The following is a 57671-nucleotide window of genomic DNA, read 5'->3' as shown; positions in this document are numbered from 1 at the left end:
AGCGCCCCCTACTTCAGCGGATCGGCCCCAGGTCCCGAAGCGGTGTCCGCCTCAGGTTGTACGAGTGGTGCCTGCCCCACCTCCTACAGGTGGAGGAGGCGGAGCACACCCCTGAGGGTTCATCCCTGAGAGCCGCCCCGGCGCGCGGGCGCCGGGGCGGTCGCGGCCACCTACCGGAAACGCGCCACCGGGGCGTGCATCAGATTGCGGTCGATCACCAGCGTGCGCCCGCCGTGCCGCTCCTTGACGTTCCCCGCGTACTGGTGGATGCGGCGGGCGGGCCGCCACGCGTTCTCGCCGAGCGCCGGCTCCCCGTACAGGCGCGGCGGGATGCGCCAGCGCGCGAACCACATCACCGACGGCAGGTCCTTCTCGCCCGCGCGCCGGGCCATGTCCATGTGCCGCACGCCGGAGTCGGCGCTGCTGTAGAAGCCGGGCAGGTAGCCACTGGCGCGCACCGCGCGGTTCCAGGCCTGGACGAAGGAGAGCGTGGTGCGGGCGCACGCCGCCTTCTTGTACGAGTACGCCTCCATGTCCAGGTAGAGCGCGCTGCCCGCCTGGATGCCGTAGGCCTTGGCCCTCGTGACCGCGTCGCGGCCCTCGTTCTTCCCCTGGGTCCTCGGGTACCGGCCGATGGGTACCCCCTTCTTGTTCTTGGCGCCGACGCAGGGCGACTGCGAGCCCACGTACACCGGCAGGACCCGCCACCCGTTGGCGTGCACCGCGCGCATCCAGCTCCGGCTCAGGTTCGGCTGGTTCTTGCAGGCCCGTCCGCGGCCCGCGTAGTAGACCCCGATGGCACGGTATTTGGAGCTCTTCCAGCGCCGCATGGTGTCGGCGCTCGGGGCGACGCAGGTGTCGAACGCGTAGCCGCGGAAGACGGACGTCCCGGCGGGCGCGGCGGCACCGGGCTCCGGTGCCGGCGCGTCGCCACGGGTGGGGGCGGCGGAGGCGTCCGGCGCGTCGGCCCCGGGGGTGGGGGCGGCGGAGGTGCCCTGCGCGTCGCCCCCGGTGGGAGCGGCCGTGGTGCCCTGCGCGTCGCCCCCGGGCGTGGGGGCGGCCAAGCTGCCTGACGCGTCGCCCCCGGGCGTGGGGGCAGCCGAGGTGTCTGACGCGTCGCCCCCGGGGGTGGGGGCGGTCGAGGCGTCCGGCGCGTCGCCCCCGGCGGGGGCGGCCGAGGCGCCCGGCGGGACCGCGGTCATGTCGAGGGACAGTGCGGCCAGGGCCAGGGCAAGTCCAATGATCATTTTTCGGAGACGCATACGCCGAGTGAACGGCGCGGGTCCCGCCGCGGCCCGAGGACACGCGCGCGTTCAGCCGTCCGACCCCAATATCAGCCCCGATGTGGGGACGCCCGTGCCTGCCGTGACCAGCGTGCGCGCGGCACCTTGAATCTGGTTCACCGATGTGCCGCGCACCTGCCGCACGGCCTCGGCCACGCCGTTCATCCCGTGCAGGTACGCCTCGCCGAGCTGCCCGCCGTGGGTGTTGAGCGGCAGCCGCTCCTCGGCGACGAACCCCGCCGCCTCGCCGGGACCGCAGAACCCGAACTCCTCCAGCTGCATCAGGACGAACGGCGTGAAGTGGTCGTAGAGGATGCCGACGTCGATGTCGGCCGGGCCGAGCCCCGACGTGCGCCAGAGCTGGGCCGCCACGACGCCGGTCTCCGGCAGCCCGGTGAGGTCGGCACGGTGGAAGCCGGTCATCTGCTCCTGCCCCCGGCCCGCGCCCTGCGCCGCCGCCGTGATCACGGCAGGGGGGTGCGGCAGGTCGCGGGCGCGCTCGACGCTGGTCACGACGACCGCCTGGCCGCCGTCCGTCTCCTGGCAGCAGTCGAGGAGCCGCAGTGGTTCGACGATCCAGCGGGAGGCGGCGTGGTCGGCGAGGGTGATCGGCTTGCCGTGGAAGTACGCCGCCGGGTTGGTCGCCGCGTACTTCCGGTCCATCACCGCGACGGGGCCGAAGGCGTCCGGCGTGAGCCCGTACGCGTGGAGGTAGCGCTGGGCGGCCATCGCCACCCAGGAGGCCGGGGTCAGCAGGCCGAACGGCAGCACCCAGCCGAGTGCGGCGCCCTCCGCGGACGGCTCGCGCCGCTGCACCCCGGAGCCGAACCGCCGCCCCGAGCGCTCGTTGAACGCCCGGTAGCAGACCACGACTTCGGCCACGCCCGTCGCCACCGCGAGCGCCGCCTGCTGCACGGTGGCGCAGGCCGCGCCGCCGCCGTAGTGGACGCGGGAGAAGAAGGACAGCTCGCCGATGCCCGCCGCCCGGGCCACCGTGATCTCCGGGCTGGTGTCCATGGTGAAGGTGACCATGCCGTCGACGTCGGCGGGGGTGAGCCCCGCGTCGTCGAGCGCCGCCCGCACGGCCTCCACGGCGAGCTTCAGCTCGCTGCGCCCGGAGTCCTTGGAGAACTCCGTCGCCCCGATGCCGACGATCGCCGCCCGGCCGCCGAGGCTGTCGCGCGTACGGACACTCATACGGTGCCTCCCGCCGGGACGGTCACGGGTCCGCTCGCCGGGACGGTCACGGTCACGGTGCCGGTGACGTGTCTGCCGATGCCGTTGGCCCCGACGACCCCGACCGTGGCGGTCTCCCCCTCGGGCGAGGCGTCGACCCGCTCGACGGTGCCGGTCAGGACCATGGTGTCGCCGGGATGGTTGGGCGCGCCGAGCCGTATCGCCACCTTGCGGAGGATGGCCGTGGGGCCGAAGTGGTCGGTGATGTAGCGGCCGACGAGGCCGTTGGTCGTCAGGATGTTCATGAAGATGTCGGGCGAGCCCTTCGCCCGCGCCAGCTCCGCGTCGTGGTGCACGTCCTGGTAGTCACGGGAGGCGATGGCCCCGGCCACGATCAGGGTGCGGGTGATCGGCACCTCAAGCGGAGGCAGCACCTCACCTGGCCTCATGCGGTTCTCCCTCGCCACGCGGTCCTCCCTGGACACGGGGTCCTGCCCGGTCACGGGGTCCTGCCTCGGCACGCGGCTCTTCCTCGGCCGAGGCGCGGAACACCGGCAGTTCGAGTTCCTCGTCCACCCGCTGGAACTCCAGCCGCACCGGCATGCCGATGCGCACCTCGTCGTACGGCACCCCGACGACGTTGCTGACGATCCGCACGCCCTCCGCCAGCTCGACAAGTCCCACCGCGTAGGGGGGATCGAAGGCCGGGAAGGGCGGATGGTGCATCACGACGTACGAGTGGACCGTGCCCTCGCCGCTCGCCTCGACGGTGTCCCACTCGGCGGAGCCGCACGTGTTGCACCCCGGCAGCCAGGGGAAACGTGGCGTGCCACAGCCACCGCAGCGCTGGATCAGCAGCCGGTGGGCGGCGACGCCCTCCCAGAACCCCGCGTTGTCGCGGTTGATCACCGGCCGGGGGCGTCTGGCCGCCGGCTCACGGCGCCCGGCGGGGGCGTACTTGAGGATGCGGAAGCGGTGCGTTCCCGCGAGTGCGCCGTCCGCCCTGACATCCATCCGCGTGGTGACGAAGTGGCCCGTGCCGAGCCTGGTCGTCTTGCGCTCGGACACCGACTCGATCACCGCGTCGAAGGTGATCAGGTCACCGGGGCGCAGCGCCCGTACGTACTCCTGCTCGCAGTCCGTGGCGACGACCGAGGTGCAGCCCGCCCCGTCGAGCAGGGCCAGCAGCGCGTCGTACGCGTCCGAGCGCCCCCCGTGCCCGGAGAGCCCGCCCATCGTCCACGCCTGCAGCATCGTCGGCGGCGCCACCTGGTCCGGGCCCGCGTACGCCGGGTTGGCGTCGCCCATGGCCTCGCACCAGTGCCTGATCATCGGCCCGTTGACCGGGTCCTTGCCACGCCCCGCCACGGCGGCGGGCCGCCCCTCGAACGCCTTCAGCTCCGCGTACGGAATCCCCTCGTCCACCGCGCTCCGAGCCACCGTGCCCCGAGCCACCGTGCCCGAGACGCCCGTGCCGGAGGCGCCCGTGCCGGAGGCGCCCGTGCCGGAGACACCCGTGCCGGAGGCGCCTGTGCCCGCGGCGCCCGTGCCGGAGACACCCGCGCCCGAGGCGCCCGTACCCGAGGCTGCCGTACCCGAGGCTGCCGTGCCCCGCGCACCCTCCGCCGCCCCCTCTCCGCCGCTCACGCAACCCCCTCCGCGTCCCGCCGCTCACCCACCACCGCGCCCACGGCTCCCGGTTTCTGACTGTCCGTCAGGTGGCGTACCGGTGTCAAGACGTAGCGCGCGCCCCGGCGCCCGCGCCCCGGCCTCCCTCCTCGAACCCTCTCCTCGAACCCCCTCCTCGCCCCCCACACGCGACTGTGCGGCGGCGCCGAAGCGCCGCCGCACAGAACCCCTTGCCCCACACCCCTGGAGGTGCTGGCCTCACCGACCCCGCGGAGCCGTCCCGAGCGGCTCCGCGGGGTGCCGGGTCACCAGAGCTCGGCGAAGTTGACGGTGACGTTGTCGTTGGTCTGGTAGATCGGGGTCCATGCCGAGCCGTTCACCTGGGCGTTGTTGTTCTGGTTCGAGGCACCGTTGCCGACGGCCTGCTGCTGCGTGGTGGCCGAGTTGCCGTGGTTGTCGTCCCCGACGCCGCTGCCGACGACGGTCGCCACACCGGCGTTCGACCCGTTGCCCGCGATGGCGCCGTTGTCGGCCGCCGCGACGCCCGTGAAGAGGGCGGCGGCCAGGGGCAGGGCCGCGGCGGCGGCGATGACGCGGGCGGTACGGATGCTTGCCATGTCTCAATCCTCCGGAACAGGCGGTACGCACCGGCGAAGAGCCGGGGGCACCGAGAAGTACGGCTGGGCCGAGGCGGGCCGGCCGCCCCGCCTCAAGGTGCCGGGCGGTCGGCCGACCGCCCTGAGGTGCTGCGCGGCGGCCGGCCGGCCGCCTTGCGGTACTGCACGACGTCGCGGCATCAGAGTTGCCCACCGCCTCGCGGTGAACCACCCCGGAACCATGGAATCCCCCTCAAGCGTGAGGGGCCGCCGATAAACACCCGAGGCGCACGTCGGGGCGCGAACCTGGCCCAAAACCCCCGCTCGCGCGCGGGCGCCATTCGCCCTGGCCCGGGCGTCCCAAGAGGCGAAGCGTTACCGCGGCCATGCGCGGGAGGGGCTCGATCTGGCGCGTGGGGCGCACTCGCCCGGCCCTCCGGCCAGCGCCCCTCTTCCCTTCTTCGAACGTACGTACGAAACTCGACGCATGGCCATCAGCGACCGCCATGCCGCCGCCCTCGCGCTCGCGCACGCCCTGTCCGCCGCCGAGCGCGGGCTCGCGGTGATCCCGCTCTCCCGCACGAAACTGCCGGCGGTGCGCTCACCGCACGCCCCACCACCGGCGCCGCCAATGCCTCCGCCCCCGTCCCCGTCCCCGTCCGAGCGTGCATCCGCGTCCGCCTCCGCGCCCGAGCCCGCGTCCGAGCCCGCGCGTGCGTTCTCGCCGGCGCCTGCGCCCGGGGCCGTGCCCGGTTCCCGCCGCTGTCACGGGGAATGCGGCCGTCCGGGACACGGGGTGTACGACGCGACGACCGACCCGCGGCGCATCCGCGAGCTGTTCGCCGCCGCCCCCAGGGCCACCGGGTACGGCATCGCCTGCGGGCTGCCCCCGCACCATCTGATCGGCATCGACCTGGACACCAAGTCGGGCACCGACTCCTCCGCCGCCCTGCGGGAACTCGCGCTGCGGCACCTCTTCACGATCCCGGAGACCGTGGTCGTCACCACCCCGAGCGGCGGCCGCCACATCTGGCTGGCCGGGCCGCCGGGCACCGTGGTGCCCAACTCCGCGGGGCGGCTGGCTCCCGGCATCGACATCCGGGGCGCCAGCGGCTACCTCGTGGGCCCCGGCTCCCACACCGAACACGGCGTCTACGGCACCGTCCCCGGCACCGCCCACCTGGCTCCCGCGCCCTGCCCGCCGGCCCTGCTGCGTCTGCTCACCCCGCCCCCGCGACCGCCGCACCCCGCGAAGCCCCGCGCGCACGGGACCGGCGAGGCGCAACAAGGCCAAGGGCTCGTCCAGTTCGTCCTCGCGGCGCACGAGGGCCAGCGCAACACCCGCCTCTTCTGGGCCGCGTGCCGTGCCTACGAGAACGGCATCGGCGGGGCCCTGGCGCCTCAACTGGTGGCCGCGGCCCTCCGCGTCGGCCTCACGGAACGCGAGGCCCGCTCGACGATCGCGTCGGCGGCGCGGCTGACGGAGCGACCGACCGGGCAGCCGCCAGGACAACCAACAGGAGAACCAACAGGAGAACCGACAGGGCAACCCGACGAGTAAAGGGAGCATAAGGTTCCAGTTACCTTTCTCTCCCCTTCTCCCCCCTTTGTGCGGCCGGGACGGCCCCGGCCCGATGTCATGATCTTTCCGATCACGTCATCAGCGGCCCTGACCAGGCCACGCGGTGATGAACGCTTCACGAGGAGGGGAACTTCGTGACCACCTGCACCCTGACCAAGGCATCGTCCGCCCGTATCGCGGGCCTGACCGCCGCCGCGCTCCTGGCCTGCACCGTCCCGGCCGTCGCGGCCACCGACGCCACCGCCGCGGGCACACTCGCCGTGGAAGCGGACGCACTCGCCGTAGAAAAGGCCACCGATACCGACAGCCTCTCCATCCCGCGCACCCGCGCCGATGGCACGCTGATCGCCGAAGCGGGGGGATCGCGGGTGGAACTCCCCGCGATGGGCTCCGGCACGTTCACGGTGACCGACGCGACCGGCAAGCAGCTCCGTGTGGGCCTGCCAGGCTCCTCGGCGGCGACCGCGCGGGTCACGCCGAATGGCACCGTCGTCTACTCCCGGCCCGCCGACTCCGTGGACGTCGCCGCCCAGGTCGGCAAGGACGGCAGCGCGAGCGCCCTGATCACCATGAAGGACGCGGCGGCGCCCAAGGAGTACCGCTTCGCCCTCGATCTGCCCGGCGGCGCGCGGGCCGTCCCGGACGAGGACGGCGGCGTCCTGGTCCTCGACGGCTCCGACGAACTGGTCGGCACCTTCCAGGCACCGTGGGCCAAGGACGCCACCGGCAAGCCGGTCCCCACGTCGTACCGGATCGAGGGCGGCGAACTCGTCCAGGGCGTCCACACCGACGCGTCGACCGCCTACCCCGTCGTCGCCGACCCCAAGTGGTGGGACAAGACCAAGGAGATCGCGGGCGGCATGGTCAGCGACACCTGGAACTCCATGAAGTGCGGAGGCGCCCTGGCCGCCGCCTTCCACCCGGGCACCGCGAGCTACAAGGCGATCAAGGCCGCGGGCGGCGTCAAGAAGCTCCTCGCCGTCCTCTCGGGCGTCAACTCCAAGCGGGGCGCGGCCTCGGCCCTCGGCAGCGGCTTCACCACGCTGTTCGGCGTGAAGAGCATCAAGAAGGCGTGCTTCGACGACCTGAAGTAACCGGCCGGTCACCGCGCCCGCACGGGTGAAAAACGATCCCATTCCTTCGCCGTTCACCCGTTTGCCCTAATGACCCCGATGGCCCGGCAGCCCCGGTACAGCGCCCCGACCGCGCTTCGGACGGGCCTCTCGCACCTCCCGGAGTTGCGCGGCCATCGGGCATCACGCGCCATGGGGTGCAGGACCCCGTCCGTGGGTCATGCAAGGAGGAACCATGCAGCGCACGACTATCGGTGCTCTCCTGACCGCCGTTCTCCTCGCGGGGCCCGCCGCGGCCACCGCGGAAGCGCAGACACCGGTCGCGCCCGGGACGGCCACCGTGCAGGCCGCCGCCCTGCCGCAGGCGCAGGACGACGACAACAAGGACGATGACGACGGCGGCGGCTGGGGCCTCTGGGGTCTCGCCGGCCTCCTGGGTCTGCTCGGCCTCATCCCGCGCCGCAACAAGACGCACGACACGGGCCACCGCGGCACGGGCGGCGCACACACCACCGACCGCCTGTGAGCCGGACGTCCGCCGGCACCGCTCGACAGGCCCCCGACCGAAGCACCTGGCCGGGGGCCTCCCCCTGCCACGCCTCTCCCTGACACGGCTCCCCGTCAACTCCCGCAGGGGTACGGGGCGTCCGCGCAGGTACGTTGTCCGGCATGGCCACCCAGATCATCACCCTGGTCGGCGTCCTCATCGGCGCCCTGACGTCCTACTTCGCGACAGCCATGGCCGAGCGGACGAAGCTGCGGCACGTGATGGCCACCCGGTGGGACGAGCGGAAGCTCGACACCTACATCGAGTACGTGTCCTGCATCAAGGAGATCCAGCGCGCCGCCATGGACGCCGGGCGGGCCCGGGACCAGGGTGCCGATCCCGCTGACGCGCTGACCGAGATGGAGGGCAACGAGAAGAAGAGGTCGATCCTCTTCGAGACCCTCGTCCTGCTGAGCGACGACAAGGCCGCGACCGCCGCCCACACGGTGAACCAGCGGACCTGGGAACTCCTCCGGGCGGCCCGGCTCCCGTCGAGCGGCATCACCGAACTCCGCCCGATCCCCCTGGTACAGGCCCTGAACGACCTGCACGAAGCGGCCCGCTCGGACCTGACGATATCCGCCAACACCCCCGCACCCCGCTGACACCCGCCCCACGAAACCACTCCACCAACCGGAACAACTCTCCCGGCGGGTAGCGGACACGACGACGGCCCCCGACCGTCACACCTGGTCAGGGGCCGTCAATCACCGCGGTGGGTGTGGGATTTGAACCCACGGTGACTCGCGCCACGACGGTTTTCAAGACCGTTCCCTTAGGCCGCTCGGGCAACCCACCTCGGCCCCGTCCCACCTGGGGCGGAGCGGCTACAGCCTACCGGCCTTCGGCTTCGCTCGGGGGCCGTGGTCCGCACGGGGGCCACTGACCCCCTCGACTCCGCCCGTTCGCGGGCCATCGCGGGCCCGGATGGGGAAGGATGGGCGCAGAAGATCTCCGGTATGTCCGCGCCGGTGTCCGCGAGGGCGTACCGGCAGGCGGAGAGCCGGCCGGAAGGCGCCAGCCATGGAGCAAGACGTCAGGTCCCGCCTGCGGGTGATCCGCCATGCCCCGGCGGACCGTTCCGTGGTGCTGATATGCCTCTCCGGAGAGCTGGACGTGGACACCACACCCCTGCTGCGCGAGGCGGTCGTGAAGGTGGCCATGCGTCCGCGCGGGCAACGGCGGCTGGTCCTGGACCTGTCCGCCCTCACCCGCTGCGACAACGCCGGCCTGTTCACGCTGCTGGGGATCTGCCAGGCGCTGGACGCCGTCGGCATCAGGGTCGCCATCGCCTGGACCGGGTCCATCGCCGACGCGGCCATCGAGAGAGCGGGGCTGCGGGACCGGTTGCCGCTGCGCCTGGCCTGAGGCAGCGGCTCAGCTGTCGCCCTTGCGCTGGCCCAGGGTGACGTCGACCGTGTGCTCCTTGCCGCCGCGCTCGTACGTGATCTTGACGGTGTCGCCCGGCTTGTGGGTCCAGATCTGGCCGATCAGGGTCGGGCCGCTGTCGATGACCGTGTCGTCCAGCTTAGTGATGACGTCGCCGGGCTTCAGCCCCGCCTTGTCCGCCGGGCCGTTCGGGGTGACCGCCTCCGAACCGCTCGCGCCCTCCTGGGAGATGGTCGCGCCGTTCGCGCCCTCCTGCTGGAGCGAGACCGAGGCGCCGATCACCGGGTAGACGGGCCGGCCGGTCTTGATGAGCTGCTGGGCGACGTTCTTCGCCTGGTTGACCGGGATCGCGAAGCCGAGGCCGATGGAGCCGGACTGGCCGGTGCCGCCGAGGCCGCCGCCGCTGTCGGCGGGCTTGATCGCGGAGTTGATGCCGATGACCGCGCCGCGACCGTCCAGGAGCGGGCCGCCGGAGTTGCCGGGGTTGATCGACGCGTCGGTCTGCAGGGCGCTCATGTACGAGCTCTTGCCGCTCTGCCCGCCGTCGCTGGAGGTCACCGGGCGGTTCTTGGCGCTGATGATGCCCGTCGTGACGGTGTTGGAGAGGCCGAAGGGGGCGCCGATCGCGATCGTCGAGTCGCCGACGGCCACGCGGTCGGAGTTGCCGAGCGGGAGCGGCTTCAGGTTGTCGGGGCGGTTCTTGAGCTTGATGACCGCCACGTCGTATCCCTCGGCGCGGCCGATGACCTCGGCGGCGTACTTCTTGCCGTTCGAGAACGTCGCCTGGAGCTTGCCGCCCTCGGCGGCCGACGCCACCACGTGGTTGTTGGTGAGGATGTGGCCCTGCTTGTCGTAGACGAAGCCGGTGCCCGTGCCGCCCTCGCCGCTGCCGCTCTGCGCCTCGATGGTGACGACGCTGGGCAGCGCGTCGTTCGCGATCCTGGCGACCGAGCCGCGGTCGCGCTTCAGGTCGGCCGGGGTGTCTGCGGCGGAGACCGTCGTCGAGCCGGTGTCGTTGTCGTTCTGCTCCGCGGCCCAGTACCCGATGCCGCCGCCGACACCGCCCGCGACCAGCGCGGCCGCGAGCACGCCCGCGACGAGACCGCCGCGCCGCCGGCCGGGCTTCGGCTCCTGCGGCTGGTAGGAGGCGCCCCAGCCGGAACCGGAACCTCCGCCACCGGCGTACGAGGGCGTCACCGGCGGCTGCGGGGGCGGCCACGCCTCCGCCCCGGGCACGCCCGCCCCACCGCCGGCGGCACCGGCACCGGCGCCAGCACCAGCACCAGCACCAGCACCAGCACCAGCACTGGAACCCGTACCCTCGCCAGGACCGGAAGCAGCACCTCCACCCGAGGCGCCGGAAGCACCGGCACCCGGGGCGGTCTCGCTCGGCACAGCCGCGCCCGGGACAGCCGCGCCCGGCGCAGCCGCATCGCGGGAGTCGGCGGGAACAGCGGGAGCGTCCACCGGCACGGGAGGTGCGGACGGGGCCTGAGGTACAGCGTTGCCCTCGTTCTCGGTGTTCACAGCTCTACTCCTCGGTCCATGCTGTCGTGGCTCGGCGTTCGGTCACGGCCTGGCTGTGCCAACTGTGCACCTGTCTGCTGTCAGCTTTTCCCATGGGCCGTCAGGGCACCATAAGCCGAGCCTGTGTGTCGGGCGCTCCGGGCCGCCGTCCTCCGGCGAGCCTTCGGGTACCCCGTGATGGCACCATGACGCGGTGACCCTCGCACGACAGCACCAGATCCAGGTCGTCGCCCACCGCGGAGCCTCGGAGGACGCTCCCGAGCACACGCTCGCCGCGTACAAGAAGGCGGTCGAGGACGGGGCCGACGCCCTCGAATGCGACGTACGACTGACCGCGGACGGCCATCTCGTCTGCGTGCACGACCGCCGCGTCAACCGCACGTCGAACGGCCGGGGAGCCGTCTCCGCGCTGGAGCTCGCCGACCTGGCCGCCCTCGACTTCGGCTCCTGGAAGCGGAACCACGACGAGGCCCTGGAGGGCGAGGGCCCCGACTGGGAGGGCTCCGCCCTGGAGGGCCGCCGCACGGAGGACACCTCCGTCCTGACCCTTGAGCGCCTCCTCGAACTCGTGGCCGAGAGCAACGCCTCGGGCCGCCGGGTGCGCCTCGCCATCGAGACCAAGCACCCCACGCGCTGGGCGGGCCAGGTGGAGGAGCGCCTCCTGCTGCTCCTCAAGCGCTTCGGCCTCGACGCCCCGGCCTCCGACGAGCTGTCGCCGGTACGGGTCATGAGCTTCTCGGCGCGTTCGCTGCTGCGCGTGCGCGCCGCCGCCCCCACGCTGCCGACGGTCTACCTGATGCAGTTCATCTCGCCCCGCCACCGCGACGGACGCCTCCCCGACGGCGTACGGATCGCGGGCCCCTCCCTGCGCATCCTGCGGAGCCACCCCGGATACGTGGCGAAGCTGAAGAGGGCAGGTCACCAGGTGCACGTATGGACGGTGAACGAACCCGGCGACGTCGAGCTGTGCGCCGAACTCGGAGTGGACGCGATCATCACCAACCGCCCCAAGCAGGTACTGACCCAGCTGGACCGACTCGGACTGCGGTAATTCCTCTCACAGGGAGTGCACCGGCGCGTTCGGTCCGTATTCGATCGTCATGAGTGCGTCACCCCACACGATCCGTCCGGTTTCCGGTCCAGGCCATTGGGGCATCCACACCGTGGCGTGGGGCGAAGGAGGTCTCGGGGGTGGCGTTGGTGGTGGCACGGGAGGTGCCCACGTCGTCGAGCATGGCCGTTCCCCATGGCCCTGCGGGCGTGGGGGAAGCAAGGCACCGGATGCGTGATCAACTGCGCGTCGGCGGGGTGTCCGAATCGGTCATCGACGACGCCGTACTGATCCTGTCGGAACTGCTCAGCAACGCCTGCCGGCACGGCAGGCCGCTGGGGCGCGGGATGGTCGGCGACGGTGACGTGCGGGCGGCCTGGCACGTCGACAAGACGGGCCGGCTGACGGTCGAGGTGACGGACGGCGGCGGACCGACCCGCCCGGTTCCGGCCACACCCTCGGTCACGGCGCACGGCGGACGCGGGCTCAACATCATCACGGCGCTGGCCGACACCTGGGGCGTGCGCGACGACGTGCACGGCGAGGTCACGGTCTGGGCCGTCGTCCACGCGGGGCACCGCCACGAGGACTTCGCGACGCGCATCACCGCCCCCGCGGCGGGCGCGCTCTCGGAGCTGGCGTTCGCAGACCCGTTCGACGACATGGACTGAGGGGTCCCAGGGGCTAGGCTCGCGCCCGTACGTGAAAGAGCACGAGAGCCGCAGCCGGGAGACACCCAGATGGCCAAGAAGCGCCCGCAGACCAAGGGCAAGCAGCAGCCGCAGCTCACAGAGGGCGAGATCCCCGTGGTCGGCGCCCGCGAGCCCTGCCCCTGCGGTTCGGGCCGCCGCTACAAGGCCTGCCACGGCCGAGCGGCGTCCCACGCGGTGACCGAACTGGTGCGGCGCCCCTTCGAGGGCCTGCCCGGCGAGTGCGACTGGGTCGCGCTGCGCGAGCTCGTGCCCGCGGCCACCGTCGCGCTGACGCTCAAGGAGGGGCTGCCCGAGGGCGTCCCCTCGGTCACGCTCGCCACCGTCCTGCCGATGGCCTGGCCCGCGCTGCGCCGCGAGGACGGCTCGGTCCTGGTCGGCCTGCAGAACGACACCTCGTCGGGTGACATCAGCCGCGACCTGGCCGACACCCTGCTCCGCGCCCTCGAAGCCGAGCCGGGTACGCCGGTGCGGGGCCGGAGGGCTCCCGCCGAGGGCCCGCGGCTTCAGGACGTGCTCGCCGCCGAGGGTCCGTTCGAGCCGGTCGTGCACGCCGGCTTCGAGTTCTGGGTGCCGGACGCGGAGAACGCGACGCCGGAGGTCTCCGCCTCCCTGGAGCGGGCGAACGCCGCCGCCATCCCGACCGTGCGGCTCACCGGCGTGGACTCCGCCTACTGGTGCGAGACGCCCGAGAAGAACCACCTGCGCTGGGTCATGCCGTACGCCGAGGAGCGGCTCCTCGACGCGCTGGCCCGGCTGCACGCGGCCGGCACGTCGAGCCTCGGCGAGGGCACCCGCCTCGTCGGCTCCTTCCGCGCGCACGGCCTGACCGTGCCGGTGTGGGACCTGCCGAGCGGTGTCGGCGCCGACGACGTGGAGAAGCCCGCCGCGGAATTCGCCGAGCGGCTCGCGGCGGTGCTCGACTCCGACGCCCCGCTGACCGCGGACGAGCGCAGGGCGCGCGGCGGTCTCACCAACCGCCAGGTCACTCTGAGCTGACTTCTGGGTCAGTCCGCACGGAATGCGTGACTCCTGTCACAACTCCCCGTTCCCGCAGGTAAATCCCTGTCCGGATAACTGAGATCGAATTTGCCAGGAGCGGATCTCTTGTTACCGTGCAGGTAGCCCGGTTGCTGGTGCATCCCCCGTCGCCAGCAACCGGGTCCTTCCATGTCCGGGGCCGGTGCGGTTCTCAACTCCCGCGAGGTACCGCGGAGTTGCTGCCCGAGCGCAGCAGCAGTGCTCCCGCCTCCCCCGCGGCGAACTCCGCCACCGCCGAGTACGCGGTCAGCGTCCCCGCCGAAGGCTCCCGCGGCGTCTCGCACACCCCCGGCTCGTCCCCCGCGCCGATCGCGCAGTGCATCCGTACGGTGCGCGCGCCGGGGCCCATCATCGTGAGGACGGCGGCGAGCTCCCCGCCGGTCGCGTTGCGGTAGTAGGTGCGGGCCCAGGTCTCGGCGCCCTCGGTGAGGACGCAGGTCTGGGCCTCGACGCCGCCGGGGGAGGAGAGTTCGGGGCCGCACCGGGAGGCGCGGGCCGGCTCCCCGGCGGATTCCCCGTCGGCTTCCTCGGCGGCTTTCCTGGCGGGGGCTTCTGCGGGGGCCTCTGCGGGGGAGGGGAGGGGCGACTTCGCGTCACCGTCGCCGACCGGCCCCGCGGCGGCGCCGCCGAGAGGCAGGAGAGCCACGGCGGCCACGGCGCCCATGATCACGACCAGGCGGGGCTGCATGGGCCGAAGATAACGACAGCCGGCGCACGGCCCGACCGCCGCGCGCCCATTTCCCCTACAACTCGGGCGCGCTCACACCCGTACGAGTGAGGGCGTCGACGACGGCGTCCACGACGGCCTCGACGTCGGGCACCCAGGGGGCGGCGGAACCCGGCAGCGGGGCGCGCTCCCAGCTGACCGTGCCCTGGCCCGTCCCGGACGGCGGCAGCGCGAGATAGCCGCCCTCGCCGTGGAAGCGGAGGGAGCCCGGCACGTAGTCCTGCGCGTGGAGCAGCTCGCCCAGCTGGGCCAGGGAGTAGGGAGCGACCAGGATGAAGACGCGGCTCTCGGTGGCGACCACCGGGCCGAGCCTGATGCCCGCCTCGTCGAGTGCGGCGAGGGCGCGCTGGCCCGCGTCGGCGGGAAGGCTCACGGCGCACGGGGCGCGGCCCCCGGTGGCGAGCACGACGGGCGCCGCCGGGCGGTTCGTCCACCACCAGCGCACCATGCGCTCGTCGGTGCTCGCGGCGAGGAGGCCGGGGTCGAGGGGGTGCGCGCCCGGCACCACGCATTCGGGGTCGGGGCAGGCGCACCGGCCGCCGCCGCGCCGGTCGAGGCCGACTCCGGGCAGGACGGGCCACCGCCAGGCGGTCGCGAAGGTCAGGGCCGCGCCGAGCTGTCCGGCACCGCGGCCGGACCTTCTTCCGATTCGCCAGGACAGAAGCCTGCGTCGCCTACCGAGGATCTCGCGCATGAGCGCTCGTTCCTTTCCGTTGCACGCCGGTGTGAGCCGGAAGGACTGCGGGCCACATCGCACCATGGATCGATCACTTCGCTGAACACGAGCTGAACGCACGAGCTGGCACATCTGACCCCAGCCTGCGGCATGGGGGACCACTCTGAACCGAGCGTTGACGTGGCGTGGGGTGGCGGCGCCTGGCGTTTTGCCGTCACGCGATATTGCTGGCCGCCTCCCCCACGGGAGGATGGGGCACGGTCGTCGTGAGTTATGACGTCCGGGTCCTCCACGAGGTTCCGGAAGGTCTCCAACTGCCCCTTGCCATCACTGAGTACGTACCCAGCCCGACCGATGCAACGCTCTACCGAACGCCCTCAGTCGATCGTAATATGCCCTCCCCGGTGCTGTTTTCAGCCAAGTTTTCAAGATCAATTCTTGGTCTCAGAATTCCCACGGACACCAGGAACCCCAGCAGGACAATGCTGGACATCTCCTCACCAGTGCGTGTACATCTGGAGACATTGCTAGCGACGCATAACGACATGGGGGTTTGCGATGCTATTGAGCAATACGCACCGGCCGGAAAGCCGTCAGCCATGAACGCCCCACATGTTCCGAAAGTGGCCGGAATCGATCCCACAGTTCCGTCACCAGCCCACACTGTCGCACCGACCGCGCGCAGCACGCCCGCACCGGCGGGCTCCCCCGCCCCCGGTGCCCCCTGCGCCGCGCTCCAGGACCGCCTCGCCGGCTGGGTCTCCGACCTCACCGCGCTGCACGGACTCACCGAGCGGCTGTCCCGCACGGACACCCTCGACGGCGCCCTGCGCGAGCTGCTGCGCGCCGGCTCCGCCCTGCTCGGCGCCCGGCGCGGCCTCGTCGCCCTCGAACCCGCCGACGGACTCGGCCCCGACACGACGACCGGCCTCGGCCTGACCCACGCGGACCTCGGCCACATCGAGACGGTGCCGCGCGCCGCGACGAGCCACGGCCGCCTCATCGACGACCCGCCGGCCGGCGTGCCCGGCCGCGACAGCGAGCTGGTCAGGCCCGACCTCCTCGCCGAGGAGGGCCTCGACCCCCGGCACCGCGCGGTCGCCACCCGTATCGGGTACGCGGCGACCTACGCCCTGCCGCTCGCCACCGAGGCCGCGGGGCCGCTCGGCGCCGCCGTCTGGCTGTACGACGAGCCCGCCGAACCGGCCGGGCGCCGCCGCCACCTGGCCAAGCTCTACACCCGCTACGCCTCCGACCACCTGGCACGCCTCGTCGAACTGGACCGCGCCCGCACGACCGCGGCGGCCCTGCGCGAGGAGCTGATGCCCTCGCGGCTGCCTCCGGTCGCCGGAGTGCGGCTGGCCGCACGGCGCCGCACCGGGCCGCGCGGCGGCGGAGACTGGCACGACGCGCTGCCGCTGCCCGAGGGCGCGCTCGGGCTCTCGGTGGGGTCGGTCACCGGGTCGGGGCCCGGCGCCGTCGCGGCGATGGGGCGGCTGCGGGCCGCTCTGCGGGCGTACGCCGTGATGGAGGGCGAGGACCCCGTCGCCGTACTCTCCGATCTGGAGCTGCTGCTGCGGCTGACCGAGCCCGCGCGGTCGGCCACGGCCCTCTTCGCTTACTGCGAGCCCGCCCTGCGCAAGGTCGTGCTCGCCGGTGCCGGGCACAGCCCGCCGCTGATCGTCGGGGAGCGGCGCACGGAGTTCGTGGAGACCTCGCTCTCCGCCCCGCTCGGCATGCTCGCCTGCTGGGAGGCGCCGAGCGTGGAGTTCTCCCCGGAGCCAGGAGAAACGGTGCTGCTGTACACCGACGGGCTGCTGCGCCGCTCCGGAGAGGCGGTCGACCGGGCCTTCGCGCGGCTGCACGCGGCGGCGGCATGCGTGCCCAGGGGCATCCGCGACGACCCCGGCGCCATCGCCGACCACATCCTGCGGGCCATGCTGCCCGAGGGGCCCGACGCCGGGGACGGCGAGGAGGACGTGGTGCTCCTCGCGGCCCGCTTCGAGTGAGGCCGCCCGTGGGGCACGCACGCGTGGGCCACGATGCCGCGCGGGGCGCCGGGCACGCACGCGTGGACCACGTTTTCGCGTGGGGCGCCGGGCACGCACGGTAAGAGGCCTTACGGCCCTGGGACCCCTTCCGTACAGCCGTACGATGGAGGGTGGTCCAGTGTCGTACATAGGAGGCAGATCGTGTCGGACGCTCTCAACGCGGAGAACCCGGAGAACCCGGAGGAGACCGAGGAAGAGCCGATCAAGCAGCGCAAGAACGGCTTGTACCCGGGCGTCTCCGACGAGCTCGCCGAGAACATGAAGTCCGGCTGGGCCGACACCGAGCTGCACGACCTGCAGCCGATCGCGCAGGCCGGGAACACCGCGGCCCGCCGTGCCGCGCTCTCCGCGCGCTTCCCCGGCGAGCGTCTTGTCATCCCCGCGGGCAACCTCAAGACCCGCTCGAACGACACCGAGTACGCCTTCCGCGCCTCCGTCGAGTACGCCTACCTCACCGGCAACCAGACCGAGGACGGCGTCCTGGTCATGGAGCCCACCGCCGGCGGCCACGACGCGACCATCTACCTGCTGCCGCGCTCCGACCGCGGGAACGGCGAGTTCTGGCTGGACGGCCAGGGCGAGCTGTGGGTCGGCCGCCGCCACTCCCTCACCGAGGCCGAGAAGCTCTACGGCGTCCCCGCCTCCGACGTCCGCGAGCTGGCCGGCGCCCTGCGCGAGGCCACGGGCCCCGTCCGCGTCGTCCGCGGCCACGACGCCGGCATCGAGGCCGCGCTGACCGACAAGGTCACCGCCGAGCGCGACGAGGAGCTGCGGGTCTTCCTCTCCGAGGCCCGCCTCGTCAAGGACGACTTCGAGATCGCCGAGCTGCAGAAGGCCGTCGACTCCACCGCGCGCGGCTTCGAGGACGTCGTCAAGGTCCTCGACAAGGCCGAGGCCACGAGCGAGCGCTACATCGAGGGCACGTTCTTCCTGCGCGCCCGCGTCGAGGGCAACGACATCGGCTACGGCTCGATCTGCGCCGCGGGTCCGCACGCCACCACCCTGCACTGGGTGCGCAACGACGGCGCCGTCCGCTCCGGCGAGCTGCTCCTGCTCGACGCGGGCGTGGAGACGCACTCGTACTACACCGCGGACATCACCCGCACCCTGCCGATCAACGGCCGCTTCGACGAGCTCCAGAAGAAGATCTATGACGCCGTGTACGAGGCCCAGGAGGCCGGCATCGCGGCCGTGAAGCCGGGCGCCAAGTTCCGCGACTTCCACGACGCGTCGCAGCGCGTGCTCGCCGAGAAGCTGGTGGAGTGGGGCCTCGTCGAGGGCCCGGTCGAGCGCGTACTCGAACTGGGTCTCCAGCGCCGCTGGACCCTGCACGGCACCGGCCACATGCTCGGCATGGACGTCCACGACTGCGCCGCCGCGCGCCGTGAGTCCTACGTCGACGGCACGCTGGAGCCGGGCATGTGCCTGACCGTCGAGCCGGGCCTGTACTTCCAGGCCGACGACCTGACCGTGCCGGAGGAGTACCGCGGCATCGGCGTCCGGATCGAGGACGACATCCTCGTGACCGAGGACGGCAACCGGAACCTCTCGGCGGCGCTGCCGCGCCGCTCGGACGAGGTCGAGGCGTGGATGGCGCGGCTCAAGGGCTGAGCGGTCCGAGTGGACCTCTGAGGCAGTGACGGCCCGGCCGGGCCCCCGCGGTTCCGCGGGGGCCCGGCCGTCGTCGTACGCGCGGGCCTCAGTGGGCGGCCGTGCGCTCGTCCTCGCCCGCGGTCTTGGCGGTGCTCAGGGCGATGCGGTTCCAGGTGTTGATGGTGAGGATCAGGGCGATGAGGCGGGCCAGCTCCGCCTCGTCGAAGTGCCGGGCGGCCCGCGCGTAGACGTCGTCGGGGACCCCGTCACGGGCGACCAGGGTGACCGCCTCGGTCAGCGCGAGCGCCGCCTGCTCCTTCTCCGTGAAGAAGTTCCTCGCCTCGCGCCAGACGCCGATCATGTGCAGCCGCGCCTCGTCCTCGCCGGCCTTGCGGGCGTCGGAGGTGTGCATGTGGAGGCAGTAGGCGCAGCCGTTGAGGAGCGAGGCGCGGATCTGGACCAGTTCGACCAGGGCGGGGTCGAGTCCGTCCCTGGCGGCGGCGTCGAAGCCGATGAGGGCCTTGAACACCTTGGGGGCCGCCTTGGCGAAGTCGAGGCGAGGGGTGGCGGTCCGGGCCTGGGCTGCGGTGGTGTTGTTCGTCATGACCATGAATCTAGGCGCCAAAAAGACCACGGATAGGGTGCATTCCCATGCGGGAATCATGGGTCAATCTGGCGGAGCGCATCGGCAGTGACCTGCACTTGGAGCTGTCCGGCACGGGCAGCCGCAGGGCCGTGCTGATCCGGGCGCTGCGGGACGCCGTGCGCGAGGGCAGGCTGGCCCCCGGCACCCGGCTGCCGCCCTACCGCTCGCTCGCCGCCGACCTCGGCCTCGCCAGGAACACGGTCGCCGACGCCTACGCCGAACTGGTCGCCGAGGGCTGGCTGACCGCGCGCCAGGGCTCGGGGACCCGCGTGGCCGAGCGGGCGGCGCCGCCCCGGCGCACCCGGGTGCCGAAGCCCGCCCCCGCGCGGCCCGCGGCCCCCGCGCACGATCTGCGCCAGGGCCGCCCCGACCCCGCGGCCTTCCCGCGCACGGCCTGGCTCACCGCCGCCCGGCGGGCCATCGCCGCCGCCCCCAACGAGGCCTTCGGGCCCGGCGACCCCCGCGGCAGGACCGAGCTGCGGCAGGCGCTCGCCGACTATCTGGCCAGGGCACGCGGGGTGCGCGCCGACCCGGGGCGCATCGTGGTCTGCTCCGGCTTCGCGCCCGCGCTGCGGCTCCTGTTCGCGGGCTCGGACGGCGCGGGCGGCGCGGCGCTGCGCGGTCCCCTCGCCGTGGAGTCGTACGGGCTCGGCTTCCACCGGGAGATCCTGCGGGGCGCGGGCGTACGGACGGTGCCGCTGGGCCTCGACGAACAGGGCGCCCGCGTGGGGGAGTTGCCGGAGGCGGGGCGGGTCCGTGGAGTGCTGCTCACCCCAGCCCACCAGTTCCCCACCGGCGGTCCGCTGCATCCGACGAGGCGGGCCGCGGCCGTGGATTGGGCCCGCACCAGCGGCGGACTGCTCCTGGAGGACGACTACGACGGGGAGTTCCGCTACGACCGCGAGCCCGTCGGCGCCGTGCAGGGCCTCGATCCCGAACAGGTCGTCTACCTCGGCTCGGTCAGCAAGAGCCTGTCACCCGCGGTCCGCCTCGGCTGGATGGTGCTCCCGGAGCGGCTCGTCGACGGCGTGGTCGCCGCCAAGGGGGAGCGGGAGGCGTGGGCGAGCGTCCTCGACCAGCTCACGCTCGCCGAGTTCATCGCCTCGGGGCAGTACGACCGGCACATCCGCCGGATGCGGCAGCGCTACCGGCGCCGCCGCGACCTGCTGGTCTCCGCCCTCGCCGAACGGGCCCCGCACATCACCGCCACCGGGGTCGCCGCGGGCCTGCACGCGGTGCTGCGGCTGCCGCCGGGTACGGAGGCCTCCGCGGCGAAGGCGGCGGCCTGGCAGGGGATCGCGGTCGAGGGCCTCGCGGAGTTCCGCCATCCGCAGGCCACGATGCCGGCGGCCGACGGCCTGGTGGTGGGGTACTCGACGCCCGCCGAACACGCGTACGGGGCAGCGGTCGACGCACTGGTGCGGGCGTTGCCGCCGCGGCCGTGAAGGCCGGGACGGACGCGATGGACGGGCAGGGCGTGAGGGGCCTGCGGGGCGTGAGGGGCCTGCGGGGCGTGAGCAACCTGCGGGGCGTACGGGGCCTGCGGTCCTGGGATATCTGTGGGGCGCGAGGGATGTGCGGGAGGGGAGTGGGGTCAGGCCGTGACGAGGGGCGTGTCGTCACGCCACTTGAGGATCTTGTCGAAGCTGATCACCGCTCCCCTGCCGGGTCTGTTGCCGCAGTGGACGTGGTCGGCCAGCTCCCTGATCAGGTACAGGCCCCGCCCGTGCTCGTCGGTGTGCGCGGCCGTCTGCCGCGCCGGCGTGGCCGTCGTACGGCCGCGCGGCGCCTTCGGGAAGCCGGGGCCCGAGTCGGCCACCTCGATGCGGCACTTCTCACCGTCCAGATAGGCCGTGACGCGGTACGCGCCCGCCGTGCCCCCGGGAGCGGCGGCACCCCCGTGCTCCACGGCGTTGGCGCATGCCTCGGTGAGGGCGAGCGACAGGTCGAAGGAGACATCCGGGTCCACACCCGCGGTCTCCATCGTGCCGATCAACAGGCGGCGGGCGAGCGGAACGCTCGCAGCCTCGCGCCGCAAATGGAGGGACCACCAGATGCTCATGCTCCAGCCTCCTGGCTGCGGCTCGACATACCGATACGTATTGCCGCGAGTGAACGCGAATAAGCACCGTGTGCACGTGATGCCGCCCATACGGCGGACGCGCGGCCACGCCCGTACCTGTTAGCCGGACGGAACCGGACCTTCCGGACCTGCCGTGTGCGGGGGACGGGCCCAGTGCGATGATGGCCCCGCCATGACTGCCCCCCACCAGCGCCAGCCGCGTGACGGAGTCGATCTCCGGCTGCTCAGGGCCGCGATGTTCGCCGCGGTCTGCGTCGTGCTGTCCGCCGGGGGCCATGTGCTCGCCTCCTGTGTCGCCGTCCCGCTGTGGACGCTCGGCGCGGGCTTCGCCGCCGTCCTCGCCGTGGCGCTGCCGCTCGCCGGGCGGTCGCGCTCGCTGCCCGGCATCGCCGCGCTGCTCGCGGTGGGACAGCTCGGGCTGCACGCCCTGTTCGGGCTCGGCCAGCACGGCACGGCCGCCGTCCAGAGCGGCGACGCCTCCCTGGTGGAGCGGGCCGCGCGCCTGGTCTGCGGGGCGGGCGCGGCGACGATCACTCCCGCGCAGGCCCACCGCATCCTCACCACGGCGGGGCTCGGCCCCGACGGCAGCGGCGGATCGAACCACTCCGCCCTGCATCAGCACGGGCGGTCCGCCGCCTCGGCCGCGGACACCGCGCTGGACTCCATGCCGGCAGGACCGATGGGCACCGAGGCGCTCCTGCCGTCGCTGCCCATGCTCGTCGCCCACCTCCTCGCCGCTCTCGCCGCCGGCTGGCTGCTGCGGCGCGGCGACCTCGCGCTGCTCCGGCTCGTGCGGCTCGCGCAGGGGGCGCAGGGGGTCGCGGAAGGGGCGCTCGTACGTTCCCTGCGCTCGGCCCTGACCCTCGTACGCGCGCTGCGGGCCGGTCTGCCCGGGGCGCCCGAGACGGCCGGTCCTCCGGTGCCGCGGACCGCTCTGCGGTCGCCGCGCAAGCCGCGCACGGTCGCGCTGAAGGACACCGTGATCAGGCGCGGCCCGCCGGCCCGCGCCCGCGACGTCGAACTCGCCGCCTGACGCGACGCACTCCACCCCTGGGTCTCCACCCATCGGTACGGAGGGGCCGCCGCGGCGGCACGCACGCGCGCGTGCACCCCGCGCACCTCACGTGGGCCGCGCGCATTTCCCTCGTACCGACTCGTACCGAGTGCCGGACGCCGCTCGCCACGTACGGCTGAGCGCGTACCGGTCACCGCTCACGAAAGTGGAGTGTTCTCATGAAGATGTCCCGCATCGCCGCCGCCGGCACCGTCGCCGCATCCGCCGTTCTCGTCCTGTCCGCGCCCGCGTTCGCACACGTGAGCGTCTCGCCGGAGGGCGCCGCCGCGAAGGGCGGCTACGCGACCGTCAACTTCAAGGTGCCGAACGAGATGGACGACGCCTCAACCAGCAAGCTTGAGGTCTCCTTCCCCGCCGACCACCCGCTCGCCTCCGTGATGACGCAGCCCGTCCCCGGCTGGACCGCGAAGGTCACCAAGTCCAAGCTCGACAAGCCGCTGGAGATCCACGGCGAGAAGATCGACGAGGCCGTCACCAAGGTCACCTGGACCGCCGAGAGCAAGGGCGGCATCAAGCCCGGCACCTTCCAGAAGTTCCCCGTCTCCATGGGCCAGCTGCCCGAGGACGCCGACGAGCTGGTCTTCAAGGCCGTCCAGACGTACGACAACAAGGAAGTCGTCCGCTGGATCGAGCCGCAGCAGAAGGGCCAGGAGGAGCCGGAGCACCCCGCTCCGGTCCTGCCGCTGACCGCCGCGTCCGACGACCACCACGGCGGCGCGGCCGACGACGCCAAGCCGGACGCCGAGGACGCCGGGAACGAGAGCGCCGCCGGTGACTCGGACTCCTCGGGCAGCAGCGACACCACCGCCCGCGTCCTCGGCATCGTGGGCATCGTCGTCGGCGCCGCGGGCGTCGCGTTCGGCGTCCTCGCGGGCCGCCGTCGCGTCAACGGCTGAGCCGTCGGCGAAGCCACCCCTCGGGGTGTGCCGGGGGCGGCGCCACACCGCCCCCGGTACGCCCCGGCCCCCTCACATCTAGGACATTTTCGTATGCGCACCAAGAGTTTGAAGAGCACGAAGAAGACGCTCGCCGCGGTTGCCCTGCTCGCCACGGCCGCGTTCACGCTGACCGCCTGCGGCGGCGGTGACGACGGCAAGGAACCGGTGGCCGAGGTCTCCACCGAGACCGACTCGGGCCAGGCCGCGACCGTCCTCGACAAGCCGTTCGAGAAGCCGGACCTCGTCCTGAAGGACACGCACGGCAAGAAGTACGACCTGCGCGAGGAGACCAAGGGCAAGCCCACGCTGATCTACTTCGGCTACACGCACTGCCCCGACGTGTGCCCGCTGACGATGAACAACATCGCGGTCGCCAAGAAGGCCCTGCCCAAGACCGACCAGGACAAGCTCAAGGTCGTCTTCGTCACCACCGACCCCGAGCGGGACACCTCCGCCGAACTCGGCAAGTGGCTGAAGGGCGTGGACGCCGACTTCACCGGCCTGACCGGCGACTTCGCCACCATCCAGGCAGGCGCCCGCCAGCTCGGCATCAGCATCGACCCGTCCAAGAAAGACAAGAACGGCAAGATCGTCTCGATGCACGGCACGCAGGTCATCGCCTTCTCGCCGAAGACCGACGGGGGCTACGTCCTCTACAACGAGTCCGCCACCGCCGCCGACTACACCAAGGACCTCCCGAAGCTCCTCAAGGGAGGGACCCCGTGAACCACCGCACCACCGGCCGCGGCCGGGCGCTCGCGGGCGGGGCCCTGGCGCTGGCCGCCGCACTCGCCCTCACGGGCTGCGAGGGCTCCGGCCCCGGTGCCGATGCGTCCGCGAAGAAGCCGGACCTCAAGGTCACCGGGGCCTACATCCCCGAGCCGACCACGGACGACATGGCGGCCGGCTTCCTCACCGTCACCAACAAGGGCGGCGCCGCCGACAGCCTCACCTCCGCCACCAGCGACGTCGCGGGCTCCGTCACGCTGCACAGCACCAAGGGCGGCGTCATGAAGGAGGAGAAGTCCTTCGCCGTACCGGCCGGCGGCGAGCTGCGATTCGCGAGCGGCGGCAACCACCTGATGCTCGAAAAGCTGAAGCGCAAGCCGAAGCGGGGCGAGAAGGTGGCCATGACGCTGCACTTCCGGACGTCGGACCCGGTCACGATCGAGGTGCCGGTCAAGGAAGCCACGTACAGCCCGGGGAAGAGCGACGGTGCCGACGCCTCGCACGACACCCACATGTCGCACGAGGCCCCCATGTCGCACGACACCTCCATGGCGCACGACACCTCCATGGCGCGTGAAACCCCTGTGTCGCACATGCCGCAGAAGTCGCACTGAGGGACGGACGGACTGTTGATGGAGACCATCGCTCCCCGCTCCAGGGGCAACGCCGCCCTCTGGCGGCTCGTGCTCGTGCTCATCGCCGCGACCGGCGCCTTCCTCGCCGGAGCCGCGCCGGTCTCCGCGCACGCCGCGCTGACCGGCAGCGACCCGAAGCAGGGAGCGGTGGTCGACAAGGCCCCCGCCCAGGTGAAGCTCACCTTCTCGGAGAAGGTCGCCATGTCGGACGGCTCGGTGCGGGTGCTCGACCCGGCCGGCAAGCGCGTCGACACCGAGAAGATGACCGACCTGGGCGCCAACACCTACGGCGTGAAGCTGCGCCCCGGGCTGCCCGACGGCACCTTCACCGTCGCCTACCAAGTGGTGTCCGCCGACAGCCACCCCATCGCCGGCGCCTTCACGTTCTCCATCGGCGCGCCGTCGGACACCAAGGCGGTCCTGCCCGACCAGGCGGCGGGCGGCGGCCTCGTCGGCGTGCTCTACGACATCGCGCGCTACTTCTCCTACGCCGGGTTCATCCTGGTCGTCGGCGGTGCCGCCTTCGTACTCGGCTGCTGGCCGCGCGGCGCGGGCGTGCGGCCCGTGCAGCGGCTCGTGACGTACGGCTGGGTCACGCTCACCGCCTCCACGCTCGCGCTGCTCCTGCTGCGCGCCCCGTACACCGGCTCGGGCAAGCTCGCCGACGTCTTCGACATGGGCGCGCTCGGTGACGTCCTCAACACCAAGACCGGCGCGGCCCTGGTCTCCCGGCTGCTGCTGCTCGCCGCCGCCGCGCTGTTCATCGCGGTGCTCTTCGGGGCGTACGCGAAGCGGGAGGGTCCCGAAGACGCCGCCGAGAAGAAGGACCTCACCTTCGGGCTCGCCATCGGCGGCGCGGTCGTCGCCATCGGGATCGCGGCGACCTGGGCCATGGCGGAGCACGCCTCGACCGGCATCCAGGCGGGCATCGCGATGCCCGTCGACGTCCTGCACCTGCTGGCCGTCGCCGCCTGGCTCGGCGGGCTCGCGGCCCTGGTCGTGGCGCTGTACCGCACCTCCTCGGTGGAGGCTTCGGCCGTACGGCGGTTCTCGCGCGTGGCGTTCACGAGCGTCGTCGTGCTCGCCGCGACCGGGCTCTACCAGTCGTGGCGGCAGGTCGGCTCGTGGTCGGCGCTCACCGGCACGCGGTACGGCCAGCTCCTCCTCGTCAAGATCGGCCTGGTCGTCGTCCTGGTGGGCGTCGCGGCGGTCTCACGGCGCTGGACGGGGCGCATCACCGCCGAAGCGGACGGAACCGCAACAAAGGCCGCGGAGGGCTCGCGGTCGGCGGTGACGGTTGCTGCGGGGGCGCGTGGGGGTGCGGGTGATGTTGAAGGTGCGGGGTCGGCGGCGGCCGGTGGCTCTGGGGGGTCCGGTGGCTCTGGGGGCACGGGCGGCTCTGGGGACGTTGAGGGCGCCAAGGGCTCCGGGGGTGCTGGGGGCTCGCAGGGCGCGGGCGGCTCTGGAGGGCACGGTCACTCTGGAGGGCCCGGCGGCTCTGGGGGCGCGGGTGGCTCCGCCGAGCGGTCCGCCCAGCTCGCGCGCCAGCGGGCCGCCATGGCCACCGCCCGCGAGAAGCGCGTACGCGACGCCGATCCGCACCGCACCGGCCTGCGCCGCTCGGTGCTCACCGAGGCGGGCGTGGCCATCGCCCTGCTGGCCGTCACGACCGTCCTGACGACCACCGAGCCGGGCCGCACCGAGGAAGAGGCCGCCAAGGCCACCTCCGCGGCGGCGGCCCAGCGCTCGGGCCCGCTCGTCATCAAGGTGCCGTTCGACACGGGCGCCGAGGACGGCAAGGGCACCGTGCAGCTCGACCTCGACCCGGGCCGCGTCGGCGGCAACGACCTCCACGTCTATGTGAAGCGGCCCAACGGCAGCGCCTTCGACGTCCCCGAGGTGAAGGTCTCCTTCACCCTCAAGGCGAAGGACGTGGGCCCGCTGCCCGTGGCCCCTGACCGCATCGCCACCGGACACTGGACCGCGAGCGGGGTGCAGATCCCGATGGCGGGCGACTGGGAGATCAAGGTGACGGTACGGACCTCCGACATCGACCAGGTCACGGTCGACAAGAACGCGCAGATCGGCTGAACGGAAACACCATGGCGGACAACGGGTCCACGGGTACGAGCGGGACCACGGGGAGGGGCGGGCCCACGGGGACCAGCGGGGCGACGAGCCCTCACGGGTCCACGGGGGCCGGCAGGGCGAAGGATGCCGACGGGGCCGCAGGCACCGGCGGCGCCACCGGTCCCGGGCGCCTCTCCAGGCGGCGGCTGCTCGGCACCGCCGGTGCGACCGGTCTCGTGATCGGCGCGGCGGGAGGCGGCGTCGCCGGATACGCGGCGGCGTCCTCCTCCGGCTCGTCCGCCGCCTCCGGCGCGGCCGGGTCCGGCACCGCGCTGGTGTCGCTCGGCGCGGACCGGGTGATGTTTCACGGGAAACATCAGTCCGGCATCACCACGCCCATGCAGTCCCGCGGCCACCTCGTCGCCTTCGACCTGAAGGCGGGCACGGGCCGCAAGGAGGCGGCGGCGCTGCTGCGCCGCTGGTCGCAGGCGGCCGAGCGGCTGATGGCCGGCGACCCGGTCGACGACGACACGGCGGTGGCACGGGACGCGGGCCCGTCCTCGCTCTCGGTCACCTTCGGCTTCGGCGCCTCCTTCTTCGCCCGTACGGGCCTGGAGAAGCAGCGTCCCGCCGCGCTGGAACCGCTGCCCGACTTCTCCTCCGACCACCTGGACAAGGCGCGCAGCAACGGCGACCTGTGGGTGCAGATCGGCGCGAACGATCCGCTGGTGGCGTTCCACGCGCTGCGGGCGCTCCAGCGGGAGGCCGCCGGTGTGGCGCGGGTGCGCTGGCAGATGAACGGCTTCAACCGTTCGCCGGGGGCCACCGCGCACCCGATGACGACCCGCAACCTGATGGGTCAGATCGACGGCACGAACAACCCGAAGCCGTCGGAGAAGGACTTCGACGAGCGGATCTTCGTGCCAGCCGACGGCGACCCCGCCTGGATGGCGGGCGGCTCCTACGTCGTCGTACGCCGTATCCGGATGCTGCTCGACGACTGGGAGAAGCTCGGCCTGAAGGCGCAGGAGGCGGTCATCGGGCGGCACAAGTCGGACGGTTCACCGCTGACCGGCGGCTCGGAGACGACCGAGCCCCAGCTGGAGAAGACGGGTCCCGACGGCAGGGTCGTCATCCCCGTCAACGCGCACGCCCGCATCACCCGGCCGGATCAGAACGGGGGCGCCGCGATGCTGCGCCGCCCGTTCTCGTACCACGACGGCTTCGACTCCCACGGTGAGCCGGACGCGGGGCTGCTCTTCGTCTGCTGGCAGGCGGACCCTCTGCGCGGCTTCGTCCCGGTGCAGCGCAAGCTCGACCGGGGCGACGCCCTCTCGGAGTTCATCCGCCACGAGGCGAGCGGCCTCTACGCGGTACCGGGCGGTGCGGCCAAGGGCGAGTACGTGGGACAGCGGCTGCTGGAGGCATGACCCGGGCGCCTCCTAGGGGGTACGGCCGGACCGTACGCGTGGCACGGGTGTTCGGCGTGGTCACACGGGGGCGGAGGCCGGTCCGTGAGACGCGTGAGCCGTGCCACGTACGGCCCATTAGGGTGACCGTATGTCGGCGATGCGCTACACCTATCTCGGCCCCGAAGGCACGTTCACCGAGGCCGCTCTCCGCACGCTGCCGGAGGCGGCCACCCGGGAGCTCGTCCCGATGGTGTCCGTACCCGCCGCGCTGGACGCGGTCCGCAGCGGTGAGGCTGCGGCGGCCCTCGTGCCGATCGAGAACTCGGTCGAGGGCGGCGTCACGACGACCGTCGACGAACTCGCCAAGGGCGAGCCGTTGATGATCTATCGCGAGGTGGTCCTGCCGATCACGTTCGCGCTGCTCGTGCGCCCCGGCACCCAGTTGACGGACATCAAGACGGTGACCGGCCACCCGGTGGCCCAGCCGCAGGTGCGCAACTGGCTCGCCGCCCATCTGCCGGACGCCCTGTGGGAGTCCGCGGCCTCGAACGCGGACGGCGCGCGCCTCGTCCAGGAGGGCCGCTTCGACGCGGCCTTCGCGGGGAAGTTCGCGGCGGCGACGTACGGCCTCGAACCGCTGGTCAGCGAGATCCACGACGCGGCGAACGCCGCCACCCGCTTCGTCCTGGCCGGTCGCCCCGCCCGCCCGGCCGCGCCGACCGGCGCGGACAAGACCTCGGTGGTCATCTGGCTGGGCGACGACCACCCCGGCGCCCTGCTCGAACTGCTCCAGGAGTTCGCCGTACGGGGCGTCAACCTGATGCGGATCGAGTCCCGCCCGACCGGTCAGGGCATCGGCAACTACTGCTTCTCGGTGGACGCCGAGGGCCACATCACCGACCGCCGCGTCGGCGAGGCGCTGATGGGCCTCAAGCGCATCTGCCCCCAGGTGCGCTTCCTCGGCTCGTACCCGCGGGCCGGGATGACGTCGGCGGACGTACGGCAACTGCGGCCCGGGACGTCGGACGCGGAGTTCGTGGCGGCGTCCGACTGGTTGACGCGCTGCCAGGACGGCCGTTTCTAGCCACCAGATCGGCCATCCGTCCGGCCACCGGTGGCCCCCGCCACCCCGCAGGTGCCCTGCGGACCGTGCATGGTGCCATTCCTACCTGCAGATTTACGTTGTCCACAGAAGTTATCCACAGGGTCGCATTTCGACCTGGGGACAAGTCGACAACGAGGTATGACATGGTCGACAAATCGGTCCACAGGCCCCAAGCCGGTCCACGGTCCCGCACGTCACCCCTGGTCCACCCTTTTCCATTGATCAACTCTTTGAGGCGAACCTTTTCCACTCGAAAGTGGGCCAGGAGGTGGTTTGAGAAGGGATTCCTTCGCCGCGCTTACGGCTTTCGGAATGACCTCTTCCGGCATCCACAGATCTTTCGCACACCCTGTGGATAACTTTGACGAGGCACCCATTCCTGTGGACAACCGGACCGGCCGGAGGCCCCAAGTCCCGCTCCCCACCGGGGGTTGGAGTCAAGGCGGCGCAAGCGTTCTGCCCCATTTCAGGGAGGGCGCCCCTTTTATTGACCGTGCCTCAGCAATGCACACGCGAGAACGCGCGGGGAAGGTTTTCGGCCTACCCCGCTCGCCGTCAGACCGCGCTTCGGATCACCTGGACGCCCCTCCCGACGCGGTCTCGCCCTTTCCGATCTTGTCATTCAGATCCGGCAAAACGGTCATAACGCACCGCTAAGGATATGGAGTCGTGGGCCCGAACCGCGCGACGGTAGCCTTGAGGGGTGATTGACCTTCGCCTGCTCCGTGAGGACCCCGACCGTGTTCGCGCCTCCCAGCGCGCCCGTGGAGAGGACGTCGCGCTCGTCGACGCCCTGCTCTCCGCCGACGAGCGGCGCAGGTCGTCCGGCGTCCGCTTCGACGAGCTGCGCTCCGAGCAGAAGGCGCTCGGCAAGCTGATCCCCAAGGCCTCGCCCGAGGAGAAGCAGGAGCTCCTGAAGAAGGCGGGCGAGCTCTCCGCCGCCGTCAAGGCCGCGGACGCCGCGCAGGACGAGGCCGACGAGGAGACCAAGCAGCTCCTCCAGCGACTCGGCAACATCGTCCACGAGGACGTCCCGGTCGGCGGCGAGGAGGACTTCGTCGTCCTCGACACGATCGGCACCCCGCGCGACTTCGCGGCCGAGGGCTTCGAGCCGAAGGACCACCTGGAGCTCGGCGAGGCGCTCGGCGCCATCGACGTCGAGCGCGGCGCGAAGGTCTCGGGTTCGCGCTTCTACTACCTGACCGGCGTCGGCGCGCTCCTGGAGCTCGCCCTGGTCAACGCGGCGATCGCGCAGGCGACGGAGGCCGGGTTCATCCCGATGCTGACGCCCTCGCTGGTCCGCCCGCGCGCCATGGAGGGCACGGGCTTCCTCGGCCAGGCCGCGGAGAACGTGTACCACCTGGAGAAGGACGACTACTACCTGGTCGGCACCTCCGAGGTCCCCCTCGCGGCGTACCACATGGACGAGATCATCGACGCCGACAAGCTCCCCCTGCGGTACGCGGGCTTCTCGCCCTGCTACCGCCGCGAGGCGGGCACCTACGGCAAGGACACCCGCGGCATCTTCCGCGTGCACCAGTTCGACAAGGTCGAGATGTTCTCGTACGTCGACCCGGCCGACGCCGAGAAAGAGCACCGGCGTCTCCTGGAGTGGGAGAAGCAGTGGCTGACCGGCCTCGGCCTGCCCTTCCAGGTGATCGACGTGGCGACGGGTGACCTCGGCGCCTCGGCCTCGCGCAAGTTCGACTGCGAGGCGTGGATCCCCACGCAGGGCAAGTACCGCGAGCTGACCTCCGCGTCGAACTGCGACGGCTTCCAGGCCCGCCGCCTGTCGATCCGCTACCGCGACGGCAAGAAGGTCCAGCCGCTCTCGACGCTGAACGGCACGCTCTGCGCCGTCCCGCGCACGATCGTGGCGCTCCTGGAGAACCACCAGCAGGCCGACGGCTCCGTATGGGTGCCCGAGGTCCTGCGTCCCTACCTCGGGGGCCGAGAGATCCTGGAGCCCGTCGCCAAGTGAGCCAGCCAGCTCCGGTCACGCCGTCCTTCCCGTACAAGCTGGTCGCGACCGACCTCGACGGGACGCTGCTGCGCTCCGACGGCACAGTGTCGGACCGCACGCGCGACGCCCTCACCGCGGCCACCGCGGCGGGCGCGGCGCACATCGTCGTCACCGGTCGCGCGGTGCCGTGGACGCGGCACATCCTCGACGACCTCGGCTACGACGGCATAGCGGTGTGCGGGCAGGGCGCGCAGGTCTACCACGCGGGTGAGCACCGGCTGCTCACCTCGGTGACGCTCGACCGGCAGCTCGCGGGCCTGGCCCTGGCGAAGATCGAGGCGGAGATCGGCCCGCTGGCCCTCGCCGCGAGCCGCGACGGCATCGACGGCGAGGTCCTGGTCGGCCCGGGGTACGCGGTCCAGGACGGCCCGCTCCCCGTCGTCTCCATGACCGACCCCTCCGACCTGTGGTCGGCCCCGCTGAACAAGGTGTACGTCCAGCACCCCGGCCTCGGCGACGACGCCCTCGCGGCCGTGGCGCACCAGGTGGCCGGGGACCTCGTCGGTGTGACGATGGCCGGTGAGGGCATCGTCGAGCTGCTGCCGCTGGGCCTCACCAAGGCCACCGGCCTCTCCCTCGCGGCCCGCCGCCTGGGCGCGAAGGCCGTGGACACGATCGCCTTCGGCGACATGCCGAACGACATCCCCATGTTCGCCTGGGCGGCCCACGGCGTGGCCATGGCCAACGCCCACGACGAACTCAAGGCAGTGGCCGACGAGGTGACGACGTCGAACGAGACGGACGGCATCGCGGTGGTCCTCGAACGACTGCTCGGCCGCTAGCACCGGGGCCGGTCCGGCCGGCCCCGGCCTCAGCCTTCCTTCTACTCCTCCCCGGCCAGCGTCAGCGACCTGAGCTTCTGGCCCGCGTACCAGGTGGCCGCGATCGTGACGATCACCAGGAGAACCGTCGCCGCCGGCAGGCCCACGTCGGAGGTGATCAGGTCGCCCTTGCCTATCTTCTGGGCCACAGCGAGGGACCACTGCTGCACGCTGAGCGTGCGCGCACCGGCCACCAGCGACCCGAACAGGGCCTCCCAGACCAGGGCGTAGACGAGCCCGAAGACCACGGCGTGCCGGGTGACCGTGCCGAGGAGCAGGAAGATCGCGGCGTATGTGATGGAGGCGACCAGCGCCGCGATCGTGTAGGCCACGGCGATCTGCTGGCCGTTTCCGTTCAGGATCATGCCCGCGATGAACGTGGGTATCGCGGAGAACGCCATGGTCACGGCGATGGCGATGATCAACTTGGTGCAGATGATCGTGGGCCGCTTGACCGGCTTGGAGAGCAGATAGACCACGGACCCGTCGTCTATCTCGGGGCCGATGGCGCCGGTGCCCGCGATGACGCCGATGATGGGCACCATGGTGGCGAGGGCGAAGCCGCCCAGGACGTCGACGGCCACCTGGTCGTCGGCGCCGCTGAAGCCGCGCACCGCGGCGGCGATGACGATCAGCAGGACGGGCAGGGCGAAGAGGATCAGTGCCCGGCGGCGGCCGAGCAGGGCCCGGTAGGTGAGCCGGGCGACAGTGGGGTCGTACATGAAGGCTCCCTTCAGGCCGCGACGAGGTAGGAGAAGACCGATTCGAGGGACTCGTCCGACGGCGAGACCGTGAGGAGCCGGATGCCGTGCTCGCGGGCGACCCGCGGCAGCAGCGTGGTGAACCGGCCGAAGTCGACCGCCTGGATGCGCAACGCGCCCTCCTTGAGATCGACTTCGATCCCGGCCGTCGACGGGTCGGCTATGAGCGCGGCGGCCAGCGCGCGGTCGTCGCTGGAGCGGATCAGATAGCGGTGGGGCCGGTCGGTCATCAGGCGGCGGATCTTGCGGAAGTCACCGCTCGCCGCGTGCCGTCCGGCGACGATCACCTCGATGTGCGAGGCCAGTTGCTCGACCTCTTCGAGGATGTGCGAGGAGAACAGGACGGTGCGGCCCTGGTCGCCCATGGTCCGCAGGAGGTCCATCAGCTGCATGCGCTGGCGGGGGTCCATGCCGTTGAACGGCTCGTCGAGCAGCAGTACCGCGGGATCGTGGACCAGGGCGGACGCCATCTTCACGCGCTGGCGCATGCCCTTGCTGTACGTGGAGATCTTCCGGTCCTGCGCGTACTCCATGTCGACGGTCGCGAGTGCCTTCTTGGCTGCCCGCTCGTCCAGGCCGTGCAGCTCGGCGTTGGCGACGACGAACTCTCGGCCGGTGAGGAAGTCGTACATCGCCTCGCGCTCGGGGACGATGCCGATGTCCTTGTAGATCTCCTCGTTGCGCCAGATCGGCCTGGCGTCGAGCGTGACGCTGCCCGTGGAGGGGGCGAGGAAGCCGCCCATCATGTTGATGAGGGTCGACTTGCCGGCGCCGTTCGGACCGAGGAGGCCGGTGACTCCCGGGCCGATGTTCATGGTGATGTCGTTGACCGCCACCACGTTGCCGAACCAGCGGGAGGTGTGGTCGATGCTGATGGTGGTCACTAGAGGCCGACCTTTCGGTAGCGGCGCGTCAGCGCGCCGTAGCAGCCGGCGATGAGGCCGAGGACGACGAGGACGTAGACCACGCCGACGCCCGACGAGGGTCCGTCCCCGCCGGGGAAGGCGGAGGCCGCGCCGAGGAACGCCGTCTGCACACCGTCGATGAGCGTGATGGGCGAGAAGAGTCCGAGCCAGGCGATGGCGTCCGTGCTGCCCTGTTCGTAGGCGATGGCCTGGACGGTGGAGACCGCGCCATAGGTGATGGTCAGGACGGCGATGACGGCCGCGATGCCGAAGCCGCGGCGCGGCGTGATCGCCGATATGACGAGGGCGATGCCGGAGAAGAGGAGCGAGAGCAGTGCCACGGAGACCAATCCCTGGCCGAAGCCCTTCGTCTGGTCCAGGAAGTCCAGCTTGGCGAGCAGCGCTCCGACGTAGAGCACGAGCAGCGGCGCGGCGGTGAGGACGAAGAGGGCGGAGGTCATGGCGGCGAACTTCGCGAGGACGTAGTCCCCGCGCTCTATCGGCCGTGAGAAGTAGAGGGGCACTGTCTTGAAGCGCAGGTCGCGGGAGACGGTCTGCGGCGCCTGGGCGGCGAGGAAGAGGCTGATGACGGCCTGCATCACGATCGCGTAGCGCGTGTAGTCGACGGGGAGGTCCTTGGTCTTCGCCGCCACGGCGACGGCCACCATGATCGCGGCCGGCAGGCACATCACCGCGAAGAGGATCATGGGCAGGACCTTGGACTTGGCGGAACGCCCGAGTCCGTACGCGCCGCGCAGGCTCTGGGAGAAGAGTGAGCGGCGGGCATAGGCACGGCCGAGCCGCGGTCCTTCGTAGTCGCGGTAGCCGATGTTGTGGATCTGGGTGGACTCAACGCTCATCGCGCCCGCCTCCTGTCTGCTGTGCGGCCGCGGTCGGGGCGGGGACCGCCACGGGGCCGGAAGCCGGCTCCGGCCGTGCCGTGCCCTTGTCCTTGTCCTTGTCCTTGAAGACCTCCGCGATGTGGTGCCTGCGCTGCTCCATCCGGACCAGGCCGAGCCCGAGGTCCGCGACGAGGTCACGCACGAGGTCGTACGTCTCCTCGCCCTCGGCGGTGAGCAGGATCGTGTGACCGGCGCCGGGCAGGTCACCACCGGTCTCCGTCTCCATACCGCGCTCGTGCAGGGCCTCGCGCAACGCCCGAGTGCCGTCGGGGCACGCGTCGGAATCGGTGACCTCGACGGCCAGCGTCGTGGTGGTCTGCGTGAAGTCGGTGGTGGAGCTGGAGCGCAGCAGCTTGCCACCGTCGATGACGACGACGTGGTCGCAGGTGCGCTCCAGCTCGCCGAGGAGGTGCGAGGTGACAAGGACCGAGATGCCGAAGTCGGTGTGGACGCGGCGGATCAGGCCGAGCATCTCGTCGCGCCCGACCGGGTCCAGGCCGTTCGTCGGCTCGTCGAGGAAGACCAGCTGGGGGTCGTGGACCAGGGCCTGGGCGAGCTTGACGCGCTGCTTCATGCCCGTCGAGTAGCCGCCCATCGGGCGGTACCTCTCCTCGTAGAGACCGACGTGCCGCAGGGTGTCCGCGGTGCGCTCGCGGGCCGCGGTGGGCGGGAGCCCCGACATGCGCGCCATGTGGACGACGAACTCGGTGGCCGAGACATCGGGCGGCAGGCAGTCGTGCTCGGGCATGTACCCGACGCGCTCGCGGATCTGGCCGCCGCTGGTGGCGACGTCGAGGCCGAGCACGGCGGCGCGGCCCTCCGTGGCGGGGGACAGACCCAGCAGGATCTTGATCAGTGTGGACTTGCCGGCTCCATTGGCCCCGACGAGTCCGGTCACACCGGGCCCGATATCCATGGAGAGCCGGTCAAGCGCGGTCACCCTCGGGAACCGCTTGCTCAGGCTTTCGGTCGCGATCACAGTCACGGTTCGAAGGTAGTGGCGCGGACCACACCAGTCGTCAGACCACGGTCTTGCGCTGCCCTCACTCTGGAGTATTACGGGCCCGTAGGGGTCGTCCGGAGGTCGCCCCCTGGGGGAACTCCCGGACCTGTCCCGGGCCGTCCGGTGGACCTCTTGACGCAGCCGCCGGGCATTGTCACATTCATCAGTGTCAAGTTACGAGCACGTACGGCGATGGTCGGCACGGGCCCGGAACGCACGGGCCGGACACGGGACGGACGGTGGCATGACCGCACGAGGCGCAACGGGCCGTATGAGGACCGGAGCAGGGAGCCGGGGCACCGAGGGCATCGAGGGAGCGCGCGAGCGCCGGGTGCGTACGGGCGGCGTGGAGCTGTGTGTCGCCGAGCTGGGCGACCCCGAGCGGCCCACGGTCGTGCTCGTCCACGGCTATCCGGACTCCAAGGAGGTCTGGACCGAGGTCGCCCGGCGGCTCGCGGACGACGGCGGCTTCCACGTCGTGCTGTACGACGTGCGCGGACACGGCGGGTCGACCGCACCTAAGCCACTGCGCGGCGGCTTCACCCTGGAGAAGCTGACCGACGACTTCGTGGCGGTGATCGACGCGGTGAGCCCGGATGAGCCGGTGCACGTGGTCGGGCACGACTGGGGCTCGGTGCAGTCCTGGGAGTTCGTCACGGTCCAGCGCACCGAGGGCCGCATCGCTTCCTTCACGTCGATATCGGGCCCCTCGCTCGACCACTTCGGGCACTGGATCCAGAAGCGCGTGGCCCGGCCGACCCCGCGCCGCGTGGGCCAACTCCTCGGCCAGGGAGCCAAGTCCTGGTATGTGTACGCGCTGCATACGCCGGCCCTGCCGGAGCTGGCCTGGCGCGGTCCTCTCGGCAAGCGGTGGCCGAAGATCCTGGAGCGCGTGGAGAAGGTCCCCGCCGGCGACTATCCGACGTCCTCGCTGCCCAGGGACGCGGCGCACGGAGCCTGGCTGTACCGCGACAACGTCCGCGCGAGACTGCGCAGGCCGCGCGCCGATGCCTACGCCCACGCGCCCGTGCAGCTCATCATGCCCTCGGGGGACGTGTTCCTCTCCGAGCGCCTCTATGACGAGCTGGGCGCCTGGGTTCCGCGGCTGGTCCGGCGCACCCTGCCCGCCAAGCACTGGGTGCCCCGCACCCGCCCCGACCAAGTGGCCGCCTGGGTGTCCGAGTTCGTGACGGCCAACGAGGGCGGTGCGGCCCCGGGTGACCGCATGGCCACGGGGAAGTACGCCGACCGGTTCGGCGGTCAGCTCGTCCTGGTCACGGGCGCGGGTGGCGGCATCGGGCGGGCCACGGCCGTCGCGTTCGCCGAGGCCGGAGCGCGCGTGGTGGCCGTCGACCGGAACGCGGAGGGCGCGGCCCGTACGGCGGAGCTGGCGCGGTCGATCGGCGCACCCGAGGCCTGGGCCGAAACGGTCGACGTCTCCGACGAGCAGGCCATGGAGAAGCTCGCCGAGAAGGTCGTCACGGAGTACGGCGTCGTCGACGTCCTGGTGAACAACGCGGGCATCGGCCTCTCCGGCCCCTTCCTCGCCACCAGTACGGAGGACTGGCGGAAGGTCCTCGACGTCAACCTGTGGGGTGTCATCCACGGCTGCCGGCTCTTCGGCAGGCAGATGGCCGAGCGGGGCCAGGGCGGTCACATCGTCAACATGGCGTCGGCGGCGGCGTTCCAGCCCTCCAGGACGCTGCCCGCCTACAGCACATCGAAGGCCGGGGTCCTCATGCTCAGCGAGTGCCTGCGCGCGGAGCTGGCGGGCCAGGACATCGGGGTCTCCGCGATCTGCCCCGGCATCGTCAACACCGGCATCACCTCGACCGCGCGCTTCCTCGGTGTCGACGCCGAGGAGGAGAAGCGCCGCCAGGAGCGGAGTGCCCGGCTCTACGGCCTGCGCAACTACCCGCCGGAGAAGGTCGCCGACGCGGTCCTGCGCGCCGTCGCCGAGAACCGGGCGGTGGTCCCGGTCACCCCGGAGGCACGGGGTGCCCGGCTCCTGTCCCGCTTCGCCCCCAAGGCCCTGCGCGCAGTCGCCAGGTTGGAGCCCCCGCTGTGAACACGGAGGAGCACCGCCGGTCCGAGTACCGCATCGAGGACCTGGCCCACCACAGCGGGACGACGGTCCGCACGATCCGGGCCTACCAGGACCGCGGGCTGCTCCCCCGCCCAGAGCGCCGCGGCAGGGCCAACGTCTACGGCGAGGCCCACTTGGCGCGGCTGCGGCAGATAGCCGGCCTGCTGGACCGCGGGTACACCCTGGCGTCCATCAAGGAGCTCCTGGAGGCTTGGGACGCGGGCCGGGGCCTCGGCGGGGTGCTCGGTCTGGCCGTGGAGGTGGACGGGCCGTGGACGGACGAGAGGGCCGACCGGATATCCCGTGCCGAACTGGACGCGGCCTTCGGTGGCGTACCGGACGAGGAGGCGGTCGCGGAAGCGGTAGCGCTGGGCGTGCTGGAGCCGATATCAGGGCGTGAGGACGAGTTCCTGGTCCCCAGCCCACAAGAGCTGGCGGTGGCTGTGGAGTTGCACGCGGCCGGAGTTCCGCTGTCCGCGATCTCCCGCCACTTGCGGGAGTTGCGGGGACAGGTCGAGCACATAGCCTGCCGCTTCCTGGAGTTCACCACGGAACACGTCTTCGCACGCTGTCTCGGGAACCACCCGCCGAACGAGGCCGATGCGACCGAAGCCGCTGACCTCGTACGGCGTCTGTGGCCGCTCGCGCAGCAGTCGGTCGACGCGGAACTGGCGCGCGCGATGCGGCTGTTCGCCACTCAGCACCTCCGCCGGCATCTGGAGCCCGGCCGCCTCGCGCAGGACGTTGCCGGCACCGTCGCCGTCGACCTGCCGGCCCCCACAATGCGGGCCGTAAGCGCACTGGTTGGGGCCGACCGGGCAGCGGAATTTGTTGCCGCGGCTGCTGAACGAGAGGTGCGGGCACGGCGCTTGGACGCGCTTGCGGCAAGGCACAGCCAGAAGGGCCAAGTTAGGCAAAAGCCTTAAATTGCACGCCAGTTATCCACAGAATTATCAATAGGGCTGTGGATAACCGCACTTGGTTGTGGATCAAACCTTGGAGGGAAAATTGATGGATGAAAAGTCGGTGGACGAAAATCGAGTGCGCGGGAAACGGATCACCGCGACGCTGAGCAGATGAAAGAAGAAGCGCCCTCGCCGGACGAGAGCACGTACCCGCGAGCGAACCGGCCTCCCGTGCCGGACGAACGGCGCACCGTGAAGGTGTCCAAGTACCTGTCGAAGCACCTGCGCCACGACCCCGGGCGGATCGGGATCACGCTCGACGAGCACGGCTGGGTGGAGATCGACGTGCTGCTCGCCGCCGCTGCCGCGCACCGCTTCCCGTTCAGCCGGGCCGAGCTGGACCACGTGGTGGCCGTCAACGACAAGCAGCGCTTCGCTGTGAAGGACGGCCGTATCCGCGCCAGCCAGGGCCACTCCGTCGCCGTCGACCTCGGCCTGCCCCCTGCTACGCCGCCCGCCCGCCTGTTCCACGGCACCGTGGCGGCCCGGCTGGCCGCCATCCGGGCCGAGGGGCTGCGGCCGATGAACCGGCACGCCGTGCATCTCTCGGCGGACCGCGAGACCGCGGGGCGCGTCGGTGCCCGGCGGGGGCGGCCCGTCATCCTGTCCGTCGACACCGGGGCGATGCACCGCGACGGCCACGTCTTCCATCTGAGCGCCAACGGGGTATGGCTCACCGCCGCCGTCCCGCCCCGCTACCTCCACTTCCCCGGGCCCCGCTGACCAGCTGACCATCTGAGCGACTCAGCGACTCAGCGACTGAAGGACCGAACGAGGAAACCCCAGCGCATCTGCCCTGTGCCGACTGCCCCGTGCCGACTGTTCCGGGCGGGCATGATCGTCTTTATGGAGCATCTGCACAGCAACGAGGCTGCCGTCGACGCACTGCGCGAGGTCGCCCGCGAGTACAACCGGGAGATCGAGGTCTCGCACGACATCGGCGCCGACCAGACGACGCGCCGCTCCGCCGCGGGGATCGGTGTGACGACGGACCCGGACGGTTCGCTGCCGCACGAGGCGCTGGTGGAATTCGGCGGCTCGCCCCGCCTCATGGTGCGGCTCTATCCCGAGGACGACGGCGACGCCGACGCCCTCATCACCGTCGAGGACGTCGAGTGCCACGACATCCCGCGCGACCAGGTGCCCGCCTTCGTGCGGTCGGTCTTCGGCGGCCTCGCCCACGTCAGGGCCAAGCGCTTCCCGCCCGGCTACCGCCTGGTCGTGCCGCTGCCCGGCGACGAGACGTACACGGAGTACATCCCGATGGTGCTGCTCACCCCATGGCTCAGCTCCCGGGTCCGCTGAGCGAGCGGTCGGCCACCGTTCCCTGGACCCCTGAACCGCTGAGCGACGGGGCGGCGGGCGGACATACGCTCGGACGTATGAATCTGCGTCTGAGCACCGTGATCCTCCCCGTCCGCCGTTGGCACGAGGGGGGAAGGGAGCGCTGGCAGCGCGCGGAGGAACTCGGCTTCCACACCGCGTACACGTATGACCACCTGTCCTGGCGGAGTTTCCGTGACGGGCCCTGGTTCGGGGCGGTGCCCACGCTGACCGCCGCCGCGGCGGCCACCGAGCGGATTCGCCTCGGCACGCTCGTCACCTCACCCAACTTCCGGCACCCGGTGACCCTCGCCAAGGAGCTGATCACCCTCGACGACGTGTCGAACGGCCGGATCACCCTCGGCATCGGCGCGGGCGGCAACGGGTTCGACGCGACGGCGCTGCGCGCGAGCGGCGAGGAGCCCTGGACGCCCCGCGAGCGGGCCGACCACTTCGGCGAGTTCCTGCCCCTGCTCGACCGACTTCTCACCGAGGACGTCGTCTCGTACGACGGAACGCACTACTCCGCCACCGAGGTACGGAACATCCCCGGCTGTGTGCAGCGCCCGCGGCTGCCCTTCGCCGTGGCCGCGACCGGGCCGCGCGGACTGCGGCTCGCCGCGCGCCACGGACAGGCCTGGGTCACCACGGGCGATCCGAAGCTCTTCGAATCCGGCACCCCGGACCAGTCACTTCACGCCATCCGCGGACAGGTCGAGAAGCTCGCCGCCGCCTGTGACGAGATCGGCCGCGATGTCGCCGGCGTCGGCAGGATCCTGCTGACCGGATTCACGCCCGACCGCCCCCTGGACTCCTTCGACGCCTTCGTCGACTTCGCCGGCCGCCACGCCGACCTGGGCTTCGACGAGATCGTCGTGCACTGGCCGCTGCCCGGCACCTACTTCGCGGCGGACGAGAAGGTCTTCGAGCGGATCGCCCTGGAGGCACCGGGCCAGTTGAACACGGACGGGATCACGCCCTGACGGCTCTCAGATGTGCGCCCCACCGCACGCACGTGCACGTCTGTGCGAGACAATCGGTGGCGTGACCTCAGCTACCCCAGGGCCCCAGACCCCCGCCCCGTACACGACGGCCAGGACCGACCGGTCCGACCGCACCGGGTCGCGTCCGCGTCCGCGGCTGATCGCCACGGACCTGGACGGCACGCTGCTGCGCGACGACAAGACGGTCTCCGACCGCACGGTCGCCGCACTGGCCGCCGCCGAGGCCGCCGGGATCGAGGTCTTCTTCGTGACCGGCCGGCCGGCCCGCTGGATGGACGTCGTCAGCGCCCACGTCCACGGTCACGGCCTCGCCATCTGCGGAAACGGCGCGGCGGTGGTCGACCTGCACGGTGGCCCCGGCACCCACAGCTTCGTCAAGATCCGCGCGATGGACCGGGAGTGCGCCCTCGACGTCGTCCGCAGGGTGCGTGCCGCGTCGCCGGGCACGTCCTTCGCGGTGGAGCGGACCGGGGGCCTGCACCACGAGGAAACGTATCCGCCCCTGCACATGGAGCCCGGCGAGAGCGTCGCGCCCGCCGAGAAGCTCCTCGCGGAGATCCCCACGGACCCCGCGGTGGCCGAGCAGCCCGTGCTCAAGATCCTCGCCTTCCACCCGGAGCTCGCGCCCGACGACTTCCTGGTGGTGGCGCGGGCGGCCGTCGGCGACCGGGCGACGGTCACCCGCTCAAGCCCCAGCGCGCTCCTGGAGATCAGCGGCCCCGGTGTCTCCAAGGCCAGCACGCTGGAGCTGTGCTGCGCCGAGCGCGGCATCACGCCCGCCGAGGTCGTCGCCTTCGGGGACATGCCCAACGACATAGAGATGCTGAGCTGGGCGGGCACGTCGTACGCGATGGGCAACGCCCACCCGGACGTCATCGCCGCCGCCTCCGGCAGCACGGTCGCCAACAACGACGACGGCGTGGCCGTGATCATCGAGCAGATCCTCGCCGACCACCACCCCGAGGCCCAGCGGCCTCTGGACTGACACACGCACGGCCCAGCACGGCCCAGCGGCCTCTGGACCGACACACACGGCCCCACGCCCGAGCCGGGCTAGTACGGGGCCTGCCAGACGACCGTCGTGCCGCCGCCGGCATCGGCGGTGCCCGGCCCGTACCAGCTGTCGCCGCCCAGGGACTCGGCCCGCCGTTTGAGGTTCTTCAGGCCGCTGCGCCGACCGCCCTCGGCGATGCCCACGCCGTCGTCGGCGACGGTCAGGCGTACGCCCCGGCCTCCGCCCGGCAGCGTCACCGTCGCGTCGACGACCACGTCGATACGGGTGGCCCGCGCATGGCGGAACGCGTTGGAGAGGGCTTCCCGCAGAGCCGCGATGAGGTTCTTGCCGGTCAGTTCGCCGACCATGGTGTCGACGGGGCCCACGAAGCGGTGCGACGGCTTGAAGCCGAGCGGGACGGCGGCCATGTTGATCTCCCGGAGCACCCGGGTGCGCAGCCCCGACGGTGCCTCGGCCGGGCCCTGCTGCAGCGCGAAGATCGCCGTACGGATCTCCTGGATGGTCACGTCGAGTTCGTCGGCGGCCTTGCCCACACCGGCCCGCACCTCCGGCACGGCCGACCGCCGCTGGGCGCTCTCCAGCATCATGCCGGTGGCGAACAGCCGCTGGATGACGAGGTCGTGCAGGTCCCTGGCGATACGGTCGCGGTCCTCGTAGACCGCGAGGCGCTCACGGTCCCGCTGGGTGTCGGCCATCATCAGCGCGAGCGCGGCCTGCGAGGCGAACTGGACGGCGAGTGTCCGCTCGGCCTCGCTGAACTGGCGTGCGCCACGCGCGCGTGGCGTGGCGAGCGTCCCCAGGACACGGCCGCCGCTCCGCAGCGGGAGCAGCATGACGGGGCCGTAGCGGTCGGCCAGCTCCGTCATGACCCGGGGGTCGCCCGCCACGTCGTCGATGAAGACGGGTTCTCCCGCGAGGAGCTGGGAGACGATGCGGCTCTCCGGGGGGACGGTCATGCCGAGCGCCCCGATGGGCTCCGCCGATGAGACCGCGACGACCTCCATGCCACCCTCGTCGTCGGGCAGCAGCACGATCCCCGCGTCCGAGTCCGCGAGGCGCCTGGCCTGTTCGGCCACGACGGCGAGGGCGTCCTCCGCGTCACTGCCGGACAGCAGGGCCGTGGTGACCGCGACCGATCCGTCGATCCAGCGCTCGCGCTGCTTGGCGGCCTCGTACAGGCGCGCGTTGCCGATGGCGATGCCCGCCTCGGCGGCGAGGACGCGCACCATGTGGACGTCGTCGTCGTTGAACTCGGCCCCGTCCCGCTTCTCCGTCAGATAGAGGTTGCCGAAGATCTCCCCCTGTACGCGGATCGGCACCCCGAGGAAGGTCCGCATCGGCGGGTGGTGGGCCGGGAAACCGCAGGAGCGGGGGTCGGAGGAGAGGTCGGAGAGGCGCAGTGTCCTCGGCTGGTGGATCAGCGCGCCGAGCAGGCCCCTGTGCCCGTCGGGCAGCCGCCCGATGCGGTCGGCCGCCTCCTCGCCGATGCCGTGGTGGACGAAGTCGGAGAGCCCTTCGCCGTTCTCGGCGACCACACCGATCGCCGCGTAGCGGGCGTCCGCGAGTTCGGCGGCGGTCTCGCAGATGCGGTCCAGGGTGACGTGGAGCTCCAGCCCCGTACCCACCGACCGCATGGCTTCGAGGAGCTGCGGCACCCGCTTGGCCAGCTCGGGCGAGAGCCCCTGGAGGCCGTGCGCCGCCGCCTGCCCCGGGCTGGATGTGCCGTCGGGGAGCGGTGCGTCGGCGGAGGCCGGGGGTACGGACATGACTTTGAGCCTAGTTAGTCCCATTTGCGGGGGAAAGTCGGAGCCTTATCGACTCCCGGAAGTGCCGCCACCGGGGCGTTTGACGGCCACGCCCCAGAGCGCCCCCTCACCCCACCGCCAGCAGATCCGCGGCCCGTTCCACGTCCAGCATCCGCCGCAGCGGGCCCTCCACCGCCGCGAGCTCCGCGTACGTGCCGCGCTGCGCCACCCGGCCCCCGTCGAGGACGATCACCTCGTCCACCGCGTCGAGGCCGGCGAGCCGATGGGTGATGAGCAGCGTCGTCCGCCCCTCCGTCGCGGCCATCAGGTCGGCGGTGAGGGCGTCGGCGGTCGGCAGGTCGAGGTGTTCGGCCGGTTCGTCGAGGACGAGTACGGGGAAGTCCGCGAGCAGCGCACGGGCCAGCGCGAGCCGCTGCCGCTGACCGCCGGAGAGCCGGGCGCCGTGCTCGCCGACCAGCGTGTCGAGCCCCTGCGGCAGCGAGTCGGCCCAGCCGTCGAGCCGTGCGCGCGCGAGGGCGGCCCGCAGCTCCGCGTCCGTGGCGTCCTTCTTGGCGAGCAGCAGGTTCTCGCGGACCGAGCTGTCGAAGATGTGCGCGTCCTGGGCGCAGAGCCCGACCATGCGGCGCACGGTGTCGCCGTCCAGCGTCGCCGCGTCCGTGCCGCCCAGCGAGTACGTCCCCTCGTACGCGCCGAGGAACCGCAGGAGCACCTGCGCGAGCGTCGTCTTGCCCGAGCCCGATGGACCCACGACGGCGATCCGCCGGCCCCGCTCCAGGGTCAGGCTCACGCCCGCGAGCGCGGGAGTATCGAGGGACTGACCCGCGTGGCGGGCGTGCAGCGCTTCGACCCGGAGCGGGAAGGGCGTGACCGGCGCCTCCGCGGGGGCGGCGGGCTCCGGAACCGGCTCGGCGGCGTCGAGGACCTCGTACACGCGCTCCGCGCTCCTCCTGACCCGCTGCCGGTACTGCACGGCGAGGGGGAGGCCGATGACCGCCTCGAAGGCGGCGAGCGGGGTGAGCACCACGACGGCCAGGGCGAGTCCGTCGAGCCGCCCGTCCCGCACCGCCTGGACCCCGACGAGCGCGGCGGCGGCCACCGTGAGCCCGGTGGCCAGCGCCCCGAGCCCGTTGCCGAGCGCGGTGGCCCCGGCCTGCCGGGAGGCGATCCGCGTCAGCTCGGCGTCGGCCTCCGCGGCCTTCGCCGTACGCCGGCCCAGCGCACCGGCGACGGTCAGCTCGGCGGTCCCGGTCAGCAGATCCGTCACGCGGGTGGCGAGCGTCCCGCGCGCGGGTGCCAGCCTCCGCTCGGCGCGCCGCGCCACGGCACCGCTCAGGAGCGGCACCCCGACCCCCGCGACGAGCAGCCCGGCGGCGAGCACGGCGCCCGCCTCGGGCAGCAGCCAGGCGGTGAACCCGACGGCTCCGGTGCCCACGAGCGCCGCGGCGGACACGGGCAGCAGCCAGCGCAGCCAGTAGTCCTGCAGGGCGTCGACGTCGGCGACCAGACGGGAGAGGAGGTCTCCGCGGCGGGCGGTGCGCAGACCGGCGGGGGCGAGGCGTTCGAGGCGCCGGTAGACCGCGACGCGGGTGTCGGCGAGCATGCGGAGCACCGCGTCGTGCGAGACGAGCCGCTCGGCGTAGCGGAAGACGGCGCGGCCGATGCCGAAGGCACGCGTGGCCGTCACGGCGATCATCAGGTACATCACCGGCGGCTGCTCCGAGGCCCGCGATATCAGCCACCCCGAGGTCGCCATGAGCCCCACGGCGCTGCCGAGCGCGAGGCTGCCGAGCAGCAGCGCGAGCCCGAGCTGCGCCCGCCGCTCCTGAGCGGCATCCCGCACGCGGGCGAGCACCCCGCGCGGCTTCGCCGGGCCCTCGCCCCGGGCGCCCCGGTCACCCTGCGGCACGTCGTCGCCGGTGGCCTCTGGCCGACCTGAGGCTTCACCGGACACACCATGGACCTGTGCCGTACCCGGGAGCAAGGGAGTGCCCGTCCGCGCCTCGGCCGCGGGCAGCCGCACCACCCGGTCCGCGACGGCGAGCAGTGCGGGCCTGTGCACGACCAGCAGGACCGTCCGGCCCACGGCCAGGCGTCGCACCGCCTCCACGACCTCCGCCTCGGTCCCGCCGTCGAGCGCCGCCGTGGGCTCGTCGAGGAGGACCACGGGGCGGTCGGCGAGGAACGCGCGTGCCAACGCGAGACGCTGCCGCTGCCCGGCCGAGAGCCCGCCCCCGTCCTCCCCGAGGACCGTCTCCGCCCCCAGGGGCAGCGCGTCCACGAAGGACAGCGCGCCGGCGTCCCGCAGGGCGTCCCGCACCTGCTCCGGGTCCGCCGACGGCTTCGCGAGCCGTACGTTCTCCGCGATGGAGCCGGCGAACAGGTGCGGCCGCTGCGGCACCCACGCGATCCGCTCCCGCCAGAGCTCGGGCGACACCTCCGCCAGGTCGACGCCCCCGACGCGGACCCGCCCGCCGGTGGGTCGGACGAACCCGAGCACCACGTCCAGAAGGGTCGACTTGCCCGCCCCGCTCGGCCCGACGAGGGCCACCGTCTCCCCGTGCCCCACCTCGAAGGAGACCCCGGAGACCGCGTCGTCGCCCCGGCCCGGATACCGCACCGTCACGTTCTCCACGCTCAGCGCGCCCGAGGGCACGGGCCCGCTCCCGGCCCCCGGAACCGGTGTTTCGAGCACCTCGAAGATCTCCTCGGCGGCTGCCAGGCCCTCCGCCGCCGCGTGGTACTGCGCCCCGACCTGGCGCAGCGGCAGATAGGCCTCGGGCGCCAGGACGAGGATGACCAGACCCACGTACAAGTCCGTCTCGCCGTGGACGAGCCGCATGCCGATGGTCACCGCGACCAGCGCTACCGAGATCGTGGCGAGGAGTTCCAGGGCGAAGGAGGAGAGGAAGGCGATCCGCAGCGTCCGCATGGTCGCCTGGCGGTACTCGCCGGTTATCCTCCTGATCGACTCGGCCTGGGCCTTGGCGCGGCCGAACACCTTGAGGGTGGGGAGGCCCGCCACGACGTCCAGGAAGTGGCCGGAGAGCCGCGAGAGCAGTCGCCACTGGCGGTCCATCCGGTTCTGGGTCGCCCAGCCGATGAGGATCATGAAGACCGGGATCAGCGGGAGCGTCACGACGATGATCGCCGCCGACACCCAGTCCTCCGTCACGATGCGGGCGAGCACCGCCACCGGTACGACCACCGCGAGCCCGAGCTGCGGCAGGTAGCGCGCGAAGTAGTCGTCCAGGGCGTCCACGCCTCGCGTCGCGAGCGAGACGAGTGAGCCGGTGCGCTGACCGCTCAGCCAGCCGGGGCCGAGCACGGCGGTCCTCTCCAGGAGCCGCCCCCGCAGCTCGGACTTGACGGCCGCGCTCGCCCGGTGTGCCGCGAGTTCGGTCAGCCAGGAGACGAGTCCGCGGCCCGCCGCGACCAGGGCGAGCAGCAGCAGCGGCGTGCCCAGGTCGGCGACGGAGAGGTCCTGCTGGAAGGCGCCCACCACGATCTCGGCGATGAGCATCGCCTGACCGACGACCAGCCCCGCTCCGGCCAGCCCCAGAACCACGACGGCGACGAGGAAGAAGCGCGTGGCACGGGCGTACCGCAGCAGGCGCGGGTCGATTGGTTTCACGTGAAACACACCCTCCGGGGGCCAGCGGGGAGATCGGGGCTCGGCCTCAGTGCGCGGCGTCGGCGATGTGCTGCGTGCCGATCCGCTTGCGGAACACCCAGTACGTCCACGCCTGGTAGAGCAGGACGACGGGCGTCGCGATGAGCGCGCACCAGGTCATGATCCGCAGCGTGTACGGGCTCGACGAGGCGTTGGTGACCGTGAGGCTCCACTCCTCGTTCAGCGACGAGGGCATGACGTTCGGGAAGAGCGTCAGGAAGAGCATCGCGACGGCCGCCGCGATCGTGACGCCCGACAGCGCGAACGACCAGCCCTCGCGCCCGGCCTTGATGGCCACGATGGCTCCGAGCAGCGCGAGGACCGCCACGGCCATCGCGACCAGGCTCTTGCCGTCACCCTTGTCGGCCTGCGTCCAGAGCAGGAACCCGAGCGCGAGTACCGCCGTGACGAGCCCGAGGCCCAGTGCCGCCCTGCGGGCCCGCACCCGGATGTCGCCCACGGTCTTGAGCGAGGCGAACACCGCTCCGTGGAAGGTGAACAGCGTCAGCGTGACGAGGCCGCCCAGGATCGCGTACGGGTTGAGCAGGTCGAAGAAGGAACCCACGTACTCCTTGTGGGCGTCGATCTTCACGCCGCGCACAATGTTCCCGAAGGCGATGCCCCACATGACCGCGGGGATCAGCGACGTCCAGAAGATCGCGTGCTCCCAGTTGGTCTGCCACCGCTCCTCCGGCCGCTTCGCGCGGTACTCGAAGGCCACGCCGCGCACGATGAGGCAGACCAGGATGAGCAGGAGCGGCAGGTAGAAGCCGGAGAACAGCGTCGCGTACCACTCGGGGAAGGCGGCGAAGGTCGCGCCGCCCGCCGTGAGCAGCCACACCTCGTTGCCGTCCCAGACCGGGCCGATGGTGTTGATCAGGACCCGCTTCTCCACCCGGTTCCGGGCGAGCAGCTTGGTCAGGACCCCGATCCCGAAGTCGAAGCCCTCCAGGAAGAAGTAGCCGATCCACAGGACGGCGATCAGTACGAACCATATGTCGTGAAGTTGCATGGCCTGGTCGCTCCTTCCTTCAGTACGAGAAGGCCATGGGCCGGTCGGCGTCGGCGTCGGAATCGCTGTCCGAGCCCTTGCCCGAGCCGGGGCCCCCGATCTTGGTCGGTGGGTTCAGGTCCGCCTCCGTGAGCTCGGGCGGCCCCTGCCTGACGTACTTGAGCAGCAGCTTCACCTCGATCACGGCGAGGACCGCGTAGATCAGCGTGAAGCCGATCAGCGAGGTGAGCACCTCGCCCTGGGAGACGCCGGGCGAGACCGCGTCCCTGGTGCGCAGCACGCCGTAGACCACCCAGGGCTGCCGGCCCGTCTCGGTGAAGATCCAGCCCCAGGCCGTGCCGATGAGGGGGAAGACCAGCGTCCACTGCGAGAGCCGCCACCACCACGTGCCGATCCTGGGGGCGAGTTCCCTGTTCTTGGTGAGCATGAGCTTGGGGATCTCGTCCGCCCCCGTACGGTGTTCGGGCGCCAGCCAGAACTTCTTCCGCGTCAGCCAGAGGCCCGCCGTGCACAGGGCCATCGAGACGCCGCCGAAGCCGATCATCCAGCGGTAGGACCAGTAGGCGGTGGGGATGTTGGGCCGGTAGTCGCCGGGTCCGAACTTCTCCTGCGCCTCCTTGTTGAGGTCGTTGATGCCGGGGATCTCGGCGTGGAAGTTGTTCTTGGCGAGGAAGGACAGGACGCCGGGGACCTCAATGGCGACCTTGTTGTGCCCCTCGGAGACGTCCCCGTAGGCGAAGATCGAGAACGGTGCCGGCTTCTCCGACTCCCACAGCGCCTCGGCCGCCGACATCTTCATCGGCTGCTGCTCGTACATGACCTTGCCGAGGGTGTCGGCGCTGACCACCGTGAGCAGCGTGCCCACGAAGGCGGCCACCAGGCCGAGCCGCAGCGAGGTGCGCATGGTGCGGATGTGCCGCTTCTTGCGCAGGTGGACGATGGCGATGCCGGTCATGAAGGCGCCGCCGACCAGGATGGCCGCCGAGATGACGTGGAAGAAGTTGACCAGCGCCGTCTCCTGGAAGAGCACCTTCGCGAAGTCGGTCAGCTCCGCGCGCTTGGTGCCGTCCCGCTCCACGATCCTGTAGCCGACCGGGTGCTGCATGAAGGCGTTGGCGGCCATGATGAAGTACGCCGAGAGGATCGTGCCGATCGAGACGATCCAGATCGTGGCGCAGTGCAGCTTCTTGGGGAGCTTGTCCCAGCCGAAGATCCACAGGCCGATGAAGGTCGACTCGAAGAAGAAGGCGATCAGCGCCTCGAAGGCCAGCGGCGCACCGAAGACGTCACCCACGAAGCGTGAGTAGTCGGACCAGTTCATGCCGAACTGGAACTCCTGCACGATGCCGGTGACGACACCCATCGCGATGTTGATCAGGAACAGCTTGCCCCAGAACTTGGTCGCCCTGAGGTAGTGCTCCTTGCCCGTACGGACCCAGGCGGTCTCCAGGATCGCCGTGAGGGCGGCGAGGGAGATCGTCAGGGGAACGAACAGGAAGTGGTAGACGGTCGTGATGCCGAACTGCCATCGCGCCAATGTCTCCGGCGCCAGAGCCAGGTCCACTGCGTCATCTCCTTACTCGCCGTGGTCAAAGCGGCAGTTTGTACCCGCCTGTCCCGCTGATCTCCGGAGGAACCGGGCACGCTTGTGAACGCGTTCACATTCACAAGCATTATGTCGTACCGGTTTCACGCACCCCAAGGGGGGTCCCTGTCTCGCTCGTCACATCGCCGGATACAGCGTCCGGGGAGGCGTGGCGCCACGACACGAGAAGGCCCCGGCTCTCACGAGTCGCGAGAGCCGGGGCCTTGCCGTGATCGGGGCGCGGGGTGCAGCCCCACGCCGGCCGGGGATCAGAACTCCTTGCGGAACTCCTCGGCCGCCCGCAGGAAGATGTCGTTGGCCTCGGTCTCGCCGATCGTGGCCCGCATCCCCTCACCCGCGAACGGCCGCACCACGACCCCCGCCTTCTCACAGGCGGCGGCGAAGTCGGCCGTACGCTCCCCGAGCCGCAGCCAGACGAAGTTCGCCTGCGTCTCCGGCACCGTCCAGCCCTGGCCACGCAGCGCGTCGACCACCCGGGTCCGCTCCGCGACCAGCGCGCCGACGCGGCCCATCAGCTCGTCCTCGGCCCGCAGCGACGCCACGGCCGCGTCCTGCGCGAGCTGGCTCACGCCGAAGGGCACCGCCGTCTTGCGCAGCGCGGCGGCCACCGGCTCATGGGCGACCGCGAAGCCGACGCGCAGCCCCGCGAGCCCGTACGCCTTGGAGAACGTCCGCAGGACGCAGACGTTGGGACGGTCGCGGTAGATCTCGATGCCGTCCGGGACCTCGGGGTCCCGGATGAACTCGCGGTACGCCTCGTCGAGCACCACGAGCACGTCGCTCGGCACCCGGTCGAGGAAGCGTTCGAGTTCGGCCCTGCGGACCACGGTGCCGGTGGGGTTGTTGGGGTTGCAGACAAAGATGAGGCGGGTGCGGTCCGTGATGGCGGCGGCCATCGCGTCCAGGTCGTGCACCTCGCCCTCCGTCAGCGGCACCCGCACCGACGTCGCGCCGCTGACCTGCGTGATGATCGGGTACGCCTCGAAGGACCGCCAGGCGTAGATGACCTCGTCGCCCGGGCCCGCGGTGGCCTGCAGCAGCTGCTGGGCCACGCCGACGGAGCCGGTGCCGGTCGCGATGTGCGAAGCGGGCACCCCGAAGCGGTCGGCCAGCTCGCTCATCAGGACCGTGCAGGCCATGTCCGGGTAGCGGTTGAAGGACCCGGCGGCGGCGAGCGTGCTCTCCATGACGCCGGGAAGCGGCGGGTAGGGGTTCTCGTTCGAGGACAGCTTGTAGGCCGCGGGCCCGTCCGCCGCGGCGGGCTTGCCCGGCTTGTAGGTGGGAATACCCTCCAGCTCGGCGCGCAGCCTCGGGCTCGTCTCGCTCACCGCAGTCCTCCTCGTGCCAGTGCCAACACAGTTCGAATACTGCTCACCTTATGAGGATTCGCCGCCGCTGCGAATGGCCTGCCGAGATCCGTCCGCGAGCGACCGCGCGCCGCCTCACGCGCGGCACCCGTGCGACGCCCGGGGCGGGGGGAGCGCCCGTGCTCCCCCGTGCGCCGGTGGCTCGCTCCGTGGCGCGCGTCCCCCGTGAAGGTGAGTTGCCACCCGCCCGAGACCCGGCTCATCCGTCAGGGCCCAGCGAGACGATCAGCGACCACCATTGCACTCGGGCCCAACTTCCTTTATTTCTAAGGTAATTTGAGAGCACAGGCCTTGCAGAAACGTGCCTGTCAACGGCTGCATATGCACCCGCGCTACCCAACCCGATGAGCCCTACTATCGGCTCGCCATGACAGCAGCAGGTAAACACCAGGTGAGCCGAGCGGAGACCACCCGCCGGGGGAACCGGCAGAGCCGCGCCGGCATCAGAGATGTCGCCGCCGCCGCCGGTGTCTCCATCACGACTGTCTCCGATGCCCTCAACGGTAAGGGCCGTCTGCCGGACGCCACCCGACGCCACGTCCGCGAGGTCGCCGAACGGCTGGGCTACCGCCCCTCCGCCGCGGCCCGAACCCTCCGTACCGGCAAGTCGGGCCTCATCGGCCTGACCGTGACCACGTACGGGGATGAACCTTTCACCTTCACCGAGTTCGCCTACTTCGCGGAGATGGCCAGAGCCGCCACGTCCGCCGCCCTCGCCCGGGGCTACGCCCTGGTCATCCTGCCCGCCACCTCCCGCCGCAGCCCGGTCGACGTGTGGTCGAACGTCGCGCTCGACGGGACGGTCGTCGTCGACCCCTCCGACCACGACCCGGTGGTCAGCGAGCTGGTCCGCCAGGGCCTCCCGGTGGTCTCCGACGGCCGTCCGGCCGGCTCACTGCCGGTCACCGCCTGGGTCGACAACGACCACGAGACGGCGGTCCTGGAGATCCTCGACCACCTCGCGGCCGCCGGCGCCCGCCGGATCGGCCTGCTCACGGGCACCACCACCGACACCTACACACACCTGTCCACGACCGCCTATCTGAACTGGTGCGAACGCGTCGGCCAGGACCCGGTCTACGAGTCCTATCCCGCCCACGACCCGTGCGCGGGCGCCGTCGCCGCCGACCGCCTGCTCGCCAGACCCGACCGGCCCGACGCCGTCTACGGCCTCTTCGACCCCAACGGCACCGACCTCCTGGCCGCCGCCCGACGGTACGGCCTGCGGGTCCCCGACGACCTGCTGCTCGTCTGCTGCAGCGAGTCCACGGTGTACGCCACCACCGAGCCGCCGATCACCACGCTCTCGCTCAAGCCCCGGCGCATCGGGACGGCCGTCGTACAGCTCCTCATCGACGCCATCGAGGGCCTGGACACGGGCGGGCCCGTCGAGCGGGTGATACCGACCGAACTGATCGTGCGCACCTCGTCGGAGCGGCGTCCGCCCCGCACGACGGTCAGCCCGCCGCGCTCACCGGGGCCGGGCTGACACCGCAGATCCACGGCTGACCGAAGATCACTGGGCAGAGGCGGACGAGCAGCCCGCCATCAACACGGAAACCTCTGCCCAATTCGGGATAAATCCGCGGTGAACCGGGGTCGAGGACCGATTCACCACCCCTGGTGCACCACACAGCGGGAGCCGCATTCCTATGATGGGCGGACGACACCGCGGGCCGCTGCGACCAGGCAGTCCGATCTCGGTGCAGATGCGGCGCAATGGTGGTGGAGGGGTCGATGACTCAGGGGGCCGGTCAGGGACCCGATGTGCGGACGGCGACGCTGCGCGACTTCCGCGTACCGGCGTACGTCCATGAGACGACCGGACCCGCCCAGGCGCGCCCCGGAGCGCCCGGCGAGCCGGAAGCCGACGGGTACACGCCGACACAGCGCGATCTGCCCGTCATCAACCGCGGGGACACCGTGCAGGTGCAGGTCATGCCGGAGCCCCCGCAGCCGCGGGCGAGCAAGGAGCACGGCCCGCTGTTCGTCGTGGGCGACGTGCACGGGTATCTCGGCGAGCTGATGGCCGCGCTCCACGAGCAGGGCCTCGTCGACGCCGAGGGCAACTGGTCCGCGGGCAACGCGCGCCTGTGGTTCCTCGGCGACTTCACCGACCGGGGGCCCGACGGCATCGGCGTCATCGACCTCGTGATGCGCCTCTCCGCGGAGGCCGCGGCGGCCGGCGGCTACTGCAAGGCGCTCCTCGGCAACCACGAGCTGCTCCTGCTCGGCGCCAAGCGCTTCGGCGACACCCCGGTCAACTCCGGAGCGGGAACCGCCACCTTCCAGGCGGCGTGGCTGCTCAACGGGGGCCAGAAGACGGACATGGAGCGCCTGGAGGACCACCACCTGCAGTGGATGGCCCGCCTGGACGCGATGGAGGAGGCGGACGGACATCTCCTCATGCACTCCGACACGACCGCCTACTTGGACTACGGCGACTCGATCGAGGCGGTGAACGACACGGTCCGCGAGACCCTGACGCGCAACGACGCCGACGAGTGCTGGGACCTTTTCCGGAAGTTCACCAAGCGCTTCGCCTTCCGCGACGAGTCGGGCCCCTCCGCCGTGCGCGAACTGCTCGACATGTACGGCGGCACGCGCGTCGTCCATGGCCACAGCCCCATCCCGTACCTCCTCGGTGACGTCGGCTCCGAGGACGAGTCGGACGGGGCCGGGCCCGTCATCGAGGGCCCGCATGTCTACGCCGACGGACTCGCCATCGCCATGGACGGCGGCGTGACCATGGCAGGAAAGCTGCTGGTCTGCCAACTGCCGCTGGCGGTCTAGGCAATTCGCGAGCGCGCCCCCCTCTACAGGATTGTGCCCGGCAGGGGGGCAATTTCCGGAAACCCCCTGTCACCGCGTGCTGTCACGGCTCTACCATCGGCTTATCCGTAGCAGGCTCCCCTCCGTTTCTGCCCAACGGCTCGCAGCCATGCGAGTCTCAGCCCTACGGAGCATCGGGGGATGCACATGAACAGCGCTCCACACCTGCTCAACGAGGACCGCCCCGACTACGAGCGGATCCTCGACGAGGCGCTGCGCACCGCACCGGACCGTCCGGAACTCGCCGCAGTGGGCCAGCGGCTCAACACCGAACAACTGCGCACCATGGCCCTGAACGCGACAGCTCTGATCACTGCCGCGGCCGCAACCGAGTACGCGCACTACGTGAAGGTTCGCGAGGAGTTGCGCGAACCTCGACCGTCTTCGTCATCGATCCGCGAAGGGAGTGGACACAGCGCCGCGGAGTCGGGCTCCGGCGGCGTGGGGCTCGCCACCACGATGGGCGAGATCGCCGAACCCGCGGCAGTGGGAGCCGGGGCGGTCGCCGTCGTCGCGGTCCTCGCACCCGTGCTCGCGGGCGCGGCCGCCGCGATCTTCCTGCTCGTCGGCTATGTCCTGCAGATGCTCGACCCCGAGCCCGGATTCGCGGACACACTGCTGACCGCGGGCTGGCTGTTCGGCGCGCTCACCGCGGGAGGCATCCTGGTCGCCGCGGGGGGACTGCTCCTGACCGCCCTGCGCAACGGCTCCACCTCGCTCCAGGCGAGCCTCCACGGCGAACAGCATCTGGAGGTCTCCCAGGCCAGGGATGTGTGGAAGCGGGCGCTCCTGGAGCAGGGCATCGTGCCGTTCCTCCGGGCGGCCCTCGCGGAACCGGGCCCGGGGCCCGCGCCCCGGACACCGTCGCAGGGGTCGGGGACGAGCGGCAGCCGCATACCGCAACTCGGCTACCACAGGCCCGGGTTCAGCAGCCCGGACGGCGGCTCGACCGCCGGTTCCCGTCCGAGCTACTCAAGCCCGGACTTCTCAAGCCCGGACTTCGGCGGCCCCGACCACAAGCCGGAGTAGCCGGGCCCGACACACGGCACCACTTCGGGGCCACGGCCCGCTTCGTGGTCCCGCCGCTGACGAGGGGCGGCGAGACCACGAGGCCCGCGAATCCATGGGGAGCATCGGATACACCGGGCATGCCGGTGTGCTCGCTTACGCCCCAGTCCTGCTCAGTCGGCGATCGGCAGGTAGACGCGGTTGCCCGCCGCGGCGAACTCCTTGGACTTCTGGTCCATGCCCGCCTGGATCTCGTCCTGGCCGGGCTCACCGTCGCCACCGTGCTTGCGCCGGATGTCCTGCGAGATCTTCATGGAACAGAACTTCGGCCCGCACATCGAGCAGAAGTGCGCCGTCTTCGCGGGCTCGGCGGGCAGCGTCTCGTCGTGGAACTCCCGCGCCGTGACCGGGTCGAGCGCCAGGTTGAACTGGTCCTCCCAGCGGAACTCGAAGCGCGCGTCCGAGAGCGCGTCGTCCCAGTCCTGCGCGCCCGGGTGCCCCTTGGCGAGGTCCGCCGCGTGCGCCGCGATCTTGTACGTGATGACGCCGGTCTTCACGTCGTCGCGGTTGGGCAGGCCCAGGTGCTCCTTGGGCGTGACGTAGCAGAGCATGGCCGTGCCCCACCAGCCGATCATCGCGGCACCGATGCCGGAGGTGATGTGGTCGTAGGCGGGAGCGATGTCGGTGGTCAGCGGGCCGAGGGTGTAGAACGGCGCCTCCTCGCAGATCTCCTGCTGGAGGTCGATGTTCTCCTTGATCTTGTGCATCGGGACGTGACCGGGGCCCTCGATCATCGTCTGTACGTGGTGACGTTTGGCGATCGTGTTGAGTTCCCCGAGGGTCCGCAACTCCGCGAACTGCGCCTCGTCGTTGGCGTCCGCGATCGACCCGGGCCGCAGGCCGTCGCCGAGCGAGTACGTCACGTCGTACGCCGCCAGGATCTCGCAGAGCTCCTCGAAGTTCTCGTAGAGGAAGCTCTCCTTGTGGTGCGCGAGGCACCAGGCGGCCATGATCGAGCCGCCGCGCGAGACGATGCCGGTCTTGCGGCGCGCGGTGAGCGGGACGTACGGCAGGCGCACACCCGCGTGCACCGTCATGTAGTCCACGCCCTGTTCGGCCTGTTCGATGACGGTGTCCTTGTAGATCTCCCAGGTCAGCTCCTCGGCCTTGCCGTCGACCTTCTCCAGCGCCTGGTAGAGGGGGACGGTGCCGATCGGCACGGGGGAGTTGCGCAGGACCCACTCGCGCGTGGTGTGGATGTTGCGGCCGGTGGAGAGGTCCATGACCGTGTCGGCGCCCCACTTGGTCGCCCAGGTCATCTTGTCCACCTCCTCCTCGATGGAGGAGGTGACCGCGGAGTTGCCGATGTTGGCGTTCACCTTCACCAGGAACTTCTTGCCGATGATCATCGGCTCGATCTCCGGGTGGTTGACGTTGGCCGGGATCACCGCACGGCCCGCCGCGACCTCCTCGCGGACGGTCTCGGGGTCCATGTTCTCGCGGATGCCGATGAACTCCATCTCGGGCGTGATCTCACCGCGCCGGGCATAGGCGAGCTGCGTCACCGCCTGGCCCTGCCGGCCGCGGCGCGGCTGGCGGGGGCGGCCGGGGAAGACCGCGTCGAGGTTCTTGAGCCCGCCGCGCGGCGAGGTGTGCTTGATGCCGTCGTCCTCGGGACGCGGCGGGCGGCCCGCGTACTCCTCGGTGTCGCCGCGGGCGATGATCCAGTTCTCCCGCAGCGGCGGCAGGCCGCGGCGGACGTCGGTCTCGGCCGACGGGTCGGTGTACGGGCCCGATGTGTCGTACAGGGTGACGGCCCTGCCGTTGGTCAGGTGCACCTGGCGGACCGGCACGCGCAGGTCGGGGCGCGAACCCTCGACATACGCCTTGTGCCAGCCGATGGACTTCCCGGCCTCGTCGCGTTCGTTCCAGGCCTGGTCCTGGCCCTGGGACTGCGTCGAGGCAGGCGTGCGTGCGTCCGATGTGGTCATGAGACCTACTCCCTACGCCGGCATTACCCGGTAACAGGTTCGGCGGTCGACGCAGCGGATTCCGTACGGCTCGTGCACGTTTCGTGCCGCTTCCTACGGAGTTCAGCGCCCTCTCAGCCCGGTGCTCCGAGCTCCCGCGTGTGCAAAGGTGGCTCCACGCTAGCGTCACATCGGGCGCGCTGAACAGAGGGCCCCCTCCGTTCTTGCGATGATCGGGCCGTGACCACCACAGAGCCGCCGCCCCCGCCGCCGCCCTCACAGCCGCCC

50 protein-coding genes, 1 tRNA gene and 1 riboswitch (1 of these 52 only partly in view) are annotated in these 57671 nt (G+C 71.7%); of the genes, 30 read left to right on the top strand and 21 right to left on the bottom strand.

The window, feature by feature from the left end:
* Positions 1–170: 170 nt before the first annotated feature.
* The 5 genes from AB0I16_RS09585 to AB0I16_RS09565 form a co-directional block, all read right to left on the bottom strand.
* Positions 171–1247 (bottom strand): glycoside hydrolase domain-containing protein, encoded by a 1077-nt coding sequence (locus tag AB0I16_RS09585; RefSeq protein ID WP_363248739.1) that lies wholly within the window; start codon positions 1245–1247, stop codon positions 171–173.
* 66 nt (positions 1248–1313) lie between these two features.
* Positions 1314–2480 (bottom strand): lipid-transfer protein, encoded by a 1167-nt coding sequence (locus tag AB0I16_RS09580; protein WP_363248738.1) that lies wholly within the window; start codon positions 2478–2480, stop codon positions 1314–1316.
* A complete protein-coding gene (locus tag AB0I16_RS09575; RefSeq protein WP_363248737.1) occupies positions 2477–2908 on the bottom strand; it encodes a MaoC/PaaZ C-terminal domain-containing protein in 432 nt (143 codons plus the stop codon). The genes AB0I16_RS09580 and AB0I16_RS09575 overlap by 4 nt, the downstream gene beginning before the upstream one ends.
* The gene (locus tag AB0I16_RS09570; RefSeq protein WP_363248818.1) at positions 2895–3884 is read right to left on the bottom strand and encodes a bifunctional MaoC family dehydratase N-terminal/OB-fold nucleic acid binding domain-containing protein; all 990 of its coding nucleotides are present in this window, start codon (positions 3882–3884) and stop codon (positions 2895–2897) included. Before AB0I16_RS09570 ends, AB0I16_RS09575 begins: the two co-directional genes overlap by 14 nt.
* A gap of 509 nt (positions 3885–4393) precedes the next feature.
* Positions 4394–4705, bottom strand: coding sequence for a hypothetical protein (locus tag AB0I16_RS09565; RefSeq protein WP_363248736.1), 312 nt, complete (start codon positions 4703–4705; stop codon positions 4394–4396).
* 466 nt (positions 4706–5171) lie between these two features.
* On the opposite strand from AB0I16_RS09565, the gene AB0I16_RS09560 reads away from it, so the two are divergent.
* From AB0I16_RS09560 to AB0I16_RS09545, 4 genes are all read left to right on the top strand, one after another.
* On the top strand, positions 5172–6245 hold the full coding sequence (locus tag AB0I16_RS09560) for a bifunctional DNA primase/polymerase (protein WP_363248735.1): 1074 nt from the start codon (positions 5172–5174) through the stop codon (positions 6243–6245).
* 155 nt (positions 6246–6400) lie between these two features.
* Complete coding sequence (locus AB0I16_RS09555; protein ID WP_363248734.1) at positions 6401–7360, top strand: hypothetical protein; 960 nt, start codon at positions 6401–6403, stop codon at positions 7358–7360.
* 214 nt (positions 7361–7574) lie between these two features.
* On the top strand, positions 7575–7865 hold the full coding sequence (locus AB0I16_RS09550; protein ID WP_363248733.1) for a WGxxGxxG family protein: 291 nt from the start codon (positions 7575–7577) through the stop codon (positions 7863–7865).
* 143 nt (positions 7866–8008) lie between these two features.
* Entirely contained in the window at positions 8009–8491 is a 483-nt protein-coding gene (locus tag AB0I16_RS09545) for a hypothetical protein (protein ID WP_363248732.1), read from the top strand.
* A gap of 108 nt (positions 8492–8599) precedes the next feature.
* On the opposite strand, the gene AB0I16_RS09540 is transcribed toward AB0I16_RS09545, so the two are convergent.
* A tRNA-Ser gene (locus AB0I16_RS09540) sits at positions 8600–8684 on the bottom strand.
* 225 nt (positions 8685–8909) lie between these two features.
* On the opposite strand from AB0I16_RS09540, the gene AB0I16_RS09535 reads away from it, so the two are divergent.
* The gene (locus AB0I16_RS09535) at positions 8910–9254 is read left to right on the top strand and encodes an STAS domain-containing protein (protein ID WP_363248731.1); all 345 of its coding nucleotides are present in this window, start codon (positions 8910–8912) and stop codon (positions 9252–9254) included.
* Between the two features lie 9 nt (positions 9255–9263).
* Here the strand turns inward: AB0I16_RS09535 and AB0I16_RS09530 are convergent, their stop codons facing one another.
* Positions 9264–10802, bottom strand: coding sequence for a trypsin-like peptidase domain-containing protein (locus tag AB0I16_RS09530; protein ID WP_363248730.1), 1539 nt, complete (start codon positions 10800–10802; stop codon positions 9264–9266).
* Between the two features lie 193 nt (positions 10803–10995).
* Here AB0I16_RS09530 and AB0I16_RS09525 point away from each other — a divergent pair, with 193 nt between their 5' ends.
* The 3 genes from AB0I16_RS09525 to AB0I16_RS09515 all read left to right on the top strand — a co-directional run bounded on the left by AB0I16_RS09525 (position 10996) and on the right by AB0I16_RS09515 (position 13562).
* Positions 10996–11853 carry a glycerophosphodiester phosphodiesterase family protein gene (locus AB0I16_RS09525; protein WP_363248729.1) on the top strand — a complete coding sequence of 286 codons (858 nt, stop codon included), beginning with the start codon at positions 10996–10998 and terminating at the stop codon, positions 11851–11853.
* Between the two features lie 53 nt (positions 11854–11906).
* Complete coding sequence (locus AB0I16_RS09520; protein WP_363248728.1) at positions 11907–12524, top strand: ATP-binding protein; 618 nt, start codon at positions 11907–11909, stop codon at positions 12522–12524.
* A 69-nt stretch (positions 12525–12593) separates the two neighbouring features.
* Positions 12594–13562, top strand: a complete 969-nt coding sequence (locus AB0I16_RS09515; RefSeq protein ID WP_363248727.1) for a DUF5926 family protein — start codon at positions 12594–12596, stop codon at positions 13560–13562.
* A gap of 193 nt (positions 13563–13755) precedes the next feature.
* On the opposite strand, the gene AB0I16_RS09510 is transcribed toward AB0I16_RS09515, so the two are convergent.
* Positions 13756–14292 carry a hypothetical protein gene (locus AB0I16_RS09510; RefSeq protein WP_363248726.1) on the bottom strand — a complete coding sequence of 179 codons (537 nt, stop codon included), beginning with the start codon at positions 14290–14292 and terminating at the stop codon, positions 13756–13758.
* A 55-nt stretch (positions 14293–14347) separates the two neighbouring features.
* Positions 14348–15025 carry a bifunctional DNA primase/polymerase gene (locus tag AB0I16_RS09505; RefSeq protein ID WP_363248725.1) on the bottom strand — a complete coding sequence of 226 codons (678 nt, stop codon included), beginning with the start codon at positions 15023–15025 and terminating at the stop codon, positions 14348–14350.
* A gap of 464 nt (positions 15026–15489) precedes the next feature.
* Between AB0I16_RS09505 and AB0I16_RS09500 the strand changes: the two genes are divergently transcribed.
* Together AB0I16_RS09500 and AB0I16_RS09495 are read left to right on the top strand one after the other, a co-directional pair.
* On the top strand, positions 15490–17016 hold the full coding sequence (locus AB0I16_RS09500; protein ID WP_363248724.1) for a PP2C family protein-serine/threonine phosphatase: 1527 nt from the start codon (positions 15490–15492) through the stop codon (positions 17014–17016).
* A gap of 183 nt (positions 17017–17199) precedes the next feature.
* The gene (locus AB0I16_RS09495) at positions 17200–18669 is read left to right on the top strand and encodes an aminopeptidase P family protein (RefSeq protein ID WP_363248723.1); all 1470 of its coding nucleotides are present in this window, start codon (positions 17200–17202) and stop codon (positions 18667–18669) included.
* An 88-nt stretch (positions 18670–18757) separates the two neighbouring features.
* Here the strand turns inward: AB0I16_RS09495 and AB0I16_RS09490 are convergent, their stop codons facing one another.
* A complete protein-coding gene (locus AB0I16_RS09490; protein ID WP_363248722.1) occupies positions 18758–19255 on the bottom strand; it encodes a carboxymuconolactone decarboxylase family protein in 498 nt (165 codons plus the stop codon).
* Between the two features lie 47 nt (positions 19256–19302).
* Here AB0I16_RS09490 and AB0I16_RS09485 point away from each other — a divergent pair, with 47 nt between their 5' ends.
* Positions 19303–20742, top strand: a complete 1440-nt coding sequence (locus AB0I16_RS09485) for a PLP-dependent aminotransferase family protein (RefSeq protein ID WP_363248721.1) — start codon at positions 19303–19305, stop codon at positions 20740–20742.
* Positions 20743–20891: 149 nt separating this feature from the next.
* On the opposite strand, the gene AB0I16_RS09480 is transcribed toward AB0I16_RS09485, so the two are convergent.
* Positions 20892–21359 (bottom strand): ATP-binding protein, encoded by a 468-nt coding sequence (locus AB0I16_RS09480; protein ID WP_363248720.1) that lies wholly within the window; start codon positions 21357–21359, stop codon positions 20892–20894.
* A gap of 193 nt (positions 21360–21552) precedes the next feature.
* Between AB0I16_RS09480 and AB0I16_RS09475 the strand changes: the two genes are divergently transcribed.
* The 9 genes from AB0I16_RS09475 to AB0I16_RS09435 all read left to right on the top strand — a co-directional run bounded on the left by AB0I16_RS09475 (position 21553) and on the right by AB0I16_RS09435 (position 32149).
* Entirely contained in the window at positions 21553–22413 is an 861-nt protein-coding gene (locus AB0I16_RS09475) for a hypothetical protein (RefSeq protein WP_363248719.1), read from the top strand.
* A 200-nt stretch (positions 22414–22613) separates the two neighbouring features.
* The gene (locus AB0I16_RS09470) at positions 22614–23351 is read left to right on the top strand and encodes a YcnI family protein (protein WP_363248718.1); all 738 of its coding nucleotides are present in this window, start codon (positions 22614–22616) and stop codon (positions 23349–23351) included.
* Positions 23352–23444: 93 nt separating this feature from the next.
* Positions 23445–24119 (top strand): SCO family protein, encoded by a 675-nt coding sequence (locus AB0I16_RS09465; protein ID WP_363248717.1) that lies wholly within the window; start codon positions 23445–23447, stop codon positions 24117–24119.
* Complete coding sequence (locus tag AB0I16_RS09460) at positions 24116–24736, top strand: copper chaperone PCu(A)C (protein ID WP_363248716.1); 621 nt, start codon at positions 24116–24118, stop codon at positions 24734–24736. The genes AB0I16_RS09465 and AB0I16_RS09460 overlap by 4 nt, the downstream gene beginning before the upstream one ends.
* An 18-nt stretch (positions 24737–24754) precedes the next feature.
* Positions 24755–26848 (top strand): copper resistance protein CopC, encoded by a 2094-nt coding sequence (locus AB0I16_RS09455; RefSeq protein WP_363248715.1) that lies wholly within the window; start codon positions 24755–24757, stop codon positions 26846–26848.
* Between the two features lie 11 nt (positions 26849–26859).
* Positions 26860–28257, top strand: a complete 1398-nt coding sequence (efeB, locus tag AB0I16_RS09450; protein WP_363248714.1) for an iron uptake transporter deferrochelatase/peroxidase subunit — start codon at positions 26860–26862, stop codon at positions 28255–28257.
* 130 nt (positions 28258–28387) lie between these two features.
* On the top strand, positions 28388–29323 hold the full coding sequence (pheA, locus tag AB0I16_RS09445) for a prephenate dehydratase (RefSeq protein ID WP_062771332.1): 936 nt from the start codon (positions 28388–28390) through the stop codon (positions 29321–29323).
* Positions 29324–30047: 724 nt separating this feature from the next.
* Positions 30048–31325 carry a serine--tRNA ligase gene (gene serS / locus AB0I16_RS09440; RefSeq protein ID WP_363248713.1) on the top strand — a complete coding sequence of 426 codons (1278 nt, stop codon included), beginning with the start codon at positions 30048–30050 and terminating at the stop codon, positions 31323–31325.
* Positions 31322–32149 (top strand): HAD family hydrolase, encoded by an 828-nt coding sequence (locus AB0I16_RS09435; RefSeq protein ID WP_363248712.1) that lies wholly within the window; start codon positions 31322–31324, stop codon positions 32147–32149. The genes serS and AB0I16_RS09435 overlap by 4 nt, the downstream gene beginning before the upstream one ends.
* Before the next feature lie 41 nt (positions 32150–32190).
* Here AB0I16_RS09435 and AB0I16_RS09430 read toward each other — a convergent pair whose 3' ends face one another.
* Genes AB0I16_RS09430 through AB0I16_RS09415 form a run of 4 tightly spaced genes read right to left on the bottom strand, consistent with a single transcriptional unit; the run spans position 32191 to position 35735 of the window.
* The gene (locus AB0I16_RS09430) at positions 32191–32910 is read right to left on the bottom strand and encodes an ABC transporter permease subunit (RefSeq protein WP_363248711.1); all 720 of its coding nucleotides are present in this window, start codon (positions 32908–32910) and stop codon (positions 32191–32193) included.
* Between the two features lie 11 nt (positions 32911–32921).
* The gene (locus AB0I16_RS09425; RefSeq protein WP_363248710.1) at positions 32922–33833 is read right to left on the bottom strand and encodes an ABC transporter ATP-binding protein; all 912 of its coding nucleotides are present in this window, start codon (positions 33831–33833) and stop codon (positions 32922–32924) included.
* Positions 33833–34714 carry an ABC transporter permease subunit gene (locus AB0I16_RS09420; protein ID WP_363248709.1) on the bottom strand — a complete coding sequence of 294 codons (882 nt, stop codon included), beginning with the start codon at positions 34712–34714 and terminating at the stop codon, positions 33833–33835. Before AB0I16_RS09420 ends, AB0I16_RS09425 begins: the two co-directional genes overlap by 1 nt.
* Entirely contained in the window at positions 34704–35735 is a 1032-nt protein-coding gene (locus tag AB0I16_RS09415; protein ID WP_363248817.1) for an ABC transporter ATP-binding protein, read from the bottom strand. The genes AB0I16_RS09420 and AB0I16_RS09415 overlap by 11 nt, the downstream gene beginning before the upstream one ends.
* Positions 35736–36030: 295 nt before the next feature.
* Between AB0I16_RS09415 and AB0I16_RS09410 the strand changes: the two genes are divergently transcribed.
* From AB0I16_RS09410 to AB0I16_RS09385, 6 genes are all read left to right on the top strand, one after another.
* Entirely contained in the window at positions 36031–37827 is a 1797-nt protein-coding gene (locus AB0I16_RS09410) for an SDR family oxidoreductase (protein ID WP_363248708.1), read from the top strand.
* Positions 37824–38771, top strand: a complete 948-nt coding sequence (locus AB0I16_RS09405; RefSeq protein ID WP_363248707.1) for a MerR family transcriptional regulator — start codon at positions 37824–37826, stop codon at positions 38769–38771. The genes AB0I16_RS09410 and AB0I16_RS09405 overlap by 4 nt, the downstream gene beginning before the upstream one ends.
* A gap of 150 nt (positions 38772–38921) precedes the next feature.
* Complete coding sequence (locus AB0I16_RS09400; RefSeq protein WP_363248706.1) at positions 38922–39533, top strand: RNA 2'-phosphotransferase; 612 nt, start codon at positions 38922–38924, stop codon at positions 39531–39533.
* 111 nt (positions 39534–39644) lie between these two features.
* The gene (locus tag AB0I16_RS09395; protein ID WP_363248705.1) at positions 39645–40115 is read left to right on the top strand and encodes a hypothetical protein; all 471 of its coding nucleotides are present in this window, start codon (positions 39645–39647) and stop codon (positions 40113–40115) included.
* A 77-nt stretch (positions 40116–40192) separates the two neighbouring features.
* Entirely contained in the window at positions 40193–41116 is a 924-nt protein-coding gene (locus tag AB0I16_RS09390) for an LLM class flavin-dependent oxidoreductase (protein ID WP_363248704.1), read from the top strand.
* 61 nt (positions 41117–41177) lie between these two features.
* Positions 41178–42122, top strand: coding sequence for a Cof-type HAD-IIB family hydrolase (locus AB0I16_RS09385; protein ID WP_363248703.1), 945 nt, complete (start codon positions 41178–41180; stop codon positions 42120–42122).
* A 68-nt stretch (positions 42123–42190) separates the two neighbouring features.
* Here AB0I16_RS09385 and AB0I16_RS09380 read toward each other — a convergent pair whose 3' ends face one another.
* The 5 genes from AB0I16_RS09380 to hisC form a co-directional block, all read right to left on the bottom strand.
* On the bottom strand, positions 42191–43918 hold the full coding sequence (locus AB0I16_RS09380) for a GAF domain-containing protein (RefSeq protein WP_363248702.1): 1728 nt from the start codon (positions 43916–43918) through the stop codon (positions 42191–42193).
* 106 nt (positions 43919–44024) lie between these two features.
* On the bottom strand, positions 44025–47549 hold the full coding sequence (cydD, locus tag AB0I16_RS09375) for a thiol reductant ABC exporter subunit CydD (RefSeq protein WP_363248701.1): 3525 nt from the start codon (positions 47547–47549) through the stop codon (positions 44025–44027).
* A 46-nt stretch (positions 47550–47595) separates the two neighbouring features.
* Positions 47596–48600 (bottom strand): cytochrome d ubiquinol oxidase subunit II, encoded by a 1005-nt coding sequence (gene cydB, locus AB0I16_RS09370; protein WP_363248700.1) that lies wholly within the window; start codon positions 48598–48600, stop codon positions 47596–47598.
* A gap of 19 nt (positions 48601–48619) precedes the next feature.
* Positions 48620–50164: a cytochrome ubiquinol oxidase subunit I gene (locus AB0I16_RS09365; protein ID WP_363248699.1), complete on the bottom strand. Its 1545-nt coding sequence runs from the start codon at positions 50162–50164 to the stop codon at positions 48620–48622.
* Between the two features lie 290 nt (positions 50165–50454).
* Positions 50455–51534 carry a histidinol-phosphate transaminase gene (gene hisC, locus AB0I16_RS09360; RefSeq protein ID WP_363248698.1) on the bottom strand — a complete coding sequence of 360 codons (1080 nt, stop codon included), beginning with the start codon at positions 51532–51534 and terminating at the stop codon, positions 50455–50457.
* Positions 51535–51940: 406 nt separating this feature from the next.
* Here hisC and AB0I16_RS09355 point away from each other — a divergent pair, with 406 nt between their 5' ends.
* From AB0I16_RS09355 to AB0I16_RS09345, 3 genes are all read left to right on the top strand, one after another.
* A complete protein-coding gene (locus tag AB0I16_RS09355) occupies positions 51941–53062 on the top strand; it encodes a LacI family DNA-binding transcriptional regulator (RefSeq protein WP_076685366.1) in 1122 nt (373 codons plus the stop codon).
* A 248-nt stretch (positions 53063–53310) separates the two neighbouring features.
* Positions 53311–54366 carry a metallophosphoesterase gene (locus AB0I16_RS09350; protein WP_363248697.1) on the top strand — a complete coding sequence of 352 codons (1056 nt, stop codon included), beginning with the start codon at positions 53311–53313 and terminating at the stop codon, positions 54364–54366.
* Between the two features lie 180 nt (positions 54367–54546).
* The gene (locus tag AB0I16_RS09345) at positions 54547–55434 is read left to right on the top strand and encodes a hypothetical protein (protein ID WP_363248696.1); all 888 of its coding nucleotides are present in this window, start codon (positions 54547–54549) and stop codon (positions 55432–55434) included.
* 152 nt (positions 55435–55586) lie between these two features.
* On the opposite strand, the gene thiC is transcribed toward AB0I16_RS09345, so the two are convergent.
* A complete protein-coding gene (gene thiC / locus AB0I16_RS09340) occupies positions 55587–57404 on the bottom strand; it encodes a phosphomethylpyrimidine synthase ThiC (protein ID WP_363248695.1) in 1818 nt (605 codons plus the stop codon).
* Positions 57397–57552: riboswitch (TPP riboswitch) on the bottom strand. (Overlaps the previous gene by 8 nt.)
* 71 nt (positions 57553–57623) lie before the next feature.
* On the opposite strand from thiC, the gene AB0I16_RS09335 reads away from it, so the two are divergent.
* Positions 57624–57671: the start of a YibE/F family protein gene (locus tag AB0I16_RS09335; RefSeq protein ID WP_363248694.1), read on the top strand. 1356 nt of this gene lie beyond the right edge of the window; only the first 48 of its 1404 coding nucleotides appear in the window; the start codon lies at positions 57624–57626; its stop codon lies beyond the right edge, outside the window.

This window comes from Streptomyces sp. NPDC050703 (assembly GCF_040654435.1).
Taxonomy (GTDB): Bacteria; Actinomycetota; Actinomycetes; order Streptomycetales; family Streptomycetaceae; genus Streptomyces.
Note: the sequence above shows the minus strand (reverse complement) of the source record. Positions and strands in the feature narration are given on the sequence as shown.

Coding starts and splice junctions, on each gene's coding strand:
- AB0I16_RS09585 (WP_363248739.1), bottom strand. CDS start 1,247: ATGATCATTGGACTTGCCCTGGCCCTGGCCGCACTGTCCCTCGACATG.
- AB0I16_RS09580 (WP_363248738.1), bottom strand. CDS start 2,480: ATGAGTGTCCGTACGCGCGACAGCCTCGGCGGCCGGGCGGCGATCGTC.
- AB0I16_RS09575 (WP_363248737.1), bottom strand. CDS start 2,908: ATGAGGCCAGGTGAGGTGCTGCCTCCGCTTGAGGTGCCGATCACCCGC.
- AB0I16_RS09565 (WP_363248736.1), bottom strand. CDS start 4,705: ATGGCAAGCATCCGTACCGCCCGCGTCATCGCCGCCGCCGCGGCCCTG.
- AB0I16_RS09560 (WP_363248735.1), top strand. CDS start 5,172: ATGGCCATCAGCGACCGCCATGCCGCCGCCCTCGCGCTCGCGCACGCC.
- AB0I16_RS09550 (WP_363248733.1), top strand. CDS start 7,575: ATGCAGCGCACGACTATCGGTGCTCTCCTGACCGCCGTTCTCCTCGCG.
- AB0I16_RS09545 (WP_363248732.1), top strand. CDS start 8,009: ATGGCCACCCAGATCATCACCCTGGTCGGCGTCCTCATCGGCGCCCTG.
- AB0I16_RS09535 (WP_363248731.1), top strand. CDS start 8,910: ATGGAGCAAGACGTCAGGTCCCGCCTGCGGGTGATCCGCCATGCCCCG.
- AB0I16_RS09515 (WP_363248727.1), top strand. CDS start 12,594: ATGGCCAAGAAGCGCCCGCAGACCAAGGGCAAGCAGCAGCCGCAGCTC.
- AB0I16_RS09510 (WP_363248726.1), bottom strand. CDS start 14,292: ATGCAGCCCCGCCTGGTCGTGATCATGGGCGCCGTGGCCGCCGTGGCT.
- AB0I16_RS09505 (WP_363248725.1), bottom strand. CDS start 15,025: ATGCGCGAGATCCTCGGTAGGCGACGCAGGCTTCTGTCCTGGCGAATC.
- AB0I16_RS09500 (WP_363248724.1), top strand. CDS start 15,490: ATGCTGGACATCTCCTCACCAGTGCGTGTACATCTGGAGACATTGCTA.
- AB0I16_RS09490 (WP_363248722.1), bottom strand. CDS start 19,255: ATGACGAACAACACCACCGCAGCCCAGGCCCGGACCGCCACCCCTCGC.
- AB0I16_RS09485 (WP_363248721.1), top strand. CDS start 19,303: ATGCGGGAATCATGGGTCAATCTGGCGGAGCGCATCGGCAGTGACCTG.
- AB0I16_RS09480 (WP_363248720.1), bottom strand. CDS start 21,359: ATGAGCATCTGGTGGTCCCTCCATTTGCGGCGCGAGGCTGCGAGCGTT.
- AB0I16_RS09475 (WP_363248719.1), top strand. CDS start 21,553: ATGACTGCCCCCCACCAGCGCCAGCCGCGTGACGGAGTCGATCTCCGG.
- AB0I16_RS09470 (WP_363248718.1), top strand. CDS start 22,614: ATGAAGATGTCCCGCATCGCCGCCGCCGGCACCGTCGCCGCATCCGCC.
- AB0I16_RS09465 (WP_363248717.1), top strand. CDS start 23,445: ATGCGCACCAAGAGTTTGAAGAGCACGAAGAAGACGCTCGCCGCGGTT.
- AB0I16_RS09455 (WP_363248715.1), top strand. CDS start 24,755: ATGGAGACCATCGCTCCCCGCTCCAGGGGCAACGCCGCCCTCTGGCGG.
- efeB (WP_363248714.1), top strand. CDS start 26,860: ATGGCGGACAACGGGTCCACGGGTACGAGCGGGACCACGGGGAGGGGC.
- pheA (WP_062771332.1), top strand. CDS start 28,388: ATGTCGGCGATGCGCTACACCTATCTCGGCCCCGAAGGCACGTTCACC.
- AB0I16_RS09430 (WP_363248711.1), bottom strand. CDS start 32,910: ATGTACGACCCCACTGTCGCCCGGCTCACCTACCGGGCCCTGCTCGGC.
- AB0I16_RS09420 (WP_363248709.1), bottom strand. CDS start 34,714: ATGAGCGTTGAGTCCACCCAGATCCACAACATCGGCTACCGCGACTAC.
- AB0I16_RS09410 (WP_363248708.1), top strand. CDS start 36,031: ATGAGGACCGGAGCAGGGAGCCGGGGCACCGAGGGCATCGAGGGAGCG.
- AB0I16_RS09400 (WP_363248706.1), top strand. CDS start 38,922: ATGAAAGAAGAAGCGCCCTCGCCGGACGAGAGCACGTACCCGCGAGCG.
- AB0I16_RS09395 (WP_363248705.1), top strand. CDS start 39,645: ATGATCGTCTTTATGGAGCATCTGCACAGCAACGAGGCTGCCGTCGAC.
- AB0I16_RS09390 (WP_363248704.1), top strand. CDS start 40,193: ATGAATCTGCGTCTGAGCACCGTGATCCTCCCCGTCCGCCGTTGGCAC.
- AB0I16_RS09380 (WP_363248702.1), bottom strand. CDS start 43,918: ATGTCCGTACCCCCGGCCTCCGCCGACGCACCGCTCCCCGACGGCACA.
- cydB (WP_363248700.1), bottom strand. CDS start 48,600: ATGCAACTTCACGACATATGGTTCGTACTGATCGCCGTCCTGTGGATC.
- AB0I16_RS09355 (WP_076685366.1), top strand. CDS start 51,941: ATGACAGCAGCAGGTAAACACCAGGTGAGCCGAGCGGAGACCACCCGC.
- AB0I16_RS09350 (WP_363248697.1), top strand. CDS start 53,311: ATGACTCAGGGGGCCGGTCAGGGACCCGATGTGCGGACGGCGACGCTG.
- AB0I16_RS09345 (WP_363248696.1), top strand. CDS start 54,547: ATGCACATGAACAGCGCTCCACACCTGCTCAACGAGGACCGCCCCGAC.
- thiC (WP_363248695.1), bottom strand. CDS start 57,404: ATGACCACATCGGACGCACGCACGCCTGCCTCGACGCAGTCCCAGGGC.